At 72.1% G+C, this 49,988-nt stretch carries 50 protein-coding genes (1 of these 50 only partly in view); 30 read left to right on the top strand and 20 right to left on the bottom strand.

Annotated elements, in window-relative coordinates:
• Positions 1–192, bottom strand: a 192-nt coding sequence (locus AB0I88_RS19370) for a hypothetical protein (RefSeq protein ID WP_361025876.1), incomplete at its 3' end; no start/stop codon positions are given.
• A 275-nt stretch (positions 193–467) separates the two neighbouring features.
• Here AB0I88_RS19370 and AB0I88_RS19365 point away from each other — a divergent pair.
• The gene (locus AB0I88_RS19365; RefSeq protein ID WP_361025888.1) at positions 468–2,069 is read left to right on the top strand and encodes a histidine kinase; all 1,602 of its coding nucleotides are present in this window, start codon (positions 468–470) and stop codon (positions 2,067–2,069) included.
• A gap of 36 nt (positions 2,070–2,105) precedes the next feature.
• Complete coding sequence (locus tag AB0I88_RS19360; RefSeq protein ID WP_361025873.1) at positions 2,106–2,756, top strand: response regulator transcription factor; 651 nt, start codon at positions 2,106–2,108, stop codon at positions 2,754–2,756.
• Here AB0I88_RS19360 and AB0I88_RS19355 read toward each other — a convergent pair.
• Positions 2,674–3,312, bottom strand: a complete 639-nt coding sequence (locus AB0I88_RS19355) for a phosphatase PAP2 family protein (protein ID WP_361025870.1) — start codon at positions 3,310–3,312, stop codon at positions 2,674–2,676. The genes AB0I88_RS19360 and AB0I88_RS19355 overlap by 83 nt on opposite strands.
• A gap of 199 nt (positions 3,313–3,511) precedes the next feature.
• Here AB0I88_RS19355 and AB0I88_RS19350 point away from each other — a divergent pair, with 199 nt between their 5' ends.
• From AB0I88_RS19350 to AB0I88_RS19340, 3 genes are all read left to right on the top strand, one after another.
• Complete coding sequence (locus AB0I88_RS19350) at positions 3,512–4,831, top strand: lipase family protein (RefSeq protein WP_361025867.1); 1,320 nt, start codon at positions 3,512–3,514, stop codon at positions 4,829–4,831.
• 222 nt (positions 4,832–5,053) lie between these two features.
• Entirely contained in the window at positions 5,054–5,668 is a 615-nt protein-coding gene (locus tag AB0I88_RS19345) for a PilZ domain-containing protein (protein WP_361025864.1), read from the top strand.
• Positions 5,616–5,933, top strand: a complete 318-nt coding sequence (locus AB0I88_RS19340; RefSeq protein WP_361025891.1) for a hypothetical protein — start codon at positions 5,616–5,618, stop codon at positions 5,931–5,933. The genes AB0I88_RS19345 and AB0I88_RS19340 overlap by 53 nt, the downstream gene beginning before the upstream one ends.
• Here the strand turns inward: AB0I88_RS19340 and AB0I88_RS19335 are convergent.
• On the bottom strand, positions 5,911–6,417 hold the full coding sequence (locus tag AB0I88_RS19335) for an N-acetyltransferase family protein (protein ID WP_361025861.1): 507 nt from the start codon (positions 6,415–6,417) through the stop codon (positions 5,911–5,913). The two genes, AB0I88_RS19340 and AB0I88_RS19335, sit on opposite strands and share 23 nt — an antisense overlap.
• Here AB0I88_RS19335 and AB0I88_RS19330 point away from each other — a divergent pair.
• Entirely contained in the window at positions 6,416–6,991 is a 576-nt protein-coding gene (locus tag AB0I88_RS19330) for an XRE family transcriptional regulator (protein ID WP_361025858.1), read from the top strand. The two genes, AB0I88_RS19335 and AB0I88_RS19330, sit on opposite strands and share 2 nt — an antisense overlap.
• The gene (locus tag AB0I88_RS19325; RefSeq protein ID WP_361025855.1) at positions 6,988–8,346 is read left to right on the top strand and encodes an MFS transporter; all 1,359 of its coding nucleotides are present in this window, start codon (positions 6,988–6,990) and stop codon (positions 8,344–8,346) included. Before AB0I88_RS19330 ends, AB0I88_RS19325 begins: the two co-directional genes overlap by 4 nt.
• On the opposite strand, the gene AB0I88_RS19320 is transcribed toward AB0I88_RS19325, so the two are convergent.
• Entirely contained in the window at positions 8,254–9,141 is an 888-nt protein-coding gene (locus AB0I88_RS19320) for a hypothetical protein (RefSeq protein WP_361025852.1), read from the bottom strand. The genes AB0I88_RS19325 and AB0I88_RS19320 overlap by 93 nt on opposite strands.
• A 69-nt stretch (positions 9,142–9,210) precedes the next feature.
• On the opposite strand from AB0I88_RS19320, the gene AB0I88_RS19315 reads away from it, so the two are divergent.
• Positions 9,211–9,933 carry an AraC family transcriptional regulator gene (locus tag AB0I88_RS19315; RefSeq protein ID WP_361025849.1) on the top strand — a complete coding sequence of 241 codons (723 nt, stop codon included), beginning with the start codon at positions 9,211–9,213 and terminating at the stop codon, positions 9,931–9,933.
• A gap of 93 nt (positions 9,934–10,026) precedes the next feature.
• On the opposite strand, the gene AB0I88_RS19310 is transcribed toward AB0I88_RS19315, so the two are convergent.
• On the bottom strand, positions 10,027–10,371 hold the full coding sequence (locus AB0I88_RS19310) for a VOC family protein (protein WP_361025846.1): 345 nt from the start codon (positions 10,369–10,371) through the stop codon (positions 10,027–10,029).
• Positions 10,371–11,150 (bottom strand): MerR family transcriptional regulator, encoded by a 780-nt coding sequence (locus tag AB0I88_RS19305; protein WP_361025842.1) that lies wholly within the window; start codon positions 11,148–11,150, stop codon positions 10,371–10,373. The genes AB0I88_RS19310 and AB0I88_RS19305 overlap by 1 nt, the downstream gene beginning before the upstream one ends.
• 90 nt (positions 11,151–11,240) lie before the next feature.
• Here AB0I88_RS19305 and AB0I88_RS19300 point away from each other — a divergent pair, with 90 nt between their 5' ends.
• Complete coding sequence (locus tag AB0I88_RS19300; protein ID WP_361025840.1) at positions 11,241–11,417, top strand: hypothetical protein; 177 nt, start codon at positions 11,241–11,243, stop codon at positions 11,415–11,417.
• A gap of 381 nt (positions 11,418–11,798) precedes the next feature.
• Here AB0I88_RS19300 and AB0I88_RS19295 read toward each other — a convergent pair whose 3' ends face one another.
• Entirely contained in the window at positions 11,799–13,298 is a 1,500-nt protein-coding gene (locus tag AB0I88_RS19295) for a M1 family metallopeptidase (protein ID WP_361025837.1), read from the bottom strand.
• Between the two features lie 131 nt (positions 13,299–13,429).
• On the opposite strand from AB0I88_RS19295, the gene AB0I88_RS19290 reads away from it, so the two are divergent.
• The 3 genes from AB0I88_RS19290 (at position 13,430) to AB0I88_RS19280 (ending at position 17,666) form a co-directional block, all read left to right on the top strand.
• A complete protein-coding gene (locus AB0I88_RS19290; RefSeq protein ID WP_361025834.1) occupies positions 13,430–15,133 on the top strand; it encodes a hypothetical protein in 1,704 nt (567 codons plus the stop codon).
• Between the two features lie 9 nt (positions 15,134–15,142).
• Positions 15,143–16,198 (top strand): NYN domain-containing protein, encoded by a 1,056-nt coding sequence (locus AB0I88_RS19285; RefSeq protein ID WP_361025831.1) that lies wholly within the window; start codon positions 15,143–15,145, stop codon positions 16,196–16,198.
• A gap of 247 nt (positions 16,199–16,445) precedes the next feature.
• Complete coding sequence (locus AB0I88_RS19280; RefSeq protein ID WP_361025828.1) at positions 16,446–17,666, top strand: EAL domain-containing protein; 1,221 nt, start codon at positions 16,446–16,448, stop codon at positions 17,664–17,666.
• A 1,589-nt stretch (positions 17,667–19,255) separates the two neighbouring features.
• On the opposite strand, the gene AB0I88_RS19275 is transcribed toward AB0I88_RS19280, so the two are convergent.
• Positions 19,256–20,332: a hypothetical protein gene (locus AB0I88_RS19275; protein WP_361025825.1), complete on the bottom strand. Its 1,077-nt coding sequence runs from the start codon at positions 20,330–20,332 to the stop codon at positions 19,256–19,258.
• A 67-nt stretch (positions 20,333–20,399) separates the two neighbouring features.
• A complete protein-coding gene (locus AB0I88_RS19270; RefSeq protein WP_361025822.1) occupies positions 20,400–21,593 on the bottom strand; it encodes a right-handed parallel beta-helix repeat-containing protein in 1,194 nt (397 codons plus the stop codon).
• Positions 21,594–21,889: 296 nt separating this feature from the next.
• Here AB0I88_RS19270 and AB0I88_RS19265 point away from each other — a divergent pair, with 296 nt between their 5' ends.
• The 6 genes from AB0I88_RS19265 to AB0I88_RS19240 are packed head-to-tail and all read left to right on the top strand — an operon-like array spanning position 21,890 to position 28,463.
• Positions 21,890–23,440 carry a family 16 glycoside hydrolase gene (locus AB0I88_RS19265; RefSeq protein ID WP_361025819.1) on the top strand — a complete coding sequence of 517 codons (1,551 nt, stop codon included), beginning with the start codon at positions 21,890–21,892 and terminating at the stop codon, positions 23,438–23,440.
• A 1-nt stretch (position 23,441) separates the two neighbouring features.
• Entirely contained in the window at positions 23,442–25,040 is a 1,599-nt protein-coding gene (locus AB0I88_RS19260; RefSeq protein ID WP_361025816.1) for a right-handed parallel beta-helix repeat-containing protein, read from the top strand.
• 10 nt (positions 25,041–25,050) lie between these two features.
• On the top strand, positions 25,051–26,049 hold the full coding sequence (locus AB0I88_RS19255) for a pectate lyase (protein ID WP_361025813.1): 999 nt from the start codon (positions 25,051–25,053) through the stop codon (positions 26,047–26,049).
• 5 nt (positions 26,050–26,054) lie between these two features.
• A complete protein-coding gene (locus AB0I88_RS19250) occupies positions 26,055–27,002 on the top strand; it encodes a pectate lyase (RefSeq protein ID WP_361025810.1) in 948 nt (315 codons plus the stop codon).
• Positions 27,002–27,922 carry a pectate lyase gene (locus AB0I88_RS19245; RefSeq protein WP_361025807.1) on the top strand — a complete coding sequence of 307 codons (921 nt, stop codon included), beginning with the start codon at positions 27,002–27,004 and terminating at the stop codon, positions 27,920–27,922. Before AB0I88_RS19250 ends, AB0I88_RS19245 begins: the two co-directional genes overlap by 1 nt.
• A gap of 10 nt (positions 27,923–27,932) precedes the next feature.
• Complete coding sequence (locus AB0I88_RS19240; protein WP_361025804.1) at positions 27,933–28,463, top strand: hypothetical protein; 531 nt, start codon at positions 27,933–27,935, stop codon at positions 28,461–28,463.
• A gap of 8 nt (positions 28,464–28,471) precedes the next feature.
• Here the strand turns inward: AB0I88_RS19240 and AB0I88_RS19235 are convergent, their stop codons facing one another.
• The 9 genes from AB0I88_RS19235 to AB0I88_RS19195 all read right to left on the bottom strand — a co-directional run bounded on the left by AB0I88_RS19235 (position 28,472) and on the right by AB0I88_RS19195 (position 36,626).
• Positions 28,472–29,128 carry a class I SAM-dependent methyltransferase gene (locus AB0I88_RS19235; protein ID WP_361025801.1) on the bottom strand — a complete coding sequence of 219 codons (657 nt, stop codon included), beginning with the start codon at positions 29,126–29,128 and terminating at the stop codon, positions 28,472–28,474.
• 35 nt (positions 29,129–29,163) lie between these two features.
• A complete protein-coding gene (locus tag AB0I88_RS19230) occupies positions 29,164–29,346 on the bottom strand; it encodes a hypothetical protein (protein ID WP_361025798.1) in 183 nt (60 codons plus the stop codon).
• 50 nt (positions 29,347–29,396) lie between these two features.
• Positions 29,397–30,455 (bottom strand): DUF4132 domain-containing protein, encoded by a 1,059-nt coding sequence (locus tag AB0I88_RS19225; protein ID WP_361025795.1) that lies wholly within the window; start codon positions 30,453–30,455, stop codon positions 29,397–29,399.
• Positions 30,455–31,597 carry a hypothetical protein gene (locus AB0I88_RS19220; RefSeq protein WP_361025792.1) on the bottom strand — a complete coding sequence of 381 codons (1,143 nt, stop codon included), beginning with the start codon at positions 31,595–31,597 and terminating at the stop codon, positions 30,455–30,457. Before AB0I88_RS19220 ends, AB0I88_RS19225 begins: the two co-directional genes overlap by 1 nt.
• 59 nt (positions 31,598–31,656) lie before the next feature.
• The gene (locus tag AB0I88_RS19215) at positions 31,657–32,475 is read right to left on the bottom strand and encodes an ABC transporter ATP-binding protein (RefSeq protein ID WP_361025789.1); all 819 of its coding nucleotides are present in this window, start codon (positions 32,473–32,475) and stop codon (positions 31,657–31,659) included.
• Positions 32,472–33,506: an iron chelate uptake ABC transporter family permease subunit gene (locus AB0I88_RS19210; protein ID WP_361025786.1), complete on the bottom strand. Its 1,035-nt coding sequence runs from the start codon at positions 33,504–33,506 to the stop codon at positions 32,472–32,474. Before AB0I88_RS19210 ends, AB0I88_RS19215 begins: the two co-directional genes overlap by 4 nt.
• Positions 33,503–34,546 (bottom strand): iron ABC transporter permease, encoded by a 1,044-nt coding sequence (locus AB0I88_RS19205; RefSeq protein WP_361025783.1) that lies wholly within the window; start codon positions 34,544–34,546, stop codon positions 33,503–33,505. The genes AB0I88_RS19210 and AB0I88_RS19205 overlap by 4 nt, the downstream gene beginning before the upstream one ends.
• Positions 34,546–35,580 carry an iron-siderophore ABC transporter substrate-binding protein gene (locus tag AB0I88_RS19200; RefSeq protein ID WP_361025780.1) on the bottom strand — a complete coding sequence of 345 codons (1,035 nt, stop codon included), beginning with the start codon at positions 35,578–35,580 and terminating at the stop codon, positions 34,546–34,548. The genes AB0I88_RS19205 and AB0I88_RS19200 overlap by 1 nt, the downstream gene beginning before the upstream one ends.
• Positions 35,581–35,699: 119 nt before the next feature.
• The gene (locus AB0I88_RS19195; protein WP_361025777.1) at positions 35,700–36,626 is read right to left on the bottom strand and encodes a helix-turn-helix domain-containing protein; all 927 of its coding nucleotides are present in this window, start codon (positions 36,624–36,626) and stop codon (positions 35,700–35,702) included.
• A gap of 81 nt (positions 36,627–36,707) precedes the next feature.
• On the opposite strand from AB0I88_RS19195, the gene AB0I88_RS19190 reads away from it, so the two are divergent.
• Both AB0I88_RS19190 and AB0I88_RS19185 read left to right on the top strand, forming a co-directional pair.
• A complete protein-coding gene (locus tag AB0I88_RS19190; RefSeq protein ID WP_361025774.1) occupies positions 36,708–37,112 on the top strand; it encodes a cupin domain-containing protein in 405 nt (134 codons plus the stop codon).
• Positions 37,113–37,339: 227 nt separating this feature from the next.
• Positions 37,340–37,783, top strand: a complete 444-nt coding sequence (locus AB0I88_RS19185) for a hypothetical protein (RefSeq protein ID WP_361025771.1) — start codon at positions 37,340–37,342, stop codon at positions 37,781–37,783.
• 38 nt (positions 37,784–37,821) lie between these two features.
• Here the strand turns inward: AB0I88_RS19185 and AB0I88_RS19180 are convergent, their stop codons facing one another.
• Positions 37,822–38,322 (bottom strand): hypothetical protein, encoded by a 501-nt coding sequence (locus AB0I88_RS19180; protein WP_361025768.1) that lies wholly within the window; start codon positions 38,320–38,322, stop codon positions 37,822–37,824.
• Positions 38,323–38,636: 314 nt separating this feature from the next.
• Between AB0I88_RS19180 and AB0I88_RS19175 the strand changes: the two genes are divergently transcribed.
• Genes AB0I88_RS19175 through ugpC form a run of 4 tightly spaced genes read left to right on the top strand, consistent with a single transcriptional unit; the run spans position 38,637 to position 43,074 of the window.
• Positions 38,637–39,953, top strand: coding sequence for an extracellular solute-binding protein (locus AB0I88_RS19175; RefSeq protein ID WP_361025765.1), 1,317 nt, complete (start codon positions 38,637–38,639; stop codon positions 39,951–39,953).
• Between the two features lie 17 nt (positions 39,954–39,970).
• Positions 39,971–40,903, top strand: coding sequence for a sugar ABC transporter permease (locus tag AB0I88_RS19170; protein ID WP_361025762.1), 933 nt, complete (start codon positions 39,971–39,973; stop codon positions 40,901–40,903).
• Entirely contained in the window at positions 40,903–41,739 is an 837-nt protein-coding gene (locus AB0I88_RS19165) for a carbohydrate ABC transporter permease (RefSeq protein WP_361025759.1), read from the top strand. The genes AB0I88_RS19170 and AB0I88_RS19165 overlap by 1 nt, the downstream gene beginning before the upstream one ends.
• A gap of 18 nt (positions 41,740–41,757) precedes the next feature.
• Complete coding sequence (ugpC, locus tag AB0I88_RS19160; protein ID WP_361025756.1) at positions 41,758–43,074, top strand: sn-glycerol-3-phosphate ABC transporter ATP-binding protein UgpC; 1,317 nt, start codon at positions 41,758–41,760, stop codon at positions 43,072–43,074.
• 4 nt (positions 43,075–43,078) lie between these two features.
• Here ugpC and AB0I88_RS19155 read toward each other — a convergent pair whose 3' ends face one another.
• Positions 43,079–44,821, bottom strand: a complete 1,743-nt coding sequence (locus tag AB0I88_RS19155; protein WP_361025753.1) for a BTAD domain-containing putative transcriptional regulator — start codon at positions 44,819–44,821, stop codon at positions 43,079–43,081.
• Positions 44,822–45,006: 185 nt separating this feature from the next.
• On the opposite strand from AB0I88_RS19155, the gene AB0I88_RS19150 reads away from it, so the two are divergent.
• The 6 genes in view from AB0I88_RS19150 to AB0I88_RS19125 are tightly spaced (at most 49 nt apart) and all read left to right on the top strand, a layout consistent with a single transcriptional unit that may run on beyond the window.
• Positions 45,007–46,971, top strand: coding sequence for a phage tail sheath C-terminal domain-containing protein (locus AB0I88_RS19150; protein WP_361025750.1), 1,965 nt, complete (start codon positions 45,007–45,009; stop codon positions 46,969–46,971).
• Positions 46,972–46,997: 26 nt separating this feature from the next.
• Positions 46,998–47,522 carry a phage tail protein gene (locus AB0I88_RS19145; RefSeq protein WP_220144613.1) on the top strand — a complete coding sequence of 175 codons (525 nt, stop codon included), beginning with the start codon at positions 46,998–47,000 and terminating at the stop codon, positions 47,520–47,522.
• The gene (locus tag AB0I88_RS19140; RefSeq protein WP_361025746.1) at positions 47,522–48,247 is read left to right on the top strand and encodes a hypothetical protein; all 726 of its coding nucleotides are present in this window, start codon (positions 47,522–47,524) and stop codon (positions 48,245–48,247) included. The genes AB0I88_RS19145 and AB0I88_RS19140 overlap by 1 nt, the downstream gene beginning before the upstream one ends.
• A complete protein-coding gene (locus AB0I88_RS19135) occupies positions 48,240–48,917 on the top strand; it encodes a hypothetical protein (protein ID WP_361025743.1) in 678 nt (225 codons plus the stop codon). Before AB0I88_RS19140 ends, AB0I88_RS19135 begins: the two co-directional genes overlap by 8 nt.
• A gap of 49 nt (positions 48,918–48,966) precedes the next feature.
• Complete coding sequence (locus AB0I88_RS19130; protein WP_361025740.1) at positions 48,967–49,575, top strand: DUF4255 domain-containing protein; 609 nt, start codon at positions 48,967–48,969, stop codon at positions 49,573–49,575.
• Positions 49,568–49,988, top strand: the start of a protein-coding gene (locus AB0I88_RS19125; RefSeq protein WP_361025737.1) for an ATP-binding protein. The gene runs 1,457 nt beyond the window's last position; the window shows 421 of its 1,878 coding nt (coding positions 1–421); its start codon is at positions 49,568–49,570; its stop codon lies beyond the right edge, outside the window. Before AB0I88_RS19130 ends, AB0I88_RS19125 begins: the two co-directional genes overlap by 8 nt.

The following is a 49,988-nucleotide window of genomic DNA, read 5'->3' as shown; positions in this document are numbered from 1 at the left end:
ATCCCCGCCTCGGTGGCCACCGGCCACCCCCGCCTCGGCGACCCGGCGCGCCCAGCGGTGTGGCGCAAGGCCGAGGTCGACGACGGCGCCGGCGAACGCGGTGAAGCTCGCGCGGCTGCGCAGTTTGCTGATCGGGGAGACGGCGAGAACGCCGGTGAGCAGGAGAACGCAAGTGACCGTGGCAACGCGCATCGAGCCCCCGATGGCCGCGTATCAACGGTGGTGAAGCCACGTCGATAGATCGACGAGAGGCAACTGGTCGGGGCAACTCTTCGATGCTGATTGTGAGCGCTCATAGAGTCCGGAAAGAGATGAATCATGGCCGGCCATCGATTGTCAGCGCGTCGTGCGGTTGCTGGATCGGCGACCGCGCCATTCCCGGCCGCTGATTCACCGGGTTCGCGCGGTGGACCGGAAGCCGTGGCCGTCTCGGATCCGTGCGCCGGTAGCCTGGCCTCGTGCTGCGCATGATTGCCCTGGCGGCGATGATGGCCTGTCCGTTGCTGGCCGATCCGCTCGACGCGGGCCTGCCGGTGTGGATCACCCCGCTCAGTCTGCTCGCCGTCGTGGTGGCCGTGGCGCTGCACCGGTCGCGGCCGTCCGCCGTGGCGCTCGGGATGCTGGCCGCCGGCGCCGTCGACTGGCGGCTGTTCGTCGCCGTCGCGATCCTGTCCTATCTGGCCGGGCGACGCGAACCGGTGGGCGCCGCCACCCTCGCCGGCCTCGCCGGGACGCTGGCCTTCGGCACGGCCGTCCCGCTGCTGCGCGGCCCCAACCTGTACGGCTGGCTCGTATGGATGGCTGGAGTGATCGTTCTCGGGCTGTTCCCGGCGCTGGTCGGCTCGTTCCGGCGTCTGCGGACCGAACTCGTCCGGGCCGGCTGGGACCGTGCCGCCCAGCTCGAACGCGAGCAGCGCATCGTTGCCGAACAGGCCCGCCTCCGGGAACGCGCCCGCATCGCCCAGGACATGCACGACTCGCTCGGCCACGAGCTGAGCCTCGTCGCCCTGCGTGCCGGGGCCCTCGAACTCGACGGCGCCCTCGCGCCCGAGCACCGGAAGGCCGCCTCCGAGGTGCGCGCCGGGGTCACCACGGCCGCCGACCGGCTCAGCGAGATCATCGGCCTGCTCCGCGACGAGGAGGGCCCGGCGGGCCCGGCCGGGGAGCGCATCGAGGAACTGGTCGAACGCGCCGCGAGATCAGGCGTTCCGGTCGTGCTGGAGTCCGCCGGCACCCGTGCCGTTTCCTCGGAGGACGGCGGTTCCTCGGAGGACGGCGCGGGCTGGCGTGCCGCCTCTTCGCCGGCCGCACCCGGTGACCTCGCCGCTTCCACGCCGGGTGCGGGCGACCTTGCCGGTGTGGCGGCCATGCGGTACCGGGCCGCCTACCGGGTCGTGCAAGAGGCGCTCACCAATGCCACCAAGCATGCCCCGGCCGCCCCGGTGCGGGTGAGCATCGACCGCGACGGTGACGAACTGATCGTGACCGTCCGGAACGAGCCGCCGTCGCGGCCCCCGGCCGGGCCGGTTCCGCACGGCGGCCGCGGCCTCACCGGGCTGCGTGAACGAGTCGGCCTCGCGGGCGGGGTACTGCGGGCCGGGCCGCTGCCCGACGGCGGGTTTCAGGTGGTAGCGCGTCTCCCGGTGCGGCCCGGACCGGTTCTCGACGACGATCCGGAGCCCACCCCGCCGGCCGCCGGTTTCCGGACCGTCCGCCGCCGCGCCCGGCGCGGACTGGCGCTCGCGCTCACCCTGCCCACGCTGCTCGCGGTGGCGCTGGCCGGAACCCTGATGGCCGTGTACGCCCACGACAACCGCACCTCCCACCTGCCGCCGGCCGAGTTCCGGGCGCTGACGGTCGGGGCGGATCGCGGCGAGATCGGCGGCCGGCTACCGGAGCGGCAGGCGCCGGAACACCGCGACGAGAACGGCCCGCCACCGCCGCCCGGCAGCGCCTGCGAGTATTACCGGTCGGCCGCCGGGTTCGTGCCGGCCCCGTTCGACGTGTACCGGCTGTGCTTCCGCGACGGCCGCCTCGTCGCGAAGGACGTACTCCCACCGGCCCGCTGACGGCGAACCACCGACCCCGCTGAAAGGTGCCACACATTGATCCGGGTGATGCTGGCCGACGACGAGACGATGATCCGCGCGGGTGTCCGTGCGATCCTCGCCAGCGAGCCGTCGATCGAGGTGGTGGCCGAGGCCGCCGACGGGCGTGAGGCGGTCGAGCAGGCCCGCCTGCACCGGCCCGACGTCGCGCTGCTCGACATCCGGATGCCGGTCATGGACGGCTTGCAGGCGGCCGCCGAGATCCGGCGGGCCGTGCCGTCGACCGCGGCGGTCATGCTGACCACCTTCTCCGAGGACGAGTACATCGCCCGGGCGCTCGACGGCGGGGCCAGCGGTTTCGTTCTCAAGACCGGTGACCCGCGGGAGCTGATCGCCGGGGTGCGGGCCGTCGCGGAGGGCGGCGCCTACCTGTCGCCGCGGGTCGCCCGCCGGGTCATCAGCAACTTCGGTGGCGGGCACGTGACCCGTGGGGTGGCCGCCCGGGAGCGGCTCGAAGCGCTCACCGGGCGGGAACGCGACGTGCTGCGCCTGGTCGGGGCGGGGCTGTCCAACGCGGAGATCGCGGCCGAGCTGCATCTCGTCGAAGGGACCGTGAAAGCGCACGTCAGCGCGATCCTGGCCCGACTCGGGCTGCGGAACCGGGTACAGGCCGCGCTTCTCGCGTACCAGGCTGGATTGACCGGATGAGCGGCAGCCGCGGCAGCGCCAGGACCACGACGGTGGTGGCGACGGCGCCGATCAGGAAGCCCGCCACCACGTCGTGCGGGTAGTGCACGCCCACGAACACCCGGGAGAACCCCGCCAGCAGCCCGACCGGCAGCGCCAGCAGACCGGTCCGCCAGGAGGCCAGCAGGATCGCCACGACCAGGGCGGCCGCGATGGTGCTGTGGTTGCTCGGGAAGGACCAGTCGCCGGTCGGGGGGCACTCGCCGGCCACGATCGGCAGGCCGGGGAAGGTGCGGCAGGGCCGTTCCGCGTCCAGGTAGGTCTTCGACCACTCGCTCAAACCGTAGGCGAGGACCACGCCCACGCCGCCGGCCAGGATCCGGATCAGGTTCGGGCTGCGGCGCGTGCGCCACAGGGTGAGCGCCCACATTCCGGCCAGCAGCACCACGCCCAGTTCGGTGAAGTGCGCCATGAAAGCCTGTACGCCGTCGGGAGTGGTGGCCGCCCACTCGACGATCGCCCTGTACCAGCCGCCGGCCACGTCCGGCACGTTCTCGATCTGTGTCTCGTTCGCCATGCCTCGAAACCGTAGGCACGGCGGCCCCTGCTGCCATTGAACGTTGGTGAGGAGCGGACCCTGACGAAAGTAAGGGGCCGGCCGGAGTGAGAAATAGAGCCTCTGGAATGCCTCAGTACGCCTGGTTACCGTCCGGTAACCCGCGCAACAAATCGGAAACTATCGATGCGCGCGCGGGCCTACCCGAGGGAGGCCGGACATGTCCGCACGAACCCGTATCTGCGCCGCGCTGCTCGCCGTAACGGTCACCGGCGTCACGGTGGCACCGGCCCGAGCGGCCCACGCCGTCACGTCCCGTGGCGTCACCATCCCCGCCTTCTACACGCCGCCGGCGACGCTGCCGGCGGCGGACGGCACGCTGATCCGCACCGAACCCCTCAGACTGGCGCTGTCGCTGCCGGGCATCACCGGGACGCTGCCGGGCCGGGCGACACGCATCATGTACAAGTCCACCGACTCCGGCGGCGACCCGGTCGCCGTGACCGGGGCCTACATCGAACCGGCCGCCGCGTGGCGCGGGCCGGGCGCGCGCCCGCTCGTCGTCCTGGCGCCCGGCACCATGGGCCAGGGCGACCAGTGCTCCACCTCGCTGGCCCTGCAGAAGGGGCTGGTCGTCGGCCTGGGCACCCAGTCGACGGTCTCGGTCGGCTACGAGGTCCTGGCGATGTACCGGCTTCTCGCCAAGGGCATCGCCGTCGTGCAGACCGACTACCCGGGCCTCGGGACCACCGACCGGCTGCACACCTACGTCAACCGGGTCGACTCCGGGCACGCCGTGCTCGACGCCGCCCGCGCCGCCCGCGCGCTGCCGAACACCTCGCTCACCGCCCAGTCCGGCGTCGGCCTGTACGGCTACAGCCAGGGCGGCGGCGCTGTCGCGTCGGCCGCCGAACTCCAGCCGGCCTATGCCCCGGACGTGCCGTTGAAGGCCACCTACGCGGGCGCGCCCCCGGCGAACCTGGCCGAGGTCACCGCCGCGATCGACGGCAGTGAGCTGCTGGGCGCGCTCGGCTGGTCGGTCAACGGCTTCGCCCAATCCGAACCCGCCCTGCAGACGCTGCTCGACCGCTACCTGAGCGCGGCGGGCCGGGCCACGCTCAAGGACCTGTCCACGATGTGCGTCGGCGACGCCATCCTCACCTACGCCAACAAGCGCAGCACGGCGTGGACGACCACCGGCCAGACGGTCGCCGACATCATCGAGGCCGAGCCGGCGCTGCGTGACTACCTCGCCGGGCAGACCATCGGCGCCCGCAAGCCCGCCGGCGTGGTCCGGGTGGCGACCGGGGTCAACGACGATCTCGTCCCGTTCGCCCAGGCCCGGGCCATGGCCGCCGACTGGTGCCGCCTCGGCGGCGACGTCGTCTATGCCCCGGTCAGCCTGCCCGAGGTGAGCAGCCCGTTGATCAACCACTTCGGCCCGCTGCTCAGCGACCAGGGCACCGCGGTCGGCTGGCTGAACGACCGGCTGGCCGGGCGCCCGGCCACGACCAACTGTTCGGCCGTCAACGGATCGTGAAAGCCGATCCGGTGGCGTGACAGGCTGCGGGATTGACGCCGCGCATCAGAGTGATCTTCCCGCAGATCTCTCTGGGCGCGGACCGCGGGCGGGGTTCGGCGGGCCACTCCCGGCCCGCCGGGCGTGCTGACCTGCAACCCGAAGGGCCGCTCGCGACGTACCGTTTCTGTGGGGAGGATTCGACCGGACCGCGAGACCTACGCCCAGAAAGATCCGACATCGATGGCGAAGACCACCGAGGAACCACAGCCGTGGGCCGCCCCGACCGCAAGCGCGTCGCTCGGTGGTGGCCCGGCCCAGACCTGCCGGGTCTGGCGGGAGAGTGACGGCACGCTCCGGCTGAATCTCACCGGATTCGCCATGGTCGGTGTCGACGTGGTCCTGCTCTGGACGCAGAACGGCACCGGCTTCAGCGTCGTGGGCAGGGTGGTGCCCCCGCCCACCGGTGGTATGCCCGGCGTGTACATGCGGGTGGACAAGACCGTGGGCGCCGTCGACCGGCGGCGCTCCCGGCGCGTCGCGGTGCAGGTGCCGGTCGTGCTGATCCTGCCCTCGGGGCAGATGTTTCCCGGCCTGGCGATCGACCTGTCGCTGGGTGGGGCCCGCGTCATCGTCGATCTCGATATCGACGACCTCGGCGAGGAGGCGTTGATCGACCTGGTCGACGGCCTGGCTCCCGGCCAGGCCGTCGTCCTCTCGGCGCTGCTGCCGGACGGCCCCGTGGACGTCGATTGTCACGTGCGCGGCAGCGACGAGCTCGGCGACGTCCGTCTGCTGTTCGTGGATGTGGACGCCGAGGCCCGCGGTCGGCTCGACGCCTTCCAGCGGAGCCAGTGAGCGCGACCTCCAGCCCACCGGGCTCAGCCCGGCGAGCGCGGCACAGACGGGACCGGGCAGCGAGCTGGGTACGGGCATGTCGGTGATCGACGGGAAGGGCCGGCTGCGCCACGACGGCGGTGTCGTGGACAGTCCGGGCCGGTACGCGCTGCGCCTGCCGGTGCTGCGCCGCCGCCGGTCGACGTTCCTGCACGGCATCGAGGACGGCGCCCGCTTCGTCGTCCGGCACCGGGCGGAGCGGCTCACGCCAACGGCAGCCGCATGATGGTCAGGTCGAGCCAGCGGCCGAACTTGGTGCCCACCTCACGGATCGTGCCGGCGTGCTCGTACCCGAACCGCTCGTGCAGCCGGATCGACGACGTGTTGCCCGCCTCGATGGCGGCGATCATGACATGGTGCCCGGCCGCCCGCGCCGCGTCGATGACCGTGGTGAGCAGCGCCGATCCGATGCCGCGCCCGTGCCGGTCCGGCCGCACGTACACCGAGTTCTCCACCGTGTGCCGGTAACCGTCGAGTGGCCGCCACGGACCGAAGGTGGCGAAGCCGGCCACCTGCCCGTCGGCTTCGGCCACGAACACCGAACCCCGCTCCAGGTGCGCGGCCAGCCAGGGGGCCGCCTCGGCCTCCGACTGCGGGATCTCGGTCCACAGCGCGGTCGTCTGCTCGATCGCCCGGTTGCGGATCGCCCGAATGGCCTCCATGTCACCGGCGGCGGCCGCCCGTACCGTCGTCTCGTATATTAGATTCATGTCCAATATCGTAGACCCGCTGGTGGGGCAGATCGCAAGCCGCATCCGCGCCGAGCGCGAGAACCGTCGGTGGACCCTGGCGCAGCTCGCCGACGCCTCCGGAGTGTCCCCCGCCATGATCAGCCGGATCGAGCGCGGCGAGAGCAGCCCCACCGCCGTCCTGCTGGGCAGACTCTCGGCAGCCTTCCAGCTCAGCATCGCCGCGCTCCTCGACGACGCCGGCACCGGGCCGGCCACCGGGGTGCGCCGCGGCACCGAGGCAGCCGAATGGCGCGATCCCGGCACCGGCTACCGGCGCCGCCAGATCACCGGCCCCGGCTTCCCGGCCGAGATCGCCGAGATCCACCTGCCCGCCGGAGCCCGCGTGCCCTACCCGGCGGCCGCGTTCGCCTTCATCCGCCAGATCGTCTGGGTGCTCGACGGCCGGCTCACCTTCCACGACGGCGACGCAGTGCACGAACTCGGGCCGGGCGACACCATCGAGCTCGGCGAACCGGCCGAGCGGGCCTTCGTCAACGCCACCGGCAGCGACTGCCGGTACGTGGTCATCCTCACCCGGCACACCCAGCCGTGACCGCCGTCCGCCTGCTTCTCGCCACCATCGCGGGCACGGCCATCGCCAACAACTACGCCATCCAGCCCGCGCTGGCCACGGTCGCCACCGACCTCGGCGTGGGACTGCCGGTGGCCGGGCTCGTGCCCACGGCGGCGCTCACCGGATGCATGGCCGGGTTCGTCCTGCTGCTGCCGCTCACCGACCGGCTCGCCCCGAACCGCCTGGTCGCGGCGCAGCTCACGGTCCTGGCAACCGCGCTGACCGTCGCCGCGGCCAGCGCACACCCGGCCGTCCTGCTCGCCGCCTACGTCGTCATCGGCGCCGCTGCGGGGGTGGCCGCGCAGGCCGGGGTCATCGCCGGGCGGCACGCGCCACCCGGCCGCCGCGCGGCGGCCGTCGCCACCGTGGCCGCCGGGATGTCGGCCGGGATCCTGCTCAGCCGCCTCGCCGGCGGCGCACTGACCGACCTGCTCGGCTGGCGGTGGATGCTGCTGGTCTTCGCCACGCTCGCCCTCGCCGGCGCGGTCGCCGCCCGGCTGCTGCTTCCCGGTGCCCGGCCCGCCGTCGTTCGGTTGCCGTTCTCCAGTGCCCGGCCCGCCGTCGTTCGGTTGCCGTTCTCCAGTGCCCGGCCCGCCGTCGCCCGGCTTCCGGCCATCGGTCCGGCCGCTTCCGCGCGGCAGCGACCCGCCGCTGACCGGACTCCCGCCGGAGCCGCAGGCCCTTCCGGGCAGCGACCGCACACGAGCGAGAGCTACACCGCCGCCCTGGCCGCCCTGCCCCGCCAACTACGGCGGCACCCGGCACTGCGCTGGGCGGTCGCCGCCGGCGGCCTCTGGTATCTCGCTTTCCATCTCGTCTGGGTCGCCCTGGCGCTCGCGCTCGCCCCATTCGGGCCGGCCGTCATCGGCCTCTACAGCCTCGCCGGGCTCCTCGGCTTCGCCGCCCTGCCCTACGCCGGACGGCTCACCGACCGTTTCGGCGCCGCCACCGTCATCGCGGCGAGCCTGCTCACCGCAGCCGCAGGCACCGCCCTGCTGGCCACCGGCCTGGACCATCCGCCGGTCACCGCGTTCGGCCTCGCCCTGCTCGACGCCGGCTGTTTCACCGCCCAGGCCGCCAACCAGAGCCGCGTCCAGGCCCTCGACCCGCGGCGGTCCGGCAGCCTGAGCAGCGTCTACCTGGTGCTGTACTTCGCGGTCGGCGCGGTCGGCGCCGCCCTGGCCGGCCCGATCCTGGACACGGCCGGATGGCACGGCGCCGCCGCCGTCGCCCTGGCCGCGCTACTGGCCGCCCTCGCCGTGGACCAGACGGCCGTACGACGTGAGCGTCCGCACCGCCTGGAACGTGACAATGCCACGCCACTCCAGACGTGACGCCTCGCTCGGCGGCTCCCAGGCGACCGGCCACCCGCCGTCCGGCAGTTGCGCGGCGGCCAGCTGATCCAGGTGCGCCTCGATCTGGCCGTCGGAGAACAGCCGCCGCCACGGCGAGTCCGCGGTCGGCGCGACGTGCAGGGGAGTGAGGCCGTACTCGCCGGGTTTCGGGGTGAGCTGGAACATCGCACTGCCGACCATCCGCTCCAGGACCGCCGGGGCGTGCTTCTCGGCCCGGTCCCTCTCCGGCACGTACGCCAGGAACGTCATCACCTCGGACAGCCCGTGCACCTCGCCGGGCAGCGTGCCGGTCTCCACGGCGTCCCAGCAGAACCGGGTCGCCGCCGCCCGCCACGGATGGTCGAAACCGAGCGCCCACAGATGTCCGGCCAGCCCGGCGGTCGGATTCACGCCCCGCTCGTAGGTCCAGTCGGTCCAGTGCGCGGCCCGCGGGAACTCCTCGATCACCGGGAACGCGAGCGGCACCGCGCCGTCGACGGCGACACCGGCCAGGAAGTCGCAGGCCCCGCCCAGCAGCTGAGCGTCGTGGGCGCCGGCGATCGCCATCGACTGGAAAGCGATCTCCACGTCGATCGGCAGGCTCGCCGGGCAGCGTTTGTCCGGTTCCAGGCCGTGGCCGAAACCGCCGTCGGCGTTGCGATAGGCCCGCAGCGCGTCCACCACACCGTCCGGCGGCGCGCCCTCGAAACAGGCGGCGAACAGGCGGCGCTCCAGCGGGCGGGCCTCACGGAGCAGGAAACGGGCAGCGGCCAGGAACGGGTTCTCATCGGTCACCCCGCCGACACTAGGCAGCCGCGCCCGGCCCGTCTTGTAGGAAACGGACACCGGACGATACTGAACGGCATGGGCTACCGGGAGTGGGCGCCACCGGCCGCGCTGCGCGGATCGGTCGTGTGCCTGTGGAGCCGGGCCGGTTCTCCGGCGTCGTCGGAGGCGCTGGTGCTGCCGGACGGCTGCGTCGACCTGATCTGGGAGCAGGGCCGCGGCGCGTTCCTCGCCGGCCCGGACACCGGTCCGATGCCGGCCACCATTCAGGCCGGCAAGACCATTCTGGGGGTACGCCTGAGGCCGGCCGCCGGAGGCCCGCTGCTCGGGATGCCGCTGGACCCGCTGCGGAACCTCCGCGTCGACCTTCGCGATGTGCGACCGGAGGCCGCCCGGCGGCTGCCCTGCGACCTGCCACCGGACGAGGCGATGCGCCGCCTCGTCGCGATCACCGGCGGGTTCACCGAGGACCGGCCACCGGATCCGGCCATGCTGGCGGCCGCGCGGCTGCTCGACGACCCGTACACGCAGGTCCACGAGCTGAGCGCGCGCCTGGAGATGGGTGACCGCCAGTTGCGGCGGCGGTTCACCGCCGCAGTCGGGTACGGCCCCAAGACCCTGCACCGGGTGCTGCGCTTCCGCCGCTTCCTCCGCCTGCTGGACTCGGCCGGTGGCCTCGCCGAGTTCGCCGTCCGGGCCGGTTACGTGGATCAGGCCCACCTCAGCCGGGAGACCGTGGCCCTGGCCGGCCTGCCGCCCGCGGCGCTGGCCCGGACCGTCAGGACGCCGAGCACCCGGTGAGACGGGGGCACGCCCGGCGGTGAGCGTCCCCCCGTACGAGATGGCCCGTGCCGGCGGGAAAGCGGTTGACTCTCCCACGTCGTGCGGCGCCGGCTACACCCCGGCCACGCAGAACTCGTTGCCCGCCGGATCGCGCAGGACCGTCCAGCGGATCCCGTACTCGTGGTGGTCGGCCTCGTGGGTGGCGCCGAGGTCGAGCAGCCGCTTGACCTCGGCCTCCCGGTCGTCGGAGGAGAGGTCGAGGTGGCAGCGGTTCTTCGCCGCCTTCGATTCTCCGACCTGGAGGAACATCAGGGTGGGCCCGGAGTCCGTGGCCTTGATCGTGGCGTGGAAGCCATCGGCGCCGTCGTCGACCGGGCGGTCCAGCGCCCGCGACCAGAAACCGGCCAGCTCCGCGGCGTCGGGGCAGTCGAACGTGATGTTCTCAAGCTTGAGCATCATTCCTCCGTCAGTTGTAGTGGCCAGCAGATCTCGGTGCGGTAGGCGTCCTCGGGCACTCCATCGCCCGGACCCACCAGGTAGGACTCCCGGACCGCCCCGGCGATGGCCATCCCGGTTCCGGCCAGCCAGGCGCCCAGCGACCGGTATCCGGACACCATGTCGGTGTACGGGCCGACGAACTCGGTCACCGCGAACCGTCCGCCCGGCAGCAGCGTGGGGCCGTCGCCGGCGGGCACGTACGCGGTCACCGGCACCGGCTCGTCCCGGTACTCGGCGGGGAACACCGCGCCCGGCGGCCCGTTCGCCGCGACCGTCGCGAGCTGCCGGTACGCCTCCCCGAGGAATCCGGCGAAGTCGTCCTCGGCCACCTCGCGGGTGATGCTGAACGCCCGCACCGGCGGCAGCATCCGCTCGCTGACCGCGGTCGGCGTCACCATCTCCGGAGCGTCCAGCAGTTCCCCGGTGGTGCGCAGCACCCGGTCCACGTACGCGGCCCGTTCCAGCATCCGGTCGCGGTGCTCGGCCAGCAGCCGCCGGGTGACCTCCGGATCCCGGGCGGCCAGGATCTCCCGGATCGCGGCGAGCGGCACGTCCAGTTCCCGCAGGTGCCGGATCACCGCCGCGTCCCCGAACTGGGCGACCCGATAGCCCCGATACCCGGTACGCGGGTCGACGACGGCCGGTTCCAGCAGCCCCGACTCGTGGTACGCCCGCAACGTGTTCGCCGAGATCAGCGTCGCCCGGGAGAACGCACCGATCGGCAGGAGTCCGTCCATGCCGCCAAGTCTCGACCCTCACCCGGGGCGAAGGTCAAACACCGACGCCGATAGTCTGTCCGGCTGCCCGATGGAAGGTGAGAAATGTCGATGAAACGGCCTCTGCTTCCCGAGTTCTGGAGGCTGGCCTGGCGGGACGTCGATCCGGCCGGGCGGGAGTTCGATCCGGCCGCGCTTCCGGCGCTGGTGCGGTCGTTGCCGCCGGTCGCCGGGATGCCGCCTGCGGACGCCGACCCCGGCTGGTGTCGTTCTGGTTCGACCGGATGACCGCCGGCTGCCGATGCCGGCCGGCGACACGGAGCGGTGGGAACGCGCGGTCGCCCACCTGATCACCGCGGTCGGCGACCGCACCGACTACGAGTCCGCCTGGTACGGCTGCTGCATGACCGTCCTGCACTGGTTCCTGGAGGCGGCCGGCGTCGAGGAGGACCGCCGGGGAGAGCTGATCAAACATGCGGTGGGCCCGCCTGGCCGGGATGGTCCTGCACTTCATCCTGCTCAGCGAGGGGATCGAACTCGACGAGGTGGCGCCGATCCTCACCACCGTGCGCCGGGCCGACGACGCGGACGGCGCCGCCGGCCCGGCCCGGATGGTGCACGGCATCGCGGCCGCCACCGGACGACGGTGGCGGCGCGTGCGGGCCGTGGTCAGTGGCGGTGCGCCTCCTCGTGGGCCGCTGCGATCCGGTCCCACGACTTCGGCTCGGACGGGACGCTCAGCGTGCTGATCCCCAGGTCGGGGCGGCCGGGCGTGTAGAGCCACGTCCGCAGGAACGCGTCCAGGTCGACGCCGGAGATCTTCTCGGCGAGGGCCTGGAATTCCGGGGTGGTGCCGTCGCTGTCGCGGTTGGTGCTGGTCCACGCCTGGAGGATGGCGAAGAAGTCCTCGTCGCCGACGAGCCGGCGCAGGTGGTGGACGGTGAGCGCGCCCCGGTCGTAGACGGCCGGGTGGAACAGCCGGGTGGGGCCCGGGTCGCCGGGCAGCACCTGCCAGAACGGGTCGTCGGCCGGGTGGGCCACCGAGTAGACGTAGTCGGCGATCTCGTCGGTGGTGCCCTCGTTCTGGTCCTCGGACCACAGCCATTGGGCGTACGACGCGAAGCCCTCGTTGAGCCAGATGTCCTTCCACTGGCCGAGTGCCACCGAGTCGCCGAACCACTGGTGCGCGAGCTCGTGGACGACCAGCGAGTTGTTGGTGCCGCGGGTGAACGAGGCTCCGTCGTACACCGGACGGGTCTGGGTCTCCAGGGCGAAGCCCTGATCTCCGGCGCCGGTGACCACGCCGCCGCGGGCGGTGAACGGATAGGGACCGAACTTGCCGGCCGCCCAGTCGGTGATCTCGTCGCTGCGTTCCACGCTGGAGCGGGCGGCGGCCGCGGTCGCGTCGTCGAGGCGGGTGTTGTAGGCGGTCACGATCGGGCTGCCGTCCGCCGAGGTGTCCCGGTACGTGTCGAAGTCCCCGATCGCCAGGAACGCCAGATAGGTGGCCTGCGGCCGCTCCTGCCGCCACGACCAGCGGTCCCAGCCGGCGAATGCCTGCTGCGCCCACCGGGTCGGCGTGCCGTTGGAGATCGCCTCGACCCCGTCGGGCACGAGCACCGACACGTCGAAGCTCGCCTTGTCGGTGGGGTGGTCGTTGCTCGGGTACCACCACCAGGCGATCTCCGGCTCGTTGACGGCGAGCGCGCCGTCGTCGGTGCGGTTCCACGAGGTGAACCCGGCGGCCACCACTTGGGACGGGATGTCGTCGTACTGGACGACGACGGTGATCGGCGAGCCCTTGGCGATCGGGCGGGCCGGGGTGACGACGAGTTCGTGGTCGCTCTGCCGGGTGAAGCCGGCCGCCCGGTTGTTGACCCGTACCGACTGGGTGGCCAGGGCGAAGTCCAGGTTGAAGGCGGACAGGTCCTGGGTGGCGGTGGCGAGGATCGTGGTGGTGCCGGTCAGCCGGTCGGTGCCGGGGTGGTAGCGCAGCCGGATGTCGTAGTGCGCGACGTCGTAACCGCCGTTGCCGTACTCCGGGTAGTAGACGTCGCCGATGCCGGGGCTGCCTGGGGTGGGGGCGGCCTGGGCGCCGGCCTGGGCGCCGAGGACGACGGTGAGGACGGCCGCGGTGACGGCGACGGTCCTGCGGAACATGGGTCTCATCCCGGCAACGTACCAATACATCTAAAACAATCGATTAATGGCCTGGTCGGGCCCCGGCGCGGGGTACGGGACCGACCGCTAACCTCGGGGTTATCGAGGACGACCTGCGCCTGCTGCGCGCTTACGAGCCGGTGGCCCGGTTCACCGAAGGGGAGTACTTCTTCCCGGTCTCGGCCGAGCGGTATGTGAGCCGGGCCAGTCTGTGGCGTGCCCGCCCGGGGACCGGACCGGAGCAGGAGACCCCGCCCGGCGGGCTCACCCTGGACACGCTGGCCGGCGTCGGCGGCGCCGAACAGGGCCTGGACTACTCGCTGTCCGGCATCGGCGCCAACGACCGGCACGCGCACATCCCACTGCGGGAGCGGCCACCCCACCTGCGCCGGTCCAGCCGGCTGGCCTCGGTCGGCCCCACCGCCCGCCTGGTCGACGCGATGAACCGGTTCTCCCTGCTGTTCCGGGGCAGCGTGCCGGGTGGCAGCGCGGCCCAGTCGTTCCTGCTGCAACGCGACCACCTGCGGCCCGACCGGCCCACCTACTACGGCCGGGTGCTGCGCGACGACGCGTGGATCGTCTGCCAGTACTGGTACTTCTACAGCTTCAACAACTGGCGGTCGGCGTTCGGCGGCGTCAACGAGCACGAGGCCGACTGGGAGCAGGTCACCGTCTACCTCGACGGCACCGGCACGGCCGGCCCGGACGGGCTGCCCCCACCCCGCTGGGTGGTCTTCTCCGCCCACGAGGAGACCGGCGACGACCTGCGGCGGCGCTGGGACGACCCCGATCTCACCGTGCACGGCGGGCGGCATCCGGTGGTGTTCGTCGGCGCCGGCTCGCACTCCGGCGCCTACCTGCCCGGCGACTACCTGATCACCGTGAAGCCGCCGAAACTGCGCGGCCTGGTCGGGGCGCTGCGCTGGTCGGCCCGCCTGTTCGCCCCCTGGGACGACGGCCAGCCGTCGGTCGGGATCCCGTATGTCGACTACGCCCGCGGGGACGGCCGCGCCGTCGGGCCCGGCCACGACGAACCCTGGCATCCGGTCCTGATCGGCGACGGCACCCCCTGGATCCGGGACTTCCGCGGCCTGTGGGGGCGCGACACCCGCGACCGGCTCGGCGGTGAACGCGGCCCGGCCGGCCCCCGCTACAGCCGCGACGGCACGGTCCGGCACTCGTGGGCCGACCCGGTCGGCTGGGCCGGACTGGCCAAGGTCGCCCCCAACCCGGACGACGAACGCAAACTCGCCGACGTCCGCCGGCAGCGCGACCACGACCGGCTCATCACCCTCGACCAGCAGATCGCCACCCTGCGCCAGGACCTGGCCGTCGCCGCGGCCGGGCTGCCCGCCGCCTCACCGGAGGTCCGCGGCCTGCTCGCCGACGAACGCCGGCTGCACGGCCTGCGCTTGGAACGCACCCGGCTGGCCGACGAACTGGCCCGCGCCGCGAGCGCCTCCCCGCTCACCGACCACCCGCACGCCCACCTGCTGCATCGCCGCGTCCCGCTGGAGCCGGCCACCGGCGTACGCGGCCGGATCATGTCGTGGTGGGCGGTGCTGAGCACCCCGCTGATCCTGTCCGCGCTCGGTGCGGTCGCACTGCCGTTCGGTCCCTGGGGCAACGACATCGCCCTGGCCCTGCTGCTCGGCCTGCTCACCGTGGAAGGCCTGATCCGCGGCAAGTTCCTGGCCGTCCTGCTGCGGCTGCTGCTGGCCGCCGCCGCGATCGGCGCCCTGCTGCTGCTCTGGTTCGACGGCCGGTACGTGATCACCTTCACGTTCTTCGCCGCGGCGATTCTGGTGCTGCTGGTCAACACGCGCGAGGCGATGCGCAGATAGGCTCCCCGTGTGGACCAAGAAGAACGCATCGCCATGTTCCTCGACTACGAGAATCTGGCGATCGGCGCCCGTGACCACCTCGGCGGCATGACCTTCGACCTGCGCCCGGTCACCGACGCGCTGGCCGAGCGCGGCCGGGTGGTGGTGCGCAGGGCGTACGCGGACTGGTCCTTCTTCGACGAGGACCGCCGCATGCTGACCCGCTCGCACGTCGAGCTGATCGAGATCCCGCAGCGGATGGGCGCCTCCCGCAAGAACGCCGCCGACATCAAGATGGTCGTCGACGCCCTGGAGCTGGCGTTCGAGCGTGCCTACATCTCCACGTTCGTGCTCTGCACCGGCGACAGCGACTTCACCCCGCTGGTCCACAAGCTGCGCGAGCTCAACAAACGGGTGATCGGCGTCGGCGTCGAGCGCACCACGTCGGCGATGCTGCCGCCGGCTTGCGACGAGTTCCTCTTCTACGACCGCCTCGAAGGCGTCGAGATCCCGCCGGCCCGCCCGTCGCGCAGCCGCCCGGCCCCCGCCAAGACGGTCGAACGGCCGGAACCCGCGCCGGTCCCGGAAGCGGTCGTCGACACCCCGGCCCGCGACCCCGACTCGCTGGCCACGCTGGTCGCCCAGACCGTCTCCGGCCTCCAGCACAGCGCCAGCGGCACGGTCACCGCCTCCGTCCTGAAACGCACCCTGCTGCGCAAGGACCCCACGTTCAGCGAGGCCGATTACGGTTTCCGCGCCTTCGGCGAACTGCTGCGCCACCTGGCCGGCCGCAACGTCATCGAGCTCAGCGACGGCCAGGCCAAGGGCGACCCGGAGATCACGCTGCCCGAGCACGGCGATCGTGAGGCCGCGTTCGCCCTGCTCCGCACGGTGGTCGCCGAGGCCGGGCCGGTCGCCCTCTCCGGCCTCAAGAACCGGGTCCGCAAGGTCGCCCCCGACTTCAGCGAGAAGAAACTCGGCTACCGCAGCTTCCTGCAGTTCGCCAAGGCCGCCGCCACGGCCGGTGCCATCGACCTCGCCTGGAGCCCCGACACCGACGACTACCTCCTGACAAAACCCCGGTGATCGTACGGGCGAAAAAGCCCCCAACCGCAACAGAACCGCCCCGCCTGCTCCGCGCCGGCTTTCCGCACCCTCGCGGCCGTGCCGCGCCCGCCGGGCGTGAGCGATCCGTCACCCGCGGGCGGACGGTCGCGGGGCACGGCCGCGCCAGGGCGACGCCGATGTGCGCGGCCCGACCCGGCCCGTCCTTGCTTGCACCGGGCCCGCACGAGGCGCTCAACCGATTCGCGCCGATGCCGATGAGGGGTGGGTGAACGTCACCTTCACCGATCCGGCCCGCTCCGACGTCAGCCTTGACGTGCACTGCGTGTATCAGCCGTTCATCGATGTCGACAACGGGTCGGTGCTCGGCTTCGAGGCGCTCCTGCGTGGGCCCGACGGCAGGTCCCCGATGGCGCTGCTCGAAGCGGCCCGGACGGCCGGGAAGCTCGCCGAACTGGAGCGGGCCTCGCTGCTGGCGTCCCTGGGTGACGCCGCGCGGCTGTCCGGTGGGCGGCCGCTGACGCTCTTCGTCAACCTGGAGCCGACCACGCTGACCCGGCGGCTCGACGTCGTCCTCGACGCCCTCGGCTCGCGGGCCGAACACGTGCAGGTGGTCGTCGAGATCACCGAGCGGGCGCTGGCCGAGGATCTCGCCGGGGTGCTCGCCGGGGCGGAACGGCTGCGGGCCGCCGGGTGCGCCATCGCCCTCGACGACGTCGGAGTCCATCCGGAGTCGCTGGCGTTCATTCCGCTGCTGCGGCCGGAGGTGGTCAAACTCGACCTCAAACTGCTGCGTACGGTCAAGGACCCGGCGACCGTCGCCGTCGCCGGGGCGGTGCGGGCCTACGCCGAGCAGGCCGGGGCCGAGGTCGTCGCCGAGGGCATCGAGACGCCGGAGGATCTGACCCGGGCGCTGGTGCTCGGCGCCACGCTCGGGCAGGGCTGGCTGTGGAGCCGGGGAGAACGCCGGTTCCCGCCGTCGACGTTCCGGCCCGAGCGGTTCACGGCCCGGCCGATCGGCGCGGCCCTGCAGAAGACGCCGTACGAGCTGGTCGGCGCCGGCCGCCGGATCCGGCACGCGCCGAAGCATCTGCTCGTGCCACTGTCCAAGACGCTGGAGATGATGGCCGTGCAGGAGACCGTGCCACCGGTGTTGCTCGCCGCCTTCGAGCACGTCCGCTTCTTCCGGCCGACGACGATGCACCGGTTCACCGGCCTGGCGGCCCGGCTGCCGTTCGTCGCGGCGCTCGGCGTCGACATGCCCACCGAACCCGCCCCGGGCGTGCGCGGCGGCAAGCTGTCGGTTCGGGATCCACTCGCCAGCGAGTGGACCGTCGTGGTGCTGGGTGCGCACGTGTCGGCCGCGCTGATGGCCCGCGACCTGGGCGACACCGGGCCGGACCCGGACCGGCAGTTCGAGTTCGCGGTCAGCTACGACCGTACCCTGGTGACCGCTGCGGCCCATTCGTTGGTGGGCCGCCTGGCCTGACGTGTCGAGCGGTCCCGGAGAAATCCCAGCCGGTTGTCAGGGCTGTTCCGGTGCCGTTGAGACAGCGCCGACCCTGCCGGCTTATCAGTGAAGGCTCGCTCTCAGCGCATGTCCGGTCCGGCCCTGCTTTGCCAGGCCTCACGACGTGGGTGCCGGCTAGCGGAAACCGGACGTGGATCAGGGTTCCGGCGACGGCGACGGCGACGGCGACGGCGACGGCGACGGCGACGGCGACGGGCGAAAGGCGGTCGGCGGTCGGCGGTCGGCGGTCCAAGAATGGTGAAGATCGGTCCGTTGCGGTGGTTGCGCATGTGGACGGCATTGTGCTCGTCGCTGGGCAAGACCGGCGAACTGACCCGGCCGGCCGTGATGGCTCCTCGGCGATCGCCGCTGACGTGAACTTCACCGTGCGGCACCGGCCGGCTGTCATACGCAACCACCGCCACGTTCACCGGTTGGCAGCGCGGAACGTGTCCCCGTTCGGGGAGACGGCCACGGATTTCGGCTATCTGTGTTCCGCAGACGTGACACCCACTACGGGTGTCGTCACACCCACTACGGGTGTCGTGTTCTCCGAGGACACATCGCTCCGCACGCCGGCCCTCCGCCCTCCCCCACCGGACGCCAGGACGCCAGGACGCCAGGGTGCCGGGGTGCCGGGGGTGCCGGGTCGGCAGACGGCAGGGCGACAAGGCGGCGGGGTACCGGGGTGCCAGGACGCCAAGGCGCCGGGGGTGCCGGGTCGGCAGGCGGCAGGGCGACAAGGCGGCGGGGTGCCAGGGCGCCGGGACGCCAGGGCGCCGGGGTGCCGGGGTGCCGGGGCGGCGGGGCGGCGGGGTGCCGGGGGTGCCGGGGCGGCAGGGCGCCGGGACGCCGGGGTGCCGGGGTGCCGGGGCGGCGGGGCGGCGGGGTGCCGGGGTGCCGGGGCGGCAGGGCGCCGGGACGCCAGGGCGCCGGGGTGCCAGGACGCCAGGGCGCCGGGGTGCCGGGGCGGCAGGGTGCCGGGGTGCCGGTGCGCCAGGGCGCCGGGACGCCAGGGCGCCGGGGTGCCGGGGCGGCGGGGTGCCGGGGTGCCGGTGCGCCAGGGCGGCGGGGTGCCAGGACGCTGGACGCCGGGGTGCCGGTGCGCCAGGGCGGCGGGGTGCCAGGACGCCAGGGCGCCGGGTGCCGGGGCGGCGGGCAGACGGGGCCGAGCGGTTCGGCACGCATGCAGGGCCCTGCGTGGTCGCTCACGAGTGTCACAGCGGTGCTCGGGGCACACCGCGTCGGTGCGCTGTGCCCGCCCGCCCGGCGGGCGTGCAGGCAGGCGGGCGATTCGGCCAGCAGGGTCAGCACTGATGCTGATGGCCGATTGTTCTCCGTGCCTTCCCGCGGCCGGTAGGTGCCGGCCGCGGGCACATGAGGCTCTGCGTGGTCGTTCACGGGTGTCATCGCGGTGCTCGGGGCACACGATCGGTGCGCTGTGCGCGCCCACCTGGCCGGCGCGGGCGGGGCGGGGGCGAGGGCGGGCGATTGGGCAGCGGGGTCAGCGCCGCTCGGGGCCAGCCGAGCCGGGGAGATCCGTGGGGATGACTGTGACCTGCGGGTTGTCAGCGCACGCGGGCGACGGCCGGGGTGTCGGTCCAGCCGGAGCGCCAGGCCGACCAGGCCGGCGCCAAGGCCGTACCCGGGTGTGGGGTTGATGGGGTCGGGGGTCTTTGAATGTGGTGGCGCCGGGCGCCGGCCCGGGTTGTGGCGGCGGCCGTCTCCCGGCGCAGGCTGTCACGGCTCGCGGCGGCCAACTGGGCGTCGTGCCAGGCCGTCTCCTCGACGGCGGCAGCCCGCTGGTAGAGGTGCCGGCGCACCGCGGCGAACCCGCGGTGCAGCACCAGCTCCTGCTCCACCGGGTGCAGCCGTGGGTTCCAGCCGCCCTCGCCGGCGACCAGGTCGGCCAGCACCGTGGCGGGCAGGTCGCCGCGCTCGACGGCCGCGGCCGCCGCCTGATGCAGGTATTTCTCGCGATCCGCGAACTCAGCGGCGGTGCGCCGGGTGCGCGGCGTGCGGAAGGCCGCGGCGGCCCGGACCCGGTCCAGCCGCTCCTCGGCGTCCTGCCAGGCCTGCCACGCCTCGGCGGCGTCCTGCTCGGTCTGCTGCCAGTGCCGCTGCCAGCGGTCCGCGGCACTGATGGCACGGGCCGTCACGACCAGCAGCACGTCGGCGTAACGCCGCGCCTCGACCGCCTCGGCGTGCAGCCGCGCCCGGTCCTCCCGGCGCCGTCGCACCGCGGGAACCCGGAACGCGAGCAGGTGGAGCCGCCGCGCTGTGCCCGCCGCCAGCGCGGACAGGCGCGGCGGAATCCGGCGGGCCCGCCCCACCGCGACCGCCATGGCCTGCCGGGCCAGTGACGGGACCCGTCGAAGTGGGCGGATGATGCCGGCCCACAGTGTGCGGGTCAGTGGCGGGAGGCGGCGCAGGAGGTGGGCCGCGTCGGTCAGCAGGCCGCGGAGAAAGGGTCTCAGGCGTCGTGCGGTGGGCCGGCCGGCGGTGAGCAGGAGTGTGACCAGGCGCAGCGCCAGCGCCGCGAACCACCGTGCCGCCGGCGTGGGCGGCGTGGCCGGCGTGGCCGGCGTGGTGAGGTGCTGGCGCACGGACCGCCGCGACAAGGTGCGCGGCGGGTCCTTGAGCATGCGTCCGACCGTACCCGCAGGCGACGGCTACCTCATCCGCCGCAAAGGGTGATGTGAAGCATGTTGCTCAGAGCTTGGCGCCGATCGCGGCGCCGTTGGCGGGGACCAGGAAGTTCGACGACGGGATGGCGCCGTCGGCTGCGCGCGGCCCGGTGACGGCCGACTGGTCGGTGCTGAGCAGGGTCCACGTGCCGCCGATGTTCCACGAGTTGCCGGAGGCGGTGGACGAGCCGAGGGCGACCGCCGTGGCGTTGCCGACGGCCAGGTCGGCGGTCAGTCTGGTGGTGGATCCGCCGTCGACGTCGAAGCCGGTCCTCGCGTTCTTCCAGGCGGTGCTGCGGTTGATGGTGATCGCGCCGGTGTTGCCGTTGTCGGTGAAGCCGTGCGCGGCGTTGCTGAACGCGAAGGTGTTGCTGACCGCGTGCGCGGCGGCCGGGCCGGTGCCGCCGCTGCCGCCCAGCTTGAGGCCGTTGCCGTCGCCGGAGAAGCTGGGGATGCTCCACCGGTTGTAGCCGTTGCCGTACGCGACCGTGTTCTGGATCGTGATCGGCGAGGTGAACGCCCAGGCGTCGAAGCCGTCGTCGACGTTGTTCCACAGCCGGGCGCCGCGGACCACGTTGCCGGCGCCGCTGCCCTCCTTGATGCCGAGGCCGTCGGCGCTCTCGCCGTTCTTGCGCGGGTCCCGGTTGCCGTAGCTGTCCAGATTGAGGATCTGGTTGTTCGCGGACGCCCCCTGGAGCTGGAAGCCGGTCTCGTAGTTGTCGCGGGTGACGAGGCGGTCGAACGTGTTGTTGTTGCAGCCCGCGCAGTAGATCCCGTACGGGCCGTTGATGATCTCCAGGCGGACGAGCCTCCAGTGGGAGGCCTCCATGTGGACGGCGCCGCGCTGTGCGCCGGGGATCGTGGAGCCGACCGCTCCGGGCGTGTAGCCGAGAGCCTCGCCGTCGATGATCACCCGTTCACTGCCGTACGCGGTCAGCGTGTAGGGCGCGGTCGCCGTGCCGCTCTTGGTGATCTGGATGTTGGTGGTCAGCGGGTAGGTGCCGCCGCGAACCGCCACGGTGCCGCCGGCCGGGACCAGACCGATCGCCTTCTGAATTGTGGCGAGTGGCGCGGACAGCGTGCCGGCGTTGCTGTCACTGCCGTTCACTGCCACGTAGAGCGTAGTGGTGGCAGCCGATGCGGACGGAATTCCGGTGATGATTCCGGCGGCTGCGGCGAGGCCCGCGACTGCTGTGGCCAGCACATTCCGGGATTTCAAGACGATCTCCTTTCGCGGAAAAGCTGGGGATGCGGCGACGTGGGGGAATGCGCTTTCCCGCGCGGCGCAACCTACCGCAGTGTTCGAAGCGGGTCAATCCGTCATGCTTCGCGGTGGGTGCGACTGCAACATTTCTGCAAACAGAAGACATTGACTCTCCCGGAGGCGCGATTTTAGGGTCGGCGCAAGGTTTCGCGGAGGTTACGCAGCTCCGGGCGGTGCATTCCCCGATGTTTCCGCCTACATCCTCGCAACGCTGTTTCCGCACCCGTCCCCGTTCCCCCGGGAGAGTCGCCATGCACAAAGTGGGATGGCTCATGGGCGGCGCCGCGATCACCGTGCTCCTCGGCACGGTGATCGGCGGCCCCGCCCGCGCCGACGCCCTGTTCAGCGACAACTTCGACGACGGCAACGCCGACGGCTGGAGCCGCAACGGCGGCGCCTGGACGATCGTCACCGACGGCACACCCGCCTACCAGCAGACCAGCACCGGCATCAGCGCACGCGCGCTGGCCGGGGCCACCACCTGGACCGACTACGCCGTACAGGCGCGCGTGAAGATCGGCAGCGGCACGTCCGCCGGGGTGGCCGCCCGCGCCCAATCCACCAGCCAGTACTACACGCTCGTGCTCACCGGCGGCGGCGCGGCCCAGCTGCAGCGCGTCTCCGGCGGCACGGCCACCGTCCTCGCCACCACGGTCGTCGGCGGCGCCGCCGGAGCGTGGCGCACCCTCGCCCTCGACGTGCGGGGCACCACGCTCACCGGGTACGTCGACGGCGCGGCCGTCGTCCGGGCCGGCGACACCGCGTTCGCGCGGGGCAGGATCGGGCTCGTCACCTCGTACGCATCAGCGGTTTTCGACGATGTCGCGGTCGGCACGGCCGCACCGGGGCCGGGCCCGTCACCGACCTCGCCGTCACCCACCACCCCGCCGCCGCCCGGCGGCTGCGCCGTCACCGGCACCGCCACCGGCTTCGCGGCCGGAACCACCGGCGGCGCGGGCGGGCCGACCGTCCAGGTCGACACCGCCGCCGAACTGCTCGCCTCGATCGCCACGCCCGGCCCGCTCACCGTCTGCGTCGTCGGCACGATCACCCTGCCCGCCGGCATGTACGACGTCACCAGCGACAAGTCGATCGTCGGCGTCGGCTCGACCGCGGGCATCACCGGCGGCGGATTCAACATCGGTCTCCCGGTCTCGAACGTCACCACGCCGCCGGCCGGCGCGGTGCACAACGTGATCATTCAGAACCTGTCGTTCCGCAACGCCGGCGACGACTCGATCAACGTGCAGATGTTCTCCCACCACATCTGGATCGACCACAACGACCTGGCCCAGGGCTACGACGGGCTGATCGACATCAAACGCGGCTCGTCGCTGGTGACCGTGTCGTGGAACCACACCCACCACCACACCAAGAACATGCTGCTCGGCCACGACGACTCCAACGGCGCCCAGGACACCGGGCGGCTCAAGGTCACCTACCACCACAACTGGTTCGACGCGACGCCGCAGCGCAACCCGCGGGTCCGTTTCGGCGAGCCGGTGCACGTCTACAACAACTACTACTTCTACAACACCGACACCGGTGTGGCCTGCCAGAACACCGCCGGCTGCATGGTCGAGGGCAACTACTTCGAGGACGTCGAGGAGCCGGTCACCAACACCTACGCCGGACCGGCCGGCCGATGCGTCGCCCGCAACAACGTCTTCGCCGGCGAGTCCGGCGCACCCGACTGCTCCGGCGCCGTGCAGGAGCCGTCGTCCTACTACAGCTACACCCTGGACGACCCCGCCCAGGTCAAGTCGATCGTCACCGCCGGCGCCGGCGTGGGGAGGCTTTGACATGAAGGCACGAAAGGGACTCCTCGCGGCCCTCGGGGCCGGGACGGCCACCGCCGCACTGGTGCTCGGCATGATGACCGGCGCCCACGCGGCCACGCTGCTCAGCGACGACTTCGAAGACGGCGACGCGGCCGGCTGGAGCACCAACGGCGGCAGTTGGTCGGTGGCCGCCGACGGCTCCCGGGTCTACCGGCAGGGCGGCACCAGCAGCGACGCCCGGGCACTGACCGGCACCGCGACCTGGACCGACTACGCCGTCCAGGCCCGGGTCAAGCCGACCGCGTTCAACGGGAGCAACCGCTTCGCCGCGGTCCTGGCCCGGGTGCAGAGCAGCACCAGCTACTACTACCTGGCGCTGCGGTCCAACAACACCGTCGAGCTCAAGCGCCTCGACGGCGGATCGTCGACCACGCTGGACACCGCGCCGGTGGCGGTGGCGACCGGCTCCTGGTACACCCTCAAGCTGGAGGTCACCGGGTCGGCGCTGCGCGGTCACGTCAACGGCGCCCTGCTCACCGAGGCGGCCGACACCCGCTGGAGCAGCGGCCGGGCCGGTGTCGCCACCTTCTACACCAGCGCGAACTTCGACGACGTGCAGGTGAGCACCGGTGGTGCCCCGGACCCGTCCGGCTCGGTCAGCACCAGCCCGACCACCGACCCCACCGAGGAGCCGCCGCCCCCGCCGAACGTCGCCGACGGCTGGGCGTCGGTGAACGCGTGGGGCCAGAACGGCACCTCGGGCGGCACCGGCGGTCCGACCGTCACGGTCGGCACCGCGGCCGCGTTCACCGAGGCGATCGCCCGCCCCGGCCCGCTGACCGTGCGGGTGCAGGGCACCATCTCCCTGCCCGGCCCGATGCACGACGTCAGCTCCGACAAGACGATCGTCGGGGCGTCCTCCGGCGCCACCATCACCGGCGGCGGCCTGAACATCGGCCTGCCGATCGACAACGCGATCACCACGCCGCCCCCGAACGCCGTGCACAACGTGATCATCCGCAACCTGCGGTTCAGCGGCTGGCCGGACGACGCCATCAACGTGCAGATGTTCAGCCACCACATCTGGATCGACCACAACACCTGGACCACCGGGTCGGACGGCGGCGTGGACATCAAGCGCGGCTCGTCGTACGTCACCGTCTCCTACAACCACGCCGACGGCACCGACAAGAACATGCTGCTCGGCCACGACGACGGCAACGCCGCACAGGACGTCGGCCGGCTCAAGGTGACCTATCACCACAACTGGTTCGACGACACCAACCAGCGCAACCCGCGGGTCCGCTTCGGCGACCAGGTGCACGTCTACAACAACCACTACAACGACACCGGCAACTACGGCGTCGCCTCCACCGAGAACGCCGGCGTGATCGTCGAGGGCAACTCGTTCGAGAACGTCGACGACCCGTACCACCTGGGGGAGGCCTCCTCCGGCCCGGGCCGGATCGTGGCCCGCGACAACTGCCTGATCAACTCCGGAGCCGGTGAGGCCGGTGGCAGTGTCTCCCCGGTGGCGTACGCGTACACCGCCCAGCCCTGCGCCCAGGTGAAGGCGACGGTGACCGCGAGCGCGGGCGCCGGGCGCATCACGGTCCCGTAAGGAGTTCGGTATGCGCCGCAGAACACTGCTCGCCGCTGCTGCCGGAGCCGTCGCCGCACCCGCCCTCGCGGGCCGGGCGGCGGCGGCCCCGGCCGGGCCGGACGGCTTCGCCACCGTCGCCGGTCACGGCCGCGCCACCACCACCGGCGGGGCCGGCGGGCCGGTGGTCACGGTCTCCACCGCCACCGCGTTCCTCGACCACATCTCCCGGCCGGGCCCGTACGTCGTGCAGGTCTCCGGCACCATCACCCTGCCCCGCGGCACGACCGACGGCATGCACCCGGTCTCCTCCGACAAGACGATCATCGGGCTCGGCTCGACCGCCGCCCTGGTCGGCGGTGGCCTGACCATCGGACTGCCGGTCTCGTCGGCCACCACACCGCCGGCGAACGCCGTCAACAACGTGATCATCCGGAACCTCCGGTTCTCCGGCGCCTCGGACGATCTGATCAACGTGCAGATGTTCAGCCACCACATCTGGATCGACCACAACGACTTCTCCGACGGCGACGACGGGGCGGTCGACATCAAACGTGGCTCCGACCTGGTCACCGTCTCCTGGAACAGGTTCCACGACCACGACAAGACGCTGCTGCTCGGCCACGACGACGACAACGGCGCCCAGGACGCCGGCCGGCTGCGCGTCACCTACCACCACAACTATTTCGACGGCTCCGACCAGCGGCACCCGCGCGTACGGTTCGCCCCAGTGGTGCACGTCTACAACAACTACTTCCGGGACAACAGCTACGGCATCGCGTCCACCAACGACGCCAGCCTGTTCGTGGAGGGCAACTACTTCCACAGCGTCAACAACCCGGGCCGCGTCGACTTCAGCGGCCCGCTCGGGCGCATGGTGCAGCGCGACAACATCCTCGTCGACTGCAACCACGCCATCGAGGTACGCGGCACCGTGACCGACCCGCGGACCTTCTACCCGTACACGGCGGACAGTGCCGCGTCCGTGCCGACGATCGTGCCGGCCGGCGCCGGTGTGGGAAAGGTGTGATGACCATGCGCAAGCTCCTGGCCACGACCGTCGCCGCGGTCACCGCCGTGACGCTGGCCGGTGTGCCGTCCCCCGCGACGGCCGCGGCCGCCACCGCCGACGGTTTCGCCACCGGCACCACCGGAGGCGCGGCCGGCCCGACGGTCACCGTCACCACCTCCGCCCAGCTGGCCCAGTACGCGGGAGCGAACACCCCGTACACGATCCTGGTCAGCGGCCGGATCTCGGCCGGCGGCATGATCACCGTGGTCGCGAACAAGACCATCCTCGGGGTCGGGTCCACCGCCGAGATCACCGGCGGCGGCCTGCAACTCGGCACCACCACCCGGCCCGGCAACAACGTGATCATCCGCAACATCCGGTTCAGCAACGCCTCCGACGACTCGATCAGCGTCACCAACAAGGCACACCACGTGTGGATCGACCACAACGAGTTCCGTCCCGGCTACGACGGATCACTCGACATCAAACGGCAGTCCACCAACGTGACCGTCTCCTGGAACCGGTTCCTCGGCACCGACAAGACGATGCTGCTCGGGCACTCCGACAACTACACCGCCGACGTCGGCTACCTGCGGGTCACCTACCACCACAACTGGTTCGAGGGCTCCAACCAGCGGCATCCGCGGGTGCGCTTCGGTGAGCCGGTGCACGTCTACAACAACTACTACAAGAACATCGGGCTGTACGGCATCGCCTCCACCGAGAACGCCGGAGTCGTGGCCGAGGGCAACCACTTCGAGAACGTGCCCTACCCCTGTCACTCCACCGGCGGCTACGCCGAGAGCAACCCGGGCCGGCTGGTGCAGCGCGCCAACGCGTTCGTGAACTCCGGCGTCTGCGAGGCGGGCGGCGCCGTCACCGAGCCGTCCACCTTCTACCCCTACACGCTCGACCCGGCCGTCTCGGTCCCGTCGCTGGTCACCGCCGGCGCCGGAGTGGGGAGGATCTGATGCACGGCATCCTGTCCGCGTTGCTGCTGTCGTCCAGCCTCTTCGCGGCCGCGCCCGCGCCGGCCGCCGACGGCTTCGCCACCGGGACCACCGGCGGCGTGGGCGGCGCCACGGTCACCGTCGACACCACCGGCGAACTGCTCGACGCCATCGACACGGTGGGCCCACTGATCATCCAGGTGTCCGGCACCATCGCCATCACCTCCAAACAGGGGGTACGCCCGAACAAGACGATCGTCGGGCTCGGCACCAACGCCACGATCACCGGGGGCGGCTTCGACTTCTACCGCTCGTACAACGTGATCGTCCGCAACCTGACCTTCGTCGACGCCGAGGACGATGCGATAAACGTCGGCCAGCAGTCGCACCACATCTGGATCGACCACAACACGTTCGTCCGCCCGGTCGACGGGTCGATCGACATCGTGCGTGGCGCCGACCACGTCACCGTCTCGTGGAACCACTTCGCCGGCACCGACAAGAGCATGCTCATCGGCCACTCCGACGGGGCGTCCGGCACCGACGTCGGGCATCTGAAGGTCACCGTCCACCACAACTGGTTCGACGGCTCCCGGCAGCGGCATCCACGGGTCCGCTTCGGTGAACCGGTGCACGTCTACAACAACTACTTCGACGGCAACGAGCTGTACGGCGTCGCGTCCACCATGAACGCCGGCGTGGTCGTGGAAGCCAACTACTTCGCCGCGGTGCCGTACCCCTGCTACTCCACCGGCGGTTACGCCGACAGCGGGCCGGGCCGGCTGGTGCAGCGGTCCAACGTGTTCACCGCCTCCGGCACCTGCCAGGCCGGTGGGACCGTGGCGGAGCCGGGCAGCTACTACTCGTACACCCTGGATCCGGCCTCGTCGGTGCCGTCGCTGGTCCAGGCGGGAGCGGGAGCCGGCAGGATCGTTCCCTAGAATCGGGGCCGTGTCGCTGTACTGGGATCCGGCCACCGTCCTGACGCCGGCCGACAGGACCGGCTGGTACGGGCGGTGGCCGGATCTGCACTGGGCGAACGTCCCCGGGCCGGTCTGGACGGGCGAGACCGACAACTGCTGGACCGGGCGGCTGCACGCCCCCGCCAACATCCTCTACGGCGGCGAGTACCTCACCGAGTTCGTCTACCGGCAACCGCGGACGCCCGCCGAGGTGAGGGCGGTCGTCACGGCCGCGGGCGAGGACCCGTTCGGCGGGTACGGGTTCGACGGCGACGAGCGTTGGACCCCCGAGACCGTACGGGGATGGTGGCGCGACCGTGGCCGCGTCACCACCCACGTGGCGGAGCTGATCCGGCTCTGGGAGGCGAGCGAGTGCCCGTACGATCGCGAGGCGGCCGGCGGAGCGCGGGAGTTCCGTGCCTATCTCGCCGGGCCGCTCGCCCAGGATCTGCGGATCTACCTGTTCTGGCTGCTGGAGCGCCGGTCACCGCTTCCCGGGGAGCCTCTGCCCGGCCTGTGAGCGCCGTTTCAGGCGGGCGCCCGGAACAGCATCGAGGACTGGCCGTCGCGCTCCTCGGGACGTGCCTGGCGGACCATGCGGGCCACCTCCCGCAGGCCGGCCGTCCCGGCCCGGCCGGCGACCTCGTCGGCCGTGTAGTTGTAGCGCCGCAGGTCGACGTCGTAGCCCATGCCGCGGTAGATCTCCCCGACGTCGCGGCTGCCCCGGCCGTGCTGGAAGCCGACCAGCAGGTGCCCGCCGGGCCGCAGCACCCGGGCCGCCTCGGCGAAGATCCGGTCCTGGCCGGCCGGCGGCGTGTGGATGATCGAATACCACAGCATGACGCCGGGAAAGGTGCCGCCGGGGAACGGCAGATCGGTCAGCGACGCCACCGAGAAGGCCAGTTCGGGGCTCTCCCGGCGGGCCCGGGCGATCATGCCGGGGGAGAGGTCGACGCCCTCGACCAGGCAGCCGCGGCCGGTCAGGTAGCGGCTCAGCCGGCCCGCGCCGCAGCCGGCGTCCAGGATCCGCGGATCACCGGCGGCGATCACCGCGGCGGCGAAGGCGTCCACCATCGCCAGGTCCAGCGAGTGTTCGGCGCTCGTGTCGGGGAAATGGTCGGCGTACGCCTCCGCGACCGTGTCGTAGGCCTGTTCCACACCGCGGAAGTCCACTGAGCCCGTCACGCCCGGCATCATCGCACCGGGCCGGTCGCCGGTCGTCACTCCCGCCAGTCCTCGGACGGGCTGACCGGCTCCAGCGAGCCGTCGCGGACGATCGTGCTGCCGTCCGAGCGTGTCGTGCCGTCCTCGGCGACCTCGGGATGTTCGGTCCGCAGATGGCCGGCCATCTCGTCGTCCGGGACGTCGCGACGGCCGGGCGGGCACAGGTTGCAGGTCGCCATGGGTGGCGCTCCGATCGGTGGGGAAACGTACGGGTACGGCATACCACGCCTCAGCCGCGCAGGGCGTACAACTCCACCAGCGCCTCGGAGAGACCGATCGGGTCGCAGGCGCCCAACGGGATCCGCCGGTCGGCCGAGAAGTGGTCGGCGAGCGTGTCGTCGGCCCAGACCTCGGTGATCCGGTGCTCGGCGACCGGCTCGTACGAGGACGTCGTCACCGGCTTGTCCAGCTCGGCCAGCAGGGTCAGACCACCGGGCAGGTCGCTCCACAGCCGGGTGTACGGCGACGAGGAGTGGCCGTGCCCGTCGCCGCGCCAGCGGCCGTTGACCGCCGCCTCGACCCGGTGGTTCACCACCGGCCCGAACCCGGGCAGGCCGGTCGCCGCCCGCTCCACCTCGGTGAGCACCACCGCGGGCCGGTTCACCTGCGGGAACGGCTGCATGATCTCGTAGTCGGCGAAGACCCGTGCCCACCGCGGCAGATCGTCGCCGAGTTCCGCCGGGTGCACGATCCGCAGCCGGGCGCCGTCGTCGACGGTCACCGTGTCGTCGTCGACGTCGGCGAGACTGCCGTCCTCCGCCACCCGTACCGCGCGGATCAGGCGGCCGCCGGTGTCGTACTCACCCCACAGCAGCCGGCGCGTGATCGGCCCGAGGACCGGGTGCGGCAGCAGGAACCCGGGCAGGTCACGGCCGGGCCGCTCGAACCGGGCGAACATGTCGCGTTCCAGGCGGGCCACCTGCGCCGCCGCGACCGCCCGCAGGTCCTTCTTGAACTGCAGAAACCACGGGTACGCCTCGGGCCTGGTGTCCTTGACGCCGGGTTTGGGCGGCCGGGCCAGCAGCCTCCCGGTGGGCCCCTGCGCGAACGCGGTCAGGTGCTCGTCGGTGACGACGGGGAACGAGCGCGGCCCGTAGTCCAGCGTGATCCCGGTGTCCAGCCCCAGCGTCGGCGTCAGCCGGTCGGCGAGCTGCGCCACGGTCATGCCACGGCTCGCCGCGACCTGGGCGAGGTAGACGCGCAGCCGGTCGTTGCGGGAGCCGGGCGTCATGCGCTGCTCGATCGCCAGCAGGTGCCGCAGCGCCGCATCGGAGCCGAAGGCGCACATCACCGCGTATCCCTCGATGGCCGCTGGTGGCGGCTGTCCTGTGGCCAGGCGCGCACCTTCGGCGCCAGGTGGTCCATCGTGGCGTCGTCGCCGAGGTGTGCCTGCGCCACCACCACCCACGCCTCGGACGGCGGAAGCCCACCGGCGATCCACGCCTCCATCAGGGCGCGCCCGAATTCCGCCAGGCTCGCCCGGTCACACCCGGCGATCAGCGTCTTCACCTCAGGCCCGGGCGGCGCCACCGTCGGCTGCGCGGCCGCCGACGACTCGACCACCACGGGCCGGCCGTCAGGCCCCGACGGATCGCCGGGCGCCGGCTCCGGCGGATCCGCCAGCCGCGACGAGGTCAGTGCGAGGATCAGCCGGCCGACCTCGTCGGCGGGCAGGGTCCCGCCCTCGGTGAGCAGGATCTTCGGCAGTTCGTCGAGATTCAGCCAGGACGGAACCTTCACCCTGCGAGGGGCTCGGCCAGGCGTCGAGAACAACGACGGTACGGGTGTGAGCGCCGCTTCGTCGCCCGGTGCCACCAGGGCGACGACCGCGGCGTGCGCGCCCGTCCCGTACGCCTCGGCGGTGGTGATCAGCATCGGACCGTGACCGATCGACGCGAGATAGCGCACCGCGTCCTCGGCGTTGCGCCGGGCGGCGCCGGCCCGCCCGGCCGTGGCCGGCACCAGCGCCCGCGCCGCGCTCTCGGCGTGCCGCCGCAGCCACAGCCGCGCCCACAACCGGGCCGATCCGAGATGGCGCAGCCAGCCCGCCACGAGACGGGCCGGTTCGGGACCGCGGAACGGCAGCAGCAGCACGCCCATCAGGTCGGCCGAGCCGGCGGCGCCCGCGACGGCCAGGGGCAGCGCGTCCACCCCGAGCCTGGCCACCGTGACCTGGCTCAGGTCGATCCGGTGCGGGGCCCGGTACCGCAGATCGTCGGTCTGGGCGAGCAGCTTGCGCGCGGTCGCCTCCGGACCGTCGGCGAACAGCCACGACACCTGCCGGGGCGTCAGTCCGGTGAGGTCGAGGGCGGCGGCCGCGGCGTCGGCCCATCCGGGCTGTTCGGGTCCGTGGCCGAGCGCCGTGGACCGTGACAGCCAGCGTTCCCGCTCGCCGTCCTCCCACGCCATCACGGTCGCCTCGTCCGTCACCGGCTCACCCCCGTGCTCGTACGCATGTCCGTAGGCGCAGAACCGTATCGGAACGCCGCTCAGGCCGCGCCGGCGGAGGAGCGGACGTGATGCCGGCCGATCGGCAGCATCAGCGGCTTGCCGGAGACCGGGTCGGTGATCACCTGACTGTCCAGGCCGAACACGGTGCGCACGCACTCCTCGGTGAGCACCTCGGCGGGTTCCCCGGCGGCGTGCAGGTTCCCGCCGGCCAGTGCGATCAGGTGGTCGGCGTAGCGGGCCGCCATGTTCAGGTCGTGCAGGACCATCACGATCGTCGTGCCGCGGTCCGCGTTCAGGTCGGTGAGCAGGTCGAGGACCTCCACCTGGTGGCTGACGTCGAGGAACGTGGTCGGTTCGTCGAGCAGCAGCAACTCGGTCCGCTGGGCCAGCGCCATGGCGATCCACACCCGCTGTCGCTGCCCGCCGGACAACTCGTCGACGGACCGGTCGGCCAGATCGGCGGTCCGGGTGGCGTCCAGGGCGGCGGCCACCGCCCGGTCGTCGTCGGCGGTCCACCGCGACAGCAGCCGCTGGTGCGGGTTGCGGCCCCGCCCGACCAGGTCGGCGACGGTGATGCCCTCCGGCGCGATCGGCGACTGGGGGAGCAGGCCCAGTGTGCGGGCCAGTTCCTTGGCCGGCATCCGGTGCACCTGGCGGCCGTCCAGCAGCACCTGCCCGGCTTTCGGGGCCAGCAGCCGGGACATCGACCGCAGCAGCGTCGACTTGCCGCAGGCGTTCGCGCCGACGATCGCCGTGATCCGGCCCGGCGGCACGAGCAGGTCGAGCGAGTCGATGACCACCCGGTCGGCGTAACCGACGGTCAGCTTCTCGACCGTCAGCGAATGGTCGGTGGTCACAGTGAGCCTCCGGCGCGGTTGGTGCGGACGAGCAGATAGATCAGGTACGGGGCGCCGAGCACGCCGGTGATCACCCCGACCGGGAAGCGGGTGTCGAACGCGAACTGGCCGATGAGGTCCGCCACCAGCACCAGCAGCGAGCCGACGAGCGCGGCCGGCAGCAGCAGCGACCCGCCGGGCCCGACCAGGCGGGCGGCGATCGGGCCGGCCAGGAACGCCACGAACGCGATCGGGCCGGTGGCCGAGGTGGCGAACGCGATCAGGCCGACCGCGGCCACGATCGACACCAGACGGGTACGTTCGAGCCGGGTGCCCAGCGCCGCGGCCGTGTCGTCGCCGAGTCCCAGCATCGTCAGGTTGCGGGCCTGCCCGAGCAGCAGCGGGCCGAAGACCAGCAGCGCCCCCAGCACCGGGATCGTCTCGTCCCAGGTGGAGCCGTTGAGGCTGCCGTTGAGCCAGCGGGTCGCGGCCTGCAGATCCCACTGCCCGGCCTGACTGAGGATGTAGGAGGTGGCGCTGTTGAGCATCGCGGCGATGCCGATGCCGATCAGCACGAGCCGGGTGCCGGCCACCCCGTCCTTGAACGACAGCAGGTAGATGACCAGCGCCACCCCGAGCGCCGCGACGATCGCGAACACCGAGACGCCGGTCTCGTCCAGGTTCAGCACGATGATGGCGAACGCGGCCGCCGCGCTCGCCGCCGAGCTGATGCCGATGATGTCCGGGCTGGCCAGCGGGTTGCGCAGCATGGTCTGGAAGGTGACGCCGCCCATCCCGAAGCACAGGCCGGTGACCGTGGCGAGAACCGCGCGGGGCAGGCGCAGTTCGCCGACGGTGAACGAGGCGCCCGGCACCGTCTCGCCCAGGATCACCCGGAGGACGTCCTCCGGCGGGTAGAAGGTCTGCCCCACCATCAGCGACACGGCGAACACGGCGACGGCGGCCACGGTGAATCCGGACAGCATCGCGTGGCGGCGGCGGCTCCGGCGTACCCGGCCGTGGATGACCGCTTCGAGGGTCGTGGTGCTCACAGCTCGCGTACCTTCTGCCGGCGGACGATGTAGATGAAGAAGGGTGCGCCGATCAGGGCGGTGATGATGCCGGCCTCGATCTCGTCCGGCCGGTTCACCACCCGGCCGACCACGTCGGCGGCGGTCAGCAGCGCGGCGCCGGCCAGCGTCACGAACGGCAGCAGCCAGCGGTGATCCAGCCCGACGAGCAGGCGGCACATGTGCGGCACGATTAGGCCGACGAACGCGATCGGGCCGGCCACCGCCGTCGCCGCGCCGCACAGCACCACCGCGCCGAGAGCGGCCGTCCCGCGGGCCAGGGCGACGCGTTCGCCGAGACCGGCGGCCAACTCGTCGCCGAGGGCCAATGAGTTGAGCGGGCGGGCGCAGAGCAGGCAGATCACCAGGCCGGCGGTGAGGAACGGCAGGACGTGGCCGATGCTCTCCCAGCCGGCGCCGCCGACCCCGCCGACCTGCCAGGACTGGAAGTTCTCGGCGACGTCGCCGCGCGGCAGCACGACCGCCACCACCAGCGACGCCAGCGCGGCCGAGGTGGCCGCACCGGCGAGGGCGATCTTCAACGGGGTGGCGCCGCCACGGCCGAGCGAGCCGACCGCGTAGACGAAGAGGGCGGAGACCGCGGCGCCGAGGATCGCGACCCAGATGTACTGGGTGGCGGTGGACAGGCCGATCGTCGTCATGGCGACCGCGATGGCGAGCATGGCGCCCATGTTCACGCCGAGGATGCCCGGGTCGGCGAGCGGATTGCGGGTGACGCCCTGCATGACCGCGCCGGACAGGGCCAGGGCCGCGCCGACGATCACCGCGAGGACCGTACGCGGAATGCGTTTGACCACCGCGGCCTGGTTGAGCGTCTCGTCGGTCCCGCCGAAGGCGGCGATGATGTCGGACCAGCCGACGATCCGGGAGCCGAAGGCGACCGAGGCCAGCATCACGGCGACGAGCACCGCGACGACGGCCAGCAGCCAGCCCAGGCGCACCCGGGCCGGGCGCCGCAGTGTGGCGACGTCCGGCCCGGACGGGGTTTCCAGTAGCGTCATCAGAGCTTGTCGGCGGCCTTGCCGAGCAGGTCGACGTAGTCCTTGAGCACGAACGAGACGGCCAGCGGCGTCGGGTTGGCGGCGGTCGCCACCGGGGTGCTGCCGGGCAGCGACACGAACGAGCCACGGGCGATCGCCGGGATCTTCGACAGCAGCGGGTCCTTCTGCAGCGTCGCGAGGGTGGTGCCCTCGGCGTCACCGTAGGTCACGATGATGTCCACGTCGCTGAGGTTCTGCACCTGCTCGGCGCTCTGGGTGAGGCTGAACTCGGTGGTCGCGGCGGAAGCCTTCTCGATGCTGGCCGGGTGCTTCATGCCGAGGTCGGTGAAGAACTGGGCCCGGGTGTCGTGCGTGGTGTAGAAGCTGACCTTGCTGAGGTCGGTGGGGTCGATGTGGGTCAGGAACATCACCGACTTGCCGGCCAGCTTCGGGTAGCGGGCGGCCTCGTCCTTCATCTGCTTCTCGATGGTGGCGATCAGCTTGTCACCCTCGGCGGCCAGGCCCAGCGCCTTGCTCTCCAGTTTGATGCTGTCGCGCCACGACGTGGACCAGGCCGACTTCGGGTACGCGACGACCGGCGCGATCTTGCTGAGGGTGTCGTAGTCCTGCTGGGTCAGACCGGAGTAGGCGGCCAGGATGACGTCCGGCTTGGTGTTCGCGACGCCCTCGAAGTCGATGCCGTCGGTCTCGTCGAACAGCACCGGGGTCTGCGCGCCCAGTTCCTTGAGCTTCGCGGCGTCCCAGGGCAGCAGGCCGTCGCCGTCCTCGTCGCCGAAGTTGGCCTTCGCGTAGCCGACCGGGACGATGCCGAGGGCCAGCGGCACCTCGTGGTTCGCCCAGTTCACGGTGGCGACCCGCTCGGGCTTCTTCTCGATCGTCGTGGTGCCGAAGGCGTGGGTGACGGAGACCGGGAACGCCGCGGCGGCGTCGCCCGACGTCGAGGGGGCATTGTCGTCGGAGGACTCACCGCAGGCGGTCAGCGCCAGGGCGGTGGTGAGGGCGACGATTCCCGCGAGGAATCGAGATGCGCGCATGGCGGGGGAACTCCACTTCTTCTGCGATAAGGCTTGCCTAACCTAACAGGGTTGTTGACGGAGTTCATGATCACCTCCCTGGTCGGGGGACCGATGCGGTCCTGGTATGAAGCGACGGCTCACCCGCGTGCCGCGAACCTCTCCCGGTAGGCGCTCGGGCTGAGGCCGGTGTGCCGGCGCATCAAGGCTCGCAGGTTGGCGGCGGTGCCCAGCCCCGACGCCTGCGCCACGACGCCGAGACGGCGTTCGCCGCGCTCGATGAGCCGGCAGGCCAGCGCCACCCGTTCCGCGGTGAGCCAGGCCAGCGGGGTGGTCCCGAGTTCGGCCCGGAACCGCCGGTGCAACGTCGCCGGGCTCACCGCGGCCCGGTCGGCCAGTGTGGTCACCGTCAGCGGCTCGCCGAGACGCTCCTGAGCCCAGGCCAGCAGCGGTGCGAGGGAGGCGTCCGGCACGTCCGGGACCGGCCGCTCGATGAACTGACGCTGGCCGCCGTCCCGGTGCGCCGCGAAGACCAGCCGGCGGCTGACCGAGGCGGCCGCCTCGGCGCCCAGGTCGCGGCGGATCAGATGCAGACCCAGATCCAGGGCGGCGGCGCTGCCCGCCGACGTGAGCACGTCGCCGTCGTCGACGAACAGGACGTCCGGTTCGAGACGTACGGCCGGGTAGCGGGCGGTGAACAGATCCGCCCAGCGCCAGTGCGTGGTGGCCCGTCGGCCGTCCAGGACGCCGGCCGCGGCCAGGACGAAGGCGCCGGTGCAGAAACTCGCCAACCGCGCGCCACGCTGAGCGGCCCGGCGTACCGCCGCCACGATCGCCTCGTCCGGAGGCGTCTGCGGGTCGGGACGGTTCGGCACGATGATCGTGTCCGCCTCGTCGAGAGCGGGGAGGCCGCGTACCCCGGTCAGGGTGAACAGGCCGGCGTGCATGCGAACCGAGGGCGTGCCGGTGCAGAGGAACATCTCGTACCAGGGATGGTCGCGGCGCAGTCCGAACAGTTCGGTGGCGATGCCCAGCTCGAACGGGTTGGATCCGTCGTCCACGATCATCGCGACACGATGAGAGAATCCTTGCTGCATCTGCCATTCCTAGCACTTCCGGCAGCCGGCGCCGCTCGCGAGGATCGATGCGTGACCGAGAAACCGATCAACCTGGCCGACGCGTTCGCCACCTTCGACAAGCTGTGGAGCCCGCGGATCGTGGCGCGTGTCAACGACTACGACGTCCGCATCGCCAAGGTGGCCGGCGACCACATCTGGCACGCGCACACCCACACCGACGAGTTCTTCCTGGTCCTCGACGGCGTCCTGCGCCTGGCTCTGCGCGACGGCGGCGGGGAACGGGAGGTGGTGCTCGACCGGGGCGAGGCCTTCGTGGTCCCGGCCGGTGTCGAGCACCGGCCGTCCGCTCCCGGCGGCGCCTCGATCCTGATGTTCGAGCCGTCCGGCACCATGACCGTCGGCGATCACCGCGACCCGGTTCCCGGCCACGTCGACGTGACGGCCGGCACGATGATCAGCGGGTCCCGAACCTGACAAGCTGGATCGCGGAGGCCCGGGACCTCGTCGCCCGGTAGTGGCCGGCGCATCAGCGCCTCCACTGCCGGACCGTCTCGCGGCCCGCCTGTAGGGAAGCCGACAACCGGCACGGAATCGCCTGCTCAGGCCTATGCGGGCAGTGCTGTCGGCCACCGATGTCGTTTCGGAACGCGAGCGTTGATCACCTACCCTCGGGTGGATTCTGGAACGACGAGGGCGGGACGATGCGTAAGCAGTTGACGGCGGTGGCGGCGATCCTGGCGGCGTGTGTGCTGGCCGGGTGTTCGAGCGGCGGTGGGACGCCGAAGTCGTCGAAGACGACCAAGGCGGGCTCGAAGACGGCCGCCCGCACGACCACGAGGACGACCACGAAGGCGACCGCCAAGCCGAAGGTGACGAGCAGTGGCCCCAGCCGGTTCGTCCTCGTCGTCAAGGCGGAACTCCCGGAGGTCGCCCAGGACCGTGCCGACTCCGAGATCCAGGCGATCGCGGACACCGCCTGCGCGGACCTCGACGCCGGGCGGAACTCCAACGAGATCATCGCGGTGACCCGGACGCTCGGCACCCTCGATGCCGAGGCGACCGACCACGTCACCGCCCGTGAGCTGATCAAGCTGGCGATCGACACCACCTGCCTGGACCAGGCGGCCCGCGTCGACGAGTTCTGACCGGAGCTGTCGCCGGCGGGCAGGGCCGGACGCCGGCGTCAGGAGAGCTCGCGTTTCCGGGCCTTCAGCTCGGCCGGCAGACCGTCCGGGTGCTCACCCGTCAGCAGGGCGTCGTGGAGACGGTCCGGGAACATCCCGGTGACCCGGCCGGTGCCCCAGTCGGCGTCGCTCGGGACGTCGAACCGGACGGGTGGGCCCAGGTGCACGGCGACGGGCACCACGGTTCCGCCCGGCTCGGTCATCAGGGTCTCGCAGGAGGCCCAGACGTACACGGTCGTCACCTCGGCGAACGTGGTGGCCAGCTCCGGGTCCACACCGACCGGCCGGACCGCGCAGGCCATCAGATGGGGGCGGCTCGTCCATTCCTCCGACATCCGCCGCTCGATCAGCGGCGTCACGTGGGCGTCCAACCGCGCGGCCAGAGCCGCGTCCAGCACGGCCTCATCGGTACGGGTGACCGCGTACCAGACGGCGGACGCGGTCAGGGCCGTCACGGCCACGGCGGCGGCGACCACGGAACGGGTGCGGAGACGGGGCATCGTGGCGATCCAGACGTCGGTGGGCGAGGCCGCAGCAGCCAAACACATCCGCGGCCGCTCGACCACGGCGGAACGTCCTTGATCAGGTGCCCCGCCGGTGCGATGGCGTGCCGTCCCCGGGCGGGGCGGATCGGTGGTCATCACCCCGGGCGGTGGACTCGCGGCGATCCACGACAAACCGCACCAGGGCTGTGAACTGGAACACATCGATGCTCATCCGTGGAGGATGAGGCCGGGCGCGGGCGGCGCGGCTAACGCTCGGATTCCACCACCGCGGCCACGTGCCGGCGACGGAGCCTTCCCGGGAGGCGCGCGTGATCAGACTTGCAGCGGTCGCTCCGGCACGCCCCGGCAGACGAGTTCTGGCCGCGACGATCGCGGTCCTCACCGCGGTCTCGCTGGGCGCCTGCGGCGACGACGGCGGCCCTCCGGTCATCACCTGGTACGTCAACCCCGACAACGGCGGGCAGAGCCGGCTTGCCGAGAAATGCGCGGCCGAGGCCGGCGGCGCCTACCGGGTCGACGTGCAGACACTGCCGAACGACGCGTCGCAGCAGCGGGAGCAGCTGGTACGGCGGCTGGCGGCCCAGGACTCCTCGATCGACGTGATGAGCCTCGACCCGCCGTTCGTCGCGGAGTTCGCCAACGCGGGCTTCCTGCGCCCGTTCGACCAGGCGGACGCGACCGCGCTGACCGACGGCGTGCTGCGCGGGCCGCTGCAGACCGCCTACTGGAAGGATCAGCTGGTCGCCGCACCGTTCTGGGCGAACACCCAGCTGCTCTGGTACCGCAAGTCGGTCGTGCGGGCGGCCGGCGTCGATCCGGCGGCCACCGACTTCACCTGGGAGCGGATGATCCGCACCGCCGAGGACCAGGGCAAGGTGATCGGCGTTCAGGCCAACCGTTACGAGGGCTACATGGTCTGGATCAACGCGCTGGTCGCGTCGGCCGGTGGCGAGATCCTCGGTGACGTCGAGGCCGGCAAGAACGCGAAACCCATGATCGCTTCGCCGGCCGGTGACCGGGCCGCGCAGATCATCGGCGGGCTGGCCCGTTCGGCCGCCGTGCCGCCGGCCATGTCGACGATGGGCGAGGAGGAGGCCCGCTCGGTGTTCCAGAGCGCCTCCGGCGCGTTCATGGTCAACTGGCCGTACGTGTACAACGCCGCCAAGGAGTCGGTGGCCGGCGGCGGCATCACCCAGGACGTCCTGGACGACATCGGCTGGGCCCGGTTCCCGCGGGTGGACGCCGGCCGGCCGAGCGCGCCACCGCTGGGCGGCATCAACCTGACCGTCGGCGCCTTCACCAAGCATCCGGAGCAGGCGCTGGACCTGATCCGGTGCGCCACCTCGCTGGCCAACAACGTCGCCTACATGCTGGACGCCGGCAACCCGGCGGCACGCGGGGCGGCCTACGACGACCCGGGGGTGCGCGCGGCGTACCCGATGGCCGACGACATCCGTCAGTCGATCAACGACGCCGGGCCCCGGCCGATCACCCCGTACTACAACGACGTGTCCACGTCGGTCCAGATCACCTGGCATCCGGCCACGGACGTGACCGCTCCGGCGACTCCGCGGGAGTCCGCGGAGTTCATGTCCGACGTGCTGCGGGGCGAGCGGCTCCTGTAGCCGAGAGGAGGATCCGCATGGCTCTGACCGAAGCGCCGGTCGCTCCGCCGGCGCCACCGCCCGCCGAGATCACCGACCGGGCACGGCACGAGCGGCGGCTCGGCCTGTTGCTGTCGGCCCCGGCGTTCCTGGTGATGGTGCTGGTGACCGCCTACCCGCTGATCTACGCGGTGGTGCTGTCGCTGTACAACTACCGGCTCACCGATCCGGCCGGCCGCGAGTTCGTCGGGCTGGGCAACTACGCCACCGTGCTGACCGACCCGGTGTGGTGGAACGACTTCGGCACCACCCTGATCATCACGGTCGTCAGTGTCGCGGTCGAGCTGGTGCTCGGCTTCGCGTTCGCGTTCGTGATGTACCGCATCATCCGCGGCCGGTCCCTGGTGCGCACCGGGATCCTGATCCCGTACGGGATCGTCACGGTCGTCTCGGCCTACATCTGGCAGTTCGCCTTCCAGCTGGACTCCGGGTTCGTGAACCAGTGGCTGAACCTGGGCACGTTCAACTTCTTCGGCGAGCGGTGGTCGGCGCTGTTCGTCATCATCCTGTCGGAGATCTGGAAGACCACGCCGTTCATCTCGCTGCTGCTGCTCGCCGGTCTGGTGCAGGTGCCGGAGGAGATGCAGGAGGCGGCCCGGGTCGACGGCGCGACCGCCTGGCAGCGGCTGTGGCGGGTCACGCTGCCGAACATGAAGGCGGCCATCATGGTGGCGCTGCTGTTCCGCACGCTGGACGCGTGGCGGATCTTCGACAACCCGTTCATCATGACGCGCGGCGCGAACAACACCGAGACGCTGTCGTTCCTGGCCTACCGGCAGAACGTGACGCTGGTGAACCTGGGCGCCGGCTCGGCCGTGTCGGTACTGCTGTTCCTGACCGTCGTGGTGATCGCGTTCGTCTTCGTCAAAGGCTTCCGTACCGACCTGTCGCAGATTCGAGGTGATCGGTGATGGCGTCCGACCGTAGGACCGGCGTCTGGTGGACGGTGTCCGGCCTGCTGATCCTGGTCTGGGCGCTGTTCCCGCTGCTGTGGATGGTGTCGCTGTCGTTCAAGGACCCGGACACCTTCCGCAGCGAGTCGCCCACGTTCTTCCCGGAGACGTGGGTGTGGGACAACTACCGGACGGTGTTCTCCGACTCGCTGTTCACCAGCGCGCTGCGCAACTCCGTCTTCATCGCTCTGACCGCCACGTTCCTGTCGGTGATCATCGCGATGTTCGCGGCGTACGCCATCGCCCGGATGGACTTCCCCGGCAAGAAGCTGCTGCTGTCGATGGCTCTGGCGATCGCCATGTTCCCGCAGGCGGCGCTGGTCGGCCCGCTGTTCAACATGTGGCGCAACCTGGGCATCTACGACACCTGGATCGGGCTGATCATCCCGTACCTGACGTTCGCCCTGCCGCTGTCGATCTGGACCATGTCCGCGTTCTTCCGGCAGATCCCGTGGGAGATGGAGCAGGCAGCGCAGGTCGACGGGGCGACCGCCTGGCAGGCGTTCCGCCGGGTGATCGTGCCGCTGGCCGCGCCGGGGGTGTTCACCACGGCGATCCTGACGTTCTTCTTCTGCTGGAACGAGTTCCTGCTCGCCATCTCGCTCACCTCGACCGACCGGGCCCGGACCGTGCCGGCGGCCCTGTCTTTCTTCACCGGCAGCTCACAGTTCGAGTCGCCGATCACCTACATCATGGCCGCTTCCGTCGTGGTGACCATCCCGGTCGTGATCCTGGTGCTGATCTTCCAGCGCCGGATCATGGCGGGACTCACCGCCGGGGCCGTCAAGGGCTGATTCGGGAGGGACGCCCACATGGCCGCGATCAGCATGCGGAACATCGTCAAGCGCTACAGCGACGGCTACCAGGCGGTCGACAACGTGAGCCTGGACATCGCGGACGGCGAGTTCGTCATCCTCGTCGGGCCGTCCGGGTGCGGGAAGTCCACCCTGCTCCGCATGATCGTCGGCCTGGAGGACATCACCTCCGGCGACATGATCATCGGCGGTGACCGGGTGAACCAGAAGGCGCCACGGGACCGCAATCTGGCCATGGTGTTCCAGAACTACGCCCTCTACCCGCACCTGTCGGTGTTCGAGAACATCGCCTTTCCGCTGCGGCTCAAGCGGGTGCCCGACGAGGAGGTGCGCACCCAGGTCAACAAAGCCGCCGAGCTGCTGCAACTGACCGAGCACCTGGACCGCAGACCCGCCAACCTCTCCGGCGGGCAACGCCAGCGCGTCGCGATGGGCCGCGCGATCGTCCGCCAGGCCGACGCGTTCCTGTTCGACGAGCCGCTGTCCAACCTCGACGCCAAGCTCCGCGGCCAGATGCGCACCGAGATCGCCCGGATGCAGCGCCGGCTCGGCACCACCACCGTCTACGTCACCCACGACCAGACCGAGGCGATGACTCTCGGTGACCGGATCGCGGTGCTGCGCAAGGGCGTCCTGCAGCAGGTCGGCACCGCCCGGCAGCTCTACGAGGAGCCGGCGAACCTGTTCGTGGCCGGGTTCATCGGCTCGCCGCCGATGAACTTCGTGCCGGGGCGGATCGCGGGCGGGCAGATCGAGACGCCGTTCGGCGCGGTGCCGGCGACCGGTCCGCGGCTGTCCAGGTTGGCCGACCACGAGCTGGTGATCATCGGGCTGCGACCCGAGCACTTCGAGGACGAGACGCTGGTGGCGGCGAATCTGCGCGGGCGCGGGAAGTCGTTCACCGCCGAGGTCGACGTCACCGAGTGGCTGGGCAACGGCCTCTACGCGTACGTGCCGTACGAGGCGCCGGCCGAGGTGACCCGCCGGCTGGAGGAGCTGGAACGGGAGCTGGACAGCGAGCAGATGCGCACTCAGCTCGTCGTAGCCCTGGACGCGTCCAGCCGGATCCGGCACGGCACCAAGGCACGGCTCTGGTTCGACCCGCAGCGCATGCACGTGTTCGACGCCGCCACCGGCGAGAACCTGACCCGCGACCCGGACCGCGTCTTCGACGAGGACCAGACGGATCCCGAGGATCAGGCGGAGTCGCGGGACCGGGCCGAATCAAGGGACCGGGCCGAATCAAGGGACCGGGCGGAATCAAGGGACCGGGCGGAGCCCAGGCACAGGGCGGAGCCCGAGGAGAGGGCGTAGCCGCTCAGCCGAGGGAGACGGCGTGCGCCCGGACCAGGGCGTGGAAGCGGTAGCGGCCGGCGGCCGGCTCCAGCAGCAGATTGGCGTCCATCAGCTGGTGCAGCAGCTGGGTGGCGGCCACCGGCGGCACGTCCAGCAGCGCGGCGGCCACGTGTTCGTCGAGGTCCGGGCCGGGGTGGGTGCCGAGCACCCGGTACGCCCGCCGCGCCTCGGAACCGAGCCGCCGGTAGGACAGGTCGAAGGCGGCCGCCACACTGCGCTGCCCGGCTTCGAGCTCGGCGAGCCGGTGACGCGGGTCGCGCAGCCGCTCGACGAGGTGTTCCAGCGTCCACGTCGGGTGCGCCCGCAGCCGGGCCGCCGCGATCCGGATCGCCAACGGCAGCCGCCCGCACAGCTCGACCAGCTCGGCGATCAGCTCGGCCGGATGGCCCCCGGCTCGGCGGACGAACAGGGCGACCGCGTCGGCCGGGGTGAGGGTGTCCAGCGCCAGCCGCCGGGTGTTGTCCAGCCCGGCAAGCTGCCGCCGGCTGGTCACCAGCACGAGACACCCGGGAGCGCCGGGAAGCAGCGGCGCCACCTGGTCCTCGCCGGCCGCGTTGTCGAGCAGGATCAGCATCCGCCGCCCGACCAGCCGGGTGCGGTAGAGGGCGGCCCGCCCGTCGACGCCTTCCGGGATCTGGGCGGCCGGCACGCCGACGCCGTGCAGCAGATGGCCGAGCGCCTCGGCCGGCCCGGCCGGCTCGGCGCCCTCGCGGTAGCCGCGCAGGTCCAGGTAGAGCTGTCCGTCCGGGTAGCGGTCGGCGATCCGGTGCGCCGCCTCCACGGCGAGGGCCGTCTTGCCGGAGCCGGCCATCCCGTCGATCACCGTGATCAGCACGTCGGCGCCGTCGCCTCCGGCGGCGAGGCGGGCCAGCTCGCCCGCCCGGCCGGTGAACGCGGGCGCCGGTGCGGGCAGTTGCTGCGGCGTCCACCTGGTGTTCGGCTCCGCGACGGGCGACGTGAGGGCCGGGTCGGCGGCCAGGATCTGCCGGTACAGCTGCTGCAGCTCCGGGCCCGGGTCGGCGCCGAGCCGTTCGGCCAGATGCCGGCGGACGACCGCGTAGTGGTCGAGCGCGTCGGAGGGGCGCCCGGCCGCGTACAGCGCCCGGATGTAGGCGCCGGCGAGCGGCTCGTCGGTGGCCCGCTCGGCGGTCAGCCCGGCCAGCAGCGCCAGTGCCGGGCCGGTCTCGCCGGTCCGCACCGAGGCGGCCGCCCACTCCTGCACGGCGTCCAGGTACTGCTGGTGCCACGCCTGCCGGACGGTGGCCGCCCACTGCCCGGGCAGGTCGGCCAGCGGCGGTCCGCGCCACAGGTCCAGCGCCTCGGCCAGCAGCTTCGACCGGTCCAGGTCGGAGAGGTGCCGTTCGTGGGCCTGTTCGACGAGCCGGCGGAAGCGGTGCGCGTCGACCTGGTCCGGTGCGACGTCGAGTTGATAGCCACCGGAGCGGCGCACCACGCGTACCGAAGCCTGGTCGTCGGTCCGCGCGGTGTCCAGGAGCCGCCGCAGACGGCTGAGGTGGACCTGAAGCGTGCGCCGCGCCCCGCTGGGAGCCTGGTCCCACACCCGGTCGATGAGGCTCTCGGTGCCGATGAGCCGGCCCGCGTCGGCGGCGAGAGCGGTCAGCACGAGACGCTGCTGTGGCGGGCCGGCGTCCAGCGCCCGCCCGTCCGCGACGATCTCGACCGGCCCCAGAAGCCGAATCAGCATCCGTGCACCCCGACGATGCTCGTCCCGCGCGTTCCACGGGCCGGGCGATCTGCCCGTTAGCTTTTCAGCAGCAATCTATACATCGACGGGGCTCACCCTCTACCGGATACCGGCGCTAGTTCGCTTTCAGTCGGTTTTCCGACTATCTACCGCGTTTCGGTCGATCACGAGGGATTGGAGACGGGATGCCGGCGGAGACGACCTATCCCGGGGTGTACGCCGGGGAGACCGCCACGAGCACAGGCAGCGTCACACCGGTGTCCACCGCGACCGCCGCGTTCGTCGGATACACCCGGCGCGGGCCGGTCGGCCAGCCGGTCCGGATCGGTGGCCTCGCCGAGTTCGAACGGCACTTCGGTGGCCTGAGCAGGCACGGCGCGGTGGGTTACGCGGCACGCCAGTTCTTCGCCAACGGCGGGACCTCCGCCGTGATCGTCCGGGTGATCAAGGAGGGCAGCGCCGAGGCGGCGTCGGTCACCCTCACCGCGCGCGATCACGGCCACGATCATCACCCTCACGACGAGGACGATCGAGGCGTACGCGAGACGCGCCCCCCACGCGAGGAAACCGGCGAGGACGCCCCCGAGGAGCGCGGCCGCCCCGGCCACGGCCACGACCACGGGCGTGAGCGCCCGGTGCTCGAGGTGCACGCCAAGGAACCCGGCCGCTGGGGTGACGACCTGCACGTCCACGTCGACCACGCCACCCGCGACCCGCACGAGACGTTCAACCTGCACGTCGTCAACGGCCCGGCCCGCGAGTCGTTCCGTGACCTGTCGATGGACCCGGACCACGACCGGTACGCCCCCGAAGTGATCAACGAGGCGTCGAAGCTGATCCGCGCCGAGGCGGTCGGCCAGGACCGGCCCGACCCGAACGGCACCATCTCCCACGAGTTCGACCGCGACCTGCCGGACTGCGACGACTTGGACATCACCGTCCGGATCGGTGACGAGGAGCGACGTTTCCGCCTCTTCCACGGTCACCACGACGGCCCGCCGCCGCGCCGGCTGTCCGAACTGGCCGCCCTGCTGGAACGCAAGCTGCGCGCCCAGCCGGACTGCCCCGGCAGCACCGCCTTCTCCGGCGCCCGGGTGCGCGCCTTCGGCCGCCGCCTGCAGACCGTCGCCGGATCGATCGACGAGAACGACGTGGTCCACTTCGAGGGCCGCGACGCCGAGCGGCTCGGCCTGGAGGCGTACGCGAACCCGCCCGTCTTCGCGCTGTCCGGCGGCGACGACGGCGATCCGCCGCAGCCCGGCGACCTGATCGGCGACGAGTCCGCCAAGAGCGGCCTGCACGCGCTCGCCGGCCGCACCGACGTCAACCTGATCAACCTGCCCGACCTGGCCGGCTGGGAGTCGATCGAGGACATGTCCACCGTGCTGTCGGTGGCCGACCGGATCGCCCGGGAGCTGCGGGCTCTGCTGCTGATCGACGCGCCCGCCGCGTGGACCAGCGTGGATCTCGCCCGCAGCGGCGTCGAGCGACTCGCCGCGGTTCGCAGCGACCACGCCGCCCTGTACTTTCCGCACCTGCTGCTCGACGATCCCCGGTCCGGGCGGCCGTACGCCGTTCCGCCGTCCGGTTCGGTGGCCGGGGTCATCGCCCGTACCGACGCCGAACGCGGCGTCTGGAAGGCACCCGCCGGGACCGCGGCCCGCCTGGCCGGCGTCCGCGCCCTCACCGTGCCGCTCACCGACCGGGAGAACGGGCTGCTCAACCCGCTCGCCGTCAACTGCCTGCGCACCTTCGGAGGCACCGGCCCGGTGGTGTGGGGCGCCCGCACCCTGGACGCCGGCGAACAGGCCGGCGAGTGGCGGTACGTGCCGGTCCGGCGCCTGGCACTGCACATCGAGGAGAGCCTGCACCGGGCGCTGCGGTGGGTCGTCTTCGAACCCAACGACGAGCAGCTCTGGCAGGCCGTCCGCCTCGAGGTGGGCGCCTACCTGGACACCCTGTTCCGGCGGGGCGCCTTCGCCGGGCGCACACCCCGGGAGGCCTTCTTCGTCAAGTGCGACGCCTCCACCACCACCGAGTCCGACATCGACAACGGGGTGGTCAACGTGGTCGCCGGGTTCGCGCCCGTCGAGCCGGCCGAGTTCGTGATCGTCACCATCCGGCAGACGGCCGGGCAGCTCGCTTACTGAAGCCTTCTGGGGAGCGAAGAGAGTAGATGGCCGAGTTCGAAGTCAACGCGCACCGGTTCGACCCGTACAAGAACTTCAAGTTCCTGGTCCGCTGGGACGGGCGCACGGTGGCCGGGATCAGCAAGGTGAGCCCGCTCAAGCGCACCACCGAGGTGGTCAAGCACCGCGACGGCGGATCGCCGAGCACCCCGCGCAAGTCGCCGGGCCGTACCGAGTTCGAGGGGGTCACCCTGGAACGCGGCGTCACCCACGACCCGGAGTTCGACCGCTGGGCCAACAAGGTCTGGCAGGTCGGCGCCGGGCTGGGCGCCGAGGTGTCGCTCGCCGACTTCCGCAAGAACATCATCATCGACGTGCTGAACGAGGCCGGGCAGGTCGCCGTCTCGCACAAGCTCTACCGGGCCTGGGTGGCCGAGTACCAGGTGGTCGGTGAACTCGACGCCAACGCCAACGCGGTCGCCATCCAGAGCCTCAAGCTGGAGTTCGAGGGCTGGGAACGCGACTACGAGGTGCCCGAGCCGGTCGAGCCGTCCTTCACCAACCCGGCCTGATGGCCGTCACCGGACCGGCCGGCCTGCTGGACACGTGGGAGCACGCGCTGGCCCGCACCGGACCGGCCCGCGCGCTGGCGCTGCACCGGGCCGCCCGGCCGGACACCGACCAGGCCGACCTGCTGCGGCTCCCGGTCGGGGTGCGCGAAGCCGACCTGTACGCGCTGCGCCGCACCCTCTTCGGCGACCGCATGCAGGTGCTGGCCGACTGCGCGGCCTGCGCCGAGGCGCTGGAGTTCGACCTGGACGCCGCCGCCCTGGCCACGCCCCCGGCGCTCGCCGCCGAACCGCTGCGGGTGGCCGACGACGGGTGGGAGGCCGTATTCCGGCCACCCACCGCCGGTGACCTGGCGGCCGCCGCCGACAGCCTGGACCCACGCGGCGAGTTGCTGGCCCGCTGTGTGCTCAGCGCCCGCCACGACGACCGCCCGGTGGCGGCCGCCGACCTGCCGGAGACGGTCCAGCGGCGGCTCGCCGACGCGGCCGAACGGGCCGACCCGGCCGGCGACCTCACGCTGCGGGTGACCTGTCCCGGCTGCGGCGGCGCCACACCGCTGCGGCTCGACATCGCCGCCTACCTGTGGGCCGAAGTCGACTTCTGGGCCCGTGACCTGCTCACCGACGTGCACGTGCTGGCCGGGGCGTACGGCTGGACCGAACCCGAGATCCTGGCGCTGAGCCCGGCACGGCGCCGCTACTACCTGGAGTTGTGCGCCGATGCCTGAGCCGACTCCGGACTACTTCGACCGTCTCCTGGCCCGCCACACCGGAGGCGGCGAAACCACCGCCGTCCGGCCCCGGCTGCCCGGCCCGTTCGAACGTGACGAGGCCCGCTGGCAGGAGGTGGAGGCGCCGCCGATCACCCGTCCGGCCGTCCGCGAACCCGGCGAGCGGCCGCCGCCCGCGCCGGTCCGTACGGAACGGCACACCGAGATCCGCGTGGAACGGCCGGAACCGGAGTCGATCAGCCCGGAACCCGCGCCGCCACCCCGGATCACCCCCACCCGTGCGGCCGAACCCGCCGTGGTGCGTCTCGAGACGCAGCGGGAGATCGTCACCGTGGACCCGCCGGCCGTCCGGCCCGCCGCCGCACCACCGCAGGGTCCCGCGCCGGCCGCGGCACGGGCGGACCGGACGGCGGCCGGCCCGGCGAGCCTGCCGCGAGTGGCGGCGCGGGTCGCCCCGGTTCCCGCCGCCCGGCGTGCGACCGGGCAACCGCCGGCCTCCCGCCGCCGGGAACGGCCCGCCGCCGAACCCGCGGTGCACGTCCGGATCGGGCGCCTCGAAGTGCGGGCCGCCGCGCCGGAGCGCGGTCCCGCGCGTACCCCGCGAAGTGGCCGGCCCGCCCCGGCCGTGAGCCTGACCGACTATCTCGCCGGGGAGGGAAAGCGGTGAGAAACGCGACCGTGAGCCTGGCGGATCACCTGGCCGGGGAGGGGTCACGGTGAGCAACGCGCTGGCCGTCGCCACCGTCACCCAGGCGCTGGCGTTGCAGATCGAACGGAACCTGCCGCCGGAGATCGACTTCGCGGTCAACGTGCAGACCCGTCGCCCGCACACCGAGCCGCCGTCCGAGCCGTCCGTCACCGTCTTCTGCTATCAGGTCACACCCAACGTGGCGCTGCGCAACGCCGACCAGCCGGTCCGCGCCTCCGACGGCACCCTGATCAACCGCGCCGCCGCCGCGCTCGACCTGCACTACCTGATCAGCGCGTACGGCGAGGAGAACGAACTGGTCGGGCAGCGGCTGATCGGCAGCGTCGTGCGCACCATGTACGAGAACCCGGTCCTGCCGCCGGCCGTCATCGAGGAGGCCGCCCAGCGCCCGTACCTCGACGGCACCGACCTGGCCGCGGCCGTTCAGCGGGTCCGGTTCACGCCCACCGCGATGGACGTCGACGAGACCTCCAAGTTGTGGGGCATGTTCCACCAGACGCCGTACGTGCTCTCCGTCGTCTACCAGGCCGCGCTGGTGCTGGTCGACGGCCGTGAGGTGCCGTGGGAGCGGCCGCCGGTGCGCGAGTCGACGGTCCGGGTGACCGCCGGTGGGTGACCCCGCGGCGCTGGCCGCCGCCGTCCGCTCCGTTCTCGCCCGCCTGGACTCCCACGCGGGTGAGACGGCCGTGGACCCCGGACCGCCGGCCGGTGGCGACCCGGCCCCGCTGCGGGCGCTGGTGGACCGGTTCGGGCTCACCGGCTTCGAACGGGCGATCCTGCTGCTCGCCGCCGCCGTCGAACTCGATCCCACCACCGGTGGCCGTTGCGCGGCCGCGAGCGGGAACCCGGAGCGGGCGTACCCGACGTTCGGTCTCGCGCTCGCCGCCCTGCCCGAACCGCATTGGAGCGCGCTCACCCCGGTCGGCCCGCTGCGCCGGTGGCGGCTCGTCGAACTCCTCGACGAGACCCGGCTGACCGCCTCCCCGCTGCGCGTCGACGAGCGGGTGCTGCACTTCCTCGCTGGCTCGC

The organism is Actinoplanes sp. NPDC049802 (genome assembly GCF_040656595.1).
Taxonomy (GTDB): Bacteria; Actinomycetota; Actinomycetes; order Mycobacteriales; family Micromonosporaceae; genus Actinoplanes.
Note: the sequence above shows the minus strand (reverse complement) of the source record. Positions and strands in the feature narration are given on the sequence as shown.

Bases quoted from the DNA above. Each gene is read 5' to 3' on its own strand.
- AB0I88_RS19365 (WP_361025888.1), top strand. From the start codon at position 468: ATGATTGCCCTGGCGGCGATGATGGCCTGTCCGTTGCTGGCCGATCCG.
- AB0I88_RS19355 (WP_361025870.1), bottom strand. From the start codon at position 3,312: ATGGCGAACGAGACACAGATCGAGAACGTGCCGGACGTGGCCGGCGGC.
- AB0I88_RS19350 (WP_361025867.1), top strand. From the start codon at position 3,512: ATGTCCGCACGAACCCGTATCTGCGCCGCGCTGCTCGCCGTAACGGTC.
- AB0I88_RS19345 (WP_361025864.1), top strand. From the start codon at position 5,054: ATGGCGAAGACCACCGAGGAACCACAGCCGTGGGCCGCCCCGACCGCA.
- AB0I88_RS19340 (WP_361025891.1), top strand. From the start codon at position 5,616: ATGTGGACGCCGAGGCCCGCGGTCGGCTCGACGCCTTCCAGCGGAGCC.
- AB0I88_RS19330 (WP_361025858.1), top strand. From the start codon at position 6,416: ATGTCCAATATCGTAGACCCGCTGGTGGGGCAGATCGCAAGCCGCATC.
- AB0I88_RS19335 (WP_361025861.1), bottom strand. From the start codon at position 6,417: ATGAATCTAATATACGAGACGACGGTACGGGCGGCCGCCGCCGGTGAC.
- AB0I88_RS19315 (WP_361025849.1), top strand. From the start codon at position 9,211: ATGGGCTACCGGGAGTGGGCGCCACCGGCCGCGCTGCGCGGATCGGTC.
- AB0I88_RS19310 (WP_361025846.1), bottom strand. From the start codon at position 10,371: ATGCTCAAGCTTGAGAACATCACGTTCGACTGCCCCGACGCCGCGGAG.
- AB0I88_RS19305 (WP_361025842.1), bottom strand. From the start codon at position 11,150: ATGGACGGACTCCTGCCGATCGGTGCGTTCTCCCGGGCGACGCTGATC.
- AB0I88_RS19300 (WP_361025840.1), top strand. From the start codon at position 11,241: ATGAAACGGCCTCTGCTTCCCGAGTTCTGGAGGCTGGCCTGGCGGGAC.
- AB0I88_RS19295 (WP_361025837.1), bottom strand. From the start codon at position 13,298: ATGAGACCCATGTTCCGCAGGACCGTCGCCGTCACCGCGGCCGTCCTC.
- AB0I88_RS19275 (WP_361025825.1), bottom strand. From the start codon at position 20,332: ATGCTCAAGGACCCGCCGCGCACCTTGTCGCGGCGGTCCGTGCGCCAG.
- AB0I88_RS19265 (WP_361025819.1), top strand. From the start codon at position 21,890: ATGCACAAAGTGGGATGGCTCATGGGCGGCGCCGCGATCACCGTGCTC.
- AB0I88_RS19260 (WP_361025816.1), top strand. From the start codon at position 23,442: ATGAAGGCACGAAAGGGACTCCTCGCGGCCCTCGGGGCCGGGACGGCC.
- AB0I88_RS19255 (WP_361025813.1), top strand. From the start codon at position 25,051: ATGCGCCGCAGAACACTGCTCGCCGCTGCTGCCGGAGCCGTCGCCGCA.
- AB0I88_RS19250 (WP_361025810.1), top strand. From the start codon at position 26,055: ATGCGCAAGCTCCTGGCCACGACCGTCGCCGCGGTCACCGCCGTGACG.
- AB0I88_RS19245 (WP_361025807.1), top strand. From the start codon at position 27,002: ATGCACGGCATCCTGTCCGCGTTGCTGCTGTCGTCCAGCCTCTTCGCG.
- AB0I88_RS19230 (WP_361025798.1), bottom strand. From the start codon at position 29,346: ATGGCGACCTGCAACCTGTGCCCGCCCGGCCGTCGCGACGTCCCGGAC.
- AB0I88_RS19225 (WP_361025795.1), bottom strand. From the start codon at position 30,455: ATGTGCGCCTTCGGCTCCGATGCGGCGCTGCGGCACCTGCTGGCGATC.
- AB0I88_RS19205 (WP_361025783.1), bottom strand. From the start codon at position 34,546: ATGACGCTACTGGAAACCCCGTCCGGGCCGGACGTCGCCACACTGCGG.
- AB0I88_RS19200 (WP_361025780.1), bottom strand. From the start codon at position 35,580: ATGCGCGCATCTCGATTCCTCGCGGGAATCGTCGCCCTCACCACCGCC.
- AB0I88_RS19195 (WP_361025777.1), bottom strand. From the start codon at position 36,626: ATGATCGTGGACGACGGATCCAACCCGTTCGAGCTGGGCATCGCCACC.
- AB0I88_RS19185 (WP_361025771.1), top strand. From the start codon at position 37,340: ATGCGTAAGCAGTTGACGGCGGTGGCGGCGATCCTGGCGGCGTGTGTG.
- AB0I88_RS19180 (WP_361025768.1), bottom strand. From the start codon at position 38,322: ATGCCCCGTCTCCGCACCCGTTCCGTGGTCGCCGCCGCCGTGGCCGTG.
- AB0I88_RS19170 (WP_361025762.1), top strand. From the start codon at position 39,971: ATGGCTCTGACCGAAGCGCCGGTCGCTCCGCCGGCGCCACCGCCCGCC.
- AB0I88_RS19165 (WP_361025759.1), top strand. From the start codon at position 40,903: ATGGCGTCCGACCGTAGGACCGGCGTCTGGTGGACGGTGTCCGGCCTG.
- ugpC (WP_361025756.1), top strand. From the start codon at position 41,758: ATGGCCGCGATCAGCATGCGGAACATCGTCAAGCGCTACAGCGACGGC.
- AB0I88_RS19155 (WP_361025753.1), bottom strand. From the start codon at position 44,821: ATGCTGATTCGGCTTCTGGGGCCGGTCGAGATCGTCGCGGACGGGCGG.
- AB0I88_RS19150 (WP_361025750.1), top strand. From the start codon at position 45,007: ATGCCGGCGGAGACGACCTATCCCGGGGTGTACGCCGGGGAGACCGCC.
- AB0I88_RS19145 (WP_220144613.1), top strand. From the start codon at position 46,998: ATGGCCGAGTTCGAAGTCAACGCGCACCGGTTCGACCCGTACAAGAAC.
- AB0I88_RS19140 (WP_361025746.1), top strand. From the start codon at position 47,522: ATGGCCGTCACCGGACCGGCCGGCCTGCTGGACACGTGGGAGCACGCG.
- AB0I88_RS19135 (WP_361025743.1), top strand. From the start codon at position 48,240: ATGCCTGAGCCGACTCCGGACTACTTCGACCGTCTCCTGGCCCGCCAC.